This is a genomic window from Mesorhizobium sp. M0166 (assembly GCF_040322255.1).
Classification (GTDB): domain Bacteria; phylum Pseudomonadota; class Alphaproteobacteria; order Rhizobiales; family Rhizobiaceae; genus Mesorhizobium.
In genome coordinates this window covers 1-57,671 of sequence record NZ_JAMYTD010000026.1, presented here as the reverse complement: position 1 = coordinate 57,671, position 57,671 = coordinate 1, and the positions used below count along the sequence as shown (strand labels likewise).

45 protein-coding genes and 2 pseudogenes (1 of these 47 running past the window's edge) are annotated in these 57,671 nt (G+C 61.1%); 26 read left to right on the top strand and 21 right to left on the bottom strand.

All coding sequences use genetic code 11. The annotated features are described in order from the left end of the window. The 3 genes in view from NKJ46_RS24100 to NKJ46_RS24090 are tightly spaced (at most 43 nt apart) and all read left to right on the top strand, a layout consistent with a single transcriptional unit that may run on beyond the window. Positions 1–1,136, top strand: the 3' portion of a protein-coding gene (locus NKJ46_RS24100; RefSeq protein ID WP_352492813.1) for an ABC transporter substrate-binding protein. The gene continues 157 nt to the left of window position 1, outside the view; the window shows 1,136 of its 1,293 coding nt (coding positions 158–1,293); its start codon lies off the left edge, out of view; the stop codon is at positions 1,134–1,136. Between the two features lie 43 nt (positions 1,137–1,179). After that, positions 1,180–2,070, top strand: coding sequence for a carbohydrate ABC transporter permease (locus NKJ46_RS24095; protein ID WP_352492812.1), 891 nt, complete (start codon positions 1,180–1,182; stop codon positions 2,068–2,070). Then, a complete protein-coding gene (locus tag NKJ46_RS24090; protein WP_352492811.1) occupies positions 2,067–2,939 on the top strand; it encodes a carbohydrate ABC transporter permease in 873 nt (290 codons plus the stop codon). Before NKJ46_RS24095 ends, NKJ46_RS24090 begins: the two co-directional genes overlap by 4 nt. Positions 2,940–4,098: 1,159 nt before the next feature. Here NKJ46_RS24090 and NKJ46_RS24085 read toward each other — a convergent pair. Then, a pseudogene (locus tag NKJ46_RS24085) lies at positions 4,099–4,544 on the bottom strand (ferritin-like domain-containing protein); the annotation flags it as partial. Between NKJ46_RS24085 and NKJ46_RS24080 the strand changes: the two are divergent. Further along, positions 4,462–4,716: a hypothetical protein gene (locus tag NKJ46_RS24080; RefSeq protein WP_352492834.1), complete on the top strand. Its 255-nt coding sequence runs from the start codon at positions 4,462–4,464 to the stop codon at positions 4,714–4,716. The pseudogene NKJ46_RS24085 and the gene NKJ46_RS24080 sit on opposite strands and share 83 nt — an antisense overlap. A gap of 68 nt (positions 4,717–4,784) precedes the next feature. On the opposite strand, the gene NKJ46_RS24075 is transcribed toward NKJ46_RS24080, so the two are convergent. Then, on the bottom strand, positions 4,785–5,084 hold the full coding sequence (locus NKJ46_RS24075) for a DUF1236 domain-containing protein (protein WP_352492810.1): 300 nt from the start codon (positions 5,082–5,084) through the stop codon (positions 4,785–4,787). A gap of 448 nt (positions 5,085–5,532) precedes the next feature. Between NKJ46_RS24075 and NKJ46_RS24070 the strand changes: the two genes are divergently transcribed. Continuing rightward, a complete protein-coding gene (locus tag NKJ46_RS24070; protein ID WP_352492809.1) occupies positions 5,533–5,721 on the top strand; it encodes a DUF3606 domain-containing protein in 189 nt (62 codons plus the stop codon). A 1,070-nt stretch (positions 5,722–6,791) separates the two neighbouring features. On the opposite strand, the gene NKJ46_RS24065 is transcribed toward NKJ46_RS24070, so the two are convergent. Together NKJ46_RS24065 and NKJ46_RS24060 are read right to left on the bottom strand one after the other, a co-directional pair. Further along, positions 6,792–7,106 carry a HigA family addiction module antitoxin gene (locus NKJ46_RS24065; RefSeq protein ID WP_352492808.1) on the bottom strand — a complete coding sequence of 105 codons (315 nt, stop codon included), beginning with the start codon at positions 7,104–7,106 and terminating at the stop codon, positions 6,792–6,794. Positions 7,107–7,116: 10 nt separating this feature from the next. Beyond that, positions 7,117–7,260, bottom strand: a complete 144-nt coding sequence (locus NKJ46_RS24060; RefSeq protein ID WP_352668174.1) for a type II toxin-antitoxin system RelE/ParE family toxin — start codon at positions 7,258–7,260, stop codon at positions 7,117–7,119. Here NKJ46_RS24060 and NKJ46_RS24055 point away from each other — a divergent pair. Then, entirely contained in the window at positions 7,213–7,395 is a 183-nt protein-coding gene (locus NKJ46_RS24055) for a hypothetical protein (RefSeq protein WP_352668175.1), read from the top strand. The two genes, NKJ46_RS24060 and NKJ46_RS24055, sit on opposite strands and share 48 nt — an antisense overlap. 556 nt (positions 7,396–7,951) lie before the next feature. Then, on the top strand, positions 7,952–9,715 hold the full coding sequence (locus NKJ46_RS24050) for an adenylate/guanylate cyclase domain-containing protein (protein ID WP_352492806.1): 1,764 nt from the start codon (positions 7,952–7,954) through the stop codon (positions 9,713–9,715). A gap of 20 nt (positions 9,716–9,735) precedes the next feature. Here NKJ46_RS24050 and NKJ46_RS24045 read toward each other — a convergent pair whose 3' ends face one another. The 9 genes from NKJ46_RS24045 to NKJ46_RS24005 all read right to left on the bottom strand — a co-directional run bounded on the left by NKJ46_RS24045 (position 9,736) and on the right by NKJ46_RS24005 (position 19,674). Next, positions 9,736–10,167 carry a plasmid maintenance toxin (PemK-like) gene (locus NKJ46_RS24045; protein WP_352492805.1) on the bottom strand — a complete coding sequence of 144 codons (432 nt, stop codon included), beginning with the start codon at positions 10,165–10,167 and terminating at the stop codon, positions 9,736–9,738. An 8-nt stretch (positions 10,168–10,175) separates the two neighbouring features. Beyond that, positions 10,176–10,475, bottom strand: a complete 300-nt coding sequence (locus NKJ46_RS24040) for a type II toxin-antitoxin system Phd/YefM family antitoxin (RefSeq protein WP_352492804.1) — start codon at positions 10,473–10,475, stop codon at positions 10,176–10,178. Between the two features lie 737 nt (positions 10,476–11,212). After that, the gene (locus NKJ46_RS24035) at positions 11,213–12,091 is read right to left on the bottom strand and encodes an SMP-30/gluconolactonase/LRE family protein (protein WP_352492803.1); all 879 of its coding nucleotides are present in this window, start codon (positions 12,089–12,091) and stop codon (positions 11,213–11,215) included. Between the two features lie 35 nt (positions 12,092–12,126). Next, positions 12,127–13,089, bottom strand: a complete 963-nt coding sequence (kce, locus tag NKJ46_RS24030) for a 3,5-dioxohexanoate:acetyl-CoA acetone transferase (RefSeq protein WP_352492802.1) — start codon at positions 13,087–13,089, stop codon at positions 12,127–12,129. Further along, complete coding sequence (locus NKJ46_RS24025; protein ID WP_352492801.1) at positions 13,086–14,033, bottom strand: 3-hydroxyacyl-CoA dehydrogenase; 948 nt, start codon at positions 14,031–14,033, stop codon at positions 13,086–13,088. Before NKJ46_RS24025 ends, kce begins: the two co-directional genes overlap by 4 nt. A gap of 11 nt (positions 14,034–14,044) precedes the next feature. Continuing rightward, on the bottom strand, positions 14,045–14,851 hold the full coding sequence (locus NKJ46_RS24020; RefSeq protein WP_352668155.1) for an SDR family oxidoreductase: 807 nt from the start codon (positions 14,849–14,851) through the stop codon (positions 14,045–14,047). A 17-nt stretch (positions 14,852–14,868) separates the two neighbouring features. Beyond that, positions 14,869–16,938: an ABC transporter permease gene (locus tag NKJ46_RS24015; protein ID WP_352668153.1), complete on the bottom strand. Its 2,070-nt coding sequence runs from the start codon at positions 16,936–16,938 to the stop codon at positions 14,869–14,871. Next, positions 16,935–18,473: a sugar ABC transporter ATP-binding protein gene (locus tag NKJ46_RS24010; RefSeq protein ID WP_502903446.1), complete on the bottom strand. Its 1,539-nt coding sequence runs from the start codon at positions 18,471–18,473 to the stop codon at positions 16,935–16,937. The genes NKJ46_RS24015 and NKJ46_RS24010 overlap by 4 nt, the downstream gene beginning before the upstream one ends. 73 nt (positions 18,474–18,546) lie before the next feature. Next, positions 18,547–19,674: a sugar ABC transporter substrate-binding protein gene (locus tag NKJ46_RS24005; protein WP_352668150.1), complete on the bottom strand. Its 1,128-nt coding sequence runs from the start codon at positions 19,672–19,674 to the stop codon at positions 18,547–18,549. 233 nt (positions 19,675–19,907) lie between these two features. On the opposite strand from NKJ46_RS24005, the gene NKJ46_RS24000 reads away from it, so the two are divergent. Next, positions 19,908–20,588, top strand: a complete 681-nt coding sequence (locus tag NKJ46_RS24000) for a GntR family transcriptional regulator (protein ID WP_352492797.1) — start codon at positions 19,908–19,910, stop codon at positions 20,586–20,588. Positions 20,589–20,808: 220 nt separating this feature from the next. On the opposite strand, the gene NKJ46_RS23995 is transcribed toward NKJ46_RS24000, so the two are convergent. Both NKJ46_RS23995 and NKJ46_RS23990 read right to left on the bottom strand, forming a co-directional pair. Beyond that, positions 20,809–21,024 carry a ribbon-helix-helix domain-containing protein gene (locus tag NKJ46_RS23995; RefSeq protein WP_352492796.1) on the bottom strand — a complete coding sequence of 72 codons (216 nt, stop codon included), beginning with the start codon at positions 21,022–21,024 and terminating at the stop codon, positions 20,809–20,811. A 113-nt stretch (positions 21,025–21,137) separates the two neighbouring features. Beyond that, entirely contained in the window at positions 21,138–21,368 is a 231-nt protein-coding gene (locus NKJ46_RS23990; protein WP_352492795.1) for a hypothetical protein, read from the bottom strand. Positions 21,369–21,843: 475 nt separating this feature from the next. Between NKJ46_RS23990 and NKJ46_RS23985 the strand changes: the two genes are divergently transcribed. After that, on the top strand, positions 21,844–22,230 hold the full coding sequence (locus NKJ46_RS23985) for a VOC family protein (RefSeq protein ID WP_352492794.1): 387 nt from the start codon (positions 21,844–21,846) through the stop codon (positions 22,228–22,230). Positions 22,231–22,444: 214 nt separating this feature from the next. Here the strand turns inward: NKJ46_RS23985 and NKJ46_RS23980 are convergent, their stop codons facing one another. Continuing rightward, positions 22,445–22,744 (bottom strand): DUF1236 domain-containing protein, encoded by a 300-nt coding sequence (locus NKJ46_RS23980; protein WP_352492793.1) that lies wholly within the window; start codon positions 22,742–22,744, stop codon positions 22,445–22,447. 633 nt (positions 22,745–23,377) lie between these two features. On the opposite strand from NKJ46_RS23980, the gene NKJ46_RS23975 reads away from it, so the two are divergent. The 3 genes from NKJ46_RS23975 to NKJ46_RS23965 all read left to right on the top strand — a co-directional run bounded on the left by NKJ46_RS23975 (position 23,378) and on the right by NKJ46_RS23965 (position 26,277). Continuing rightward, a complete protein-coding gene (locus NKJ46_RS23975) occupies positions 23,378–23,560 on the top strand; it encodes a hypothetical protein (protein ID WP_352492791.1) in 183 nt (60 codons plus the stop codon). A gap of 1,536 nt (positions 23,561–25,096) precedes the next feature. Then, the gene (locus NKJ46_RS23970; protein WP_352492790.1) at positions 25,097–25,621 is read left to right on the top strand and encodes a helix-turn-helix transcriptional regulator; all 525 of its coding nucleotides are present in this window, start codon (positions 25,097–25,099) and stop codon (positions 25,619–25,621) included. A 443-nt stretch (positions 25,622–26,064) separates the two neighbouring features. After that, positions 26,065–26,277, top strand: coding sequence for a hypothetical protein (locus NKJ46_RS23965; protein ID WP_352492789.1), 213 nt, complete (start codon positions 26,065–26,067; stop codon positions 26,275–26,277). Positions 26,278–26,580: 303 nt separating this feature from the next. Here NKJ46_RS23965 and NKJ46_RS23960 read toward each other — a convergent pair whose 3' ends face one another. The 4 genes from NKJ46_RS23960 to NKJ46_RS23945 all read right to left on the bottom strand — a co-directional run bounded on the left by NKJ46_RS23960 (position 26,581) and on the right by NKJ46_RS23945 (position 28,973). Then, positions 26,581–26,838: a hypothetical protein gene (locus tag NKJ46_RS23960; RefSeq protein WP_352492788.1), complete on the bottom strand. Its 258-nt coding sequence runs from the start codon at positions 26,836–26,838 to the stop codon at positions 26,581–26,583. Positions 26,839–26,996: 158 nt separating this feature from the next. Then, a complete protein-coding gene (locus tag NKJ46_RS23955) occupies positions 26,997–27,449 on the bottom strand; it encodes an ATP-dependent DNA ligase (RefSeq protein ID WP_352492787.1) in 453 nt (150 codons plus the stop codon). A gap of 32 nt (positions 27,450–27,481) precedes the next feature. Next, the gene (locus NKJ46_RS23950) at positions 27,482–27,820 is read right to left on the bottom strand and encodes a hypothetical protein (RefSeq protein WP_352492786.1); all 339 of its coding nucleotides are present in this window, start codon (positions 27,818–27,820) and stop codon (positions 27,482–27,484) included. An 826-nt stretch (positions 27,821–28,646) separates the two neighbouring features. Further along, positions 28,647–28,973 carry a hypothetical protein gene (locus NKJ46_RS23945; RefSeq protein WP_352492785.1) on the bottom strand — a complete coding sequence of 109 codons (327 nt, stop codon included), beginning with the start codon at positions 28,971–28,973 and terminating at the stop codon, positions 28,647–28,649. 1,040 nt (positions 28,974–30,013) lie between these two features. On the opposite strand from NKJ46_RS23945, the gene NKJ46_RS23940 reads away from it, so the two are divergent. The 14 genes and pseudogenes from NKJ46_RS23940 (at position 30,014) to NKJ46_RS23875 (ending at position 57,130) form a co-directional block, all read left to right on the top strand. Next, positions 30,014–30,439 carry a YidB family protein gene (locus NKJ46_RS23940; protein WP_352668145.1) on the top strand — a complete coding sequence of 142 codons (426 nt, stop codon included), beginning with the start codon at positions 30,014–30,016 and terminating at the stop codon, positions 30,437–30,439. 1,913 nt (positions 30,440–32,352) lie between these two features. Continuing rightward, positions 32,353–32,646: a DUF3606 domain-containing protein gene (locus tag NKJ46_RS23935; protein ID WP_352566616.1), complete on the top strand. Its 294-nt coding sequence runs from the start codon at positions 32,353–32,355 to the stop codon at positions 32,644–32,646. Positions 32,647–33,169: 523 nt separating this feature from the next. Beyond that, on the top strand, positions 33,170–33,883 hold the full coding sequence (locus NKJ46_RS23930) for an SOS response-associated peptidase (protein WP_352668143.1): 714 nt from the start codon (positions 33,170–33,172) through the stop codon (positions 33,881–33,883). Between the two features lie 295 nt (positions 33,884–34,178). Continuing rightward, a complete protein-coding gene (locus NKJ46_RS23925) occupies positions 34,179–34,778 on the top strand; it encodes an Lcl C-terminal domain-containing protein (protein ID WP_352668141.1) in 600 nt (199 codons plus the stop codon). A 537-nt stretch (positions 34,779–35,315) separates the two neighbouring features. Beyond that, positions 35,316–36,389 carry a hypothetical protein gene (locus NKJ46_RS23920; RefSeq protein WP_352668138.1) on the top strand — a complete coding sequence of 358 codons (1,074 nt, stop codon included), beginning with the start codon at positions 35,316–35,318 and terminating at the stop codon, positions 36,387–36,389. Beyond that, positions 36,386–37,714, top strand: coding sequence for a hypothetical protein (locus NKJ46_RS23915; RefSeq protein ID WP_352566608.1), 1,329 nt, complete (start codon positions 36,386–36,388; stop codon positions 37,712–37,714). Before NKJ46_RS23920 ends, NKJ46_RS23915 begins: the two co-directional genes overlap by 4 nt. Continuing rightward, positions 37,711–41,559 carry a coiled-coil domain-containing protein gene (locus NKJ46_RS23910; RefSeq protein ID WP_352668136.1) on the top strand — a complete coding sequence of 1,283 codons (3,849 nt, stop codon included), beginning with the start codon at positions 37,711–37,713 and terminating at the stop codon, positions 41,557–41,559. The genes NKJ46_RS23915 and NKJ46_RS23910 overlap by 4 nt, the downstream gene beginning before the upstream one ends. After that, entirely contained in the window at positions 41,556–42,896 is a 1,341-nt protein-coding gene (locus NKJ46_RS23905) for a hypothetical protein (RefSeq protein ID WP_352668134.1), read from the top strand. The genes NKJ46_RS23910 and NKJ46_RS23905 overlap by 4 nt, the downstream gene beginning before the upstream one ends. Further along, on the top strand, positions 42,893–44,938 hold the full coding sequence (locus NKJ46_RS23900) for a hypothetical protein (protein WP_352668131.1): 2,046 nt from the start codon (positions 42,893–42,895) through the stop codon (positions 44,936–44,938). Before NKJ46_RS23905 ends, NKJ46_RS23900 begins: the two co-directional genes overlap by 4 nt. Positions 44,939–44,957: 19 nt before the next feature. Continuing rightward, positions 44,958–46,847: pseudogene (locus tag NKJ46_RS23895) on the top strand (RICIN domain-containing protein); the annotation flags it as partial. A gap of 14 nt (positions 46,848–46,861) precedes the next feature. Then, on the top strand, positions 46,862–47,077 hold the full coding sequence (locus tag NKJ46_RS23890) for an RICIN domain-containing protein (protein WP_352668170.1): 216 nt from the start codon (positions 46,862–46,864) through the stop codon (positions 47,075–47,077). A gap of 52 nt (positions 47,078–47,129) precedes the next feature. Further along, a complete protein-coding gene (locus tag NKJ46_RS23885) occupies positions 47,130–49,967 on the top strand; it encodes a leucine-rich repeat domain-containing protein (protein ID WP_352668129.1) in 2,838 nt (945 codons plus the stop codon). 25 nt (positions 49,968–49,992) lie between these two features. Beyond that, the gene (locus NKJ46_RS23880) at positions 49,993–56,451 is read left to right on the top strand and encodes an RHS repeat-associated core domain-containing protein (protein ID WP_352668127.1); all 6,459 of its coding nucleotides are present in this window, start codon (positions 49,993–49,995) and stop codon (positions 56,449–56,451) included. A gap of 31 nt (positions 56,452–56,482) precedes the next feature. After that, entirely contained in the window at positions 56,483–57,130 is a 648-nt protein-coding gene (locus NKJ46_RS23875) for a hypothetical protein (RefSeq protein ID WP_352668124.1), read from the top strand. 263 nt (positions 57,131–57,393) lie between these two features. Here the strand turns inward: NKJ46_RS23875 and NKJ46_RS23870 are convergent. After that, positions 57,394–57,671: hypothetical protein (locus NKJ46_RS23870; protein ID WP_352668122.1), on the bottom strand; the 278-nt coding region annotated here is incomplete at its 5' end.

Genomic DNA, 57,671 nt, shown 5'->3' with positions numbered 1-57,671 from the left:
CCAATCCGGGTGTGACCGTCACCATTCGCGCCGTACCCTTCGGCGATCTCCTGACGACGCTTCGTTCGCAGGGCGGCAGTTCCGATGGGCCGACGATCGGCGGCATCTATGATTTGTGGCTGCCCGAACTGGCGCGGGACAAGCTGGTCGCGCCCGCCCCCGATGCGGTTGCCGGCGAGGTCAAGAGCGCATGGCCGGCCGGTGTCGTCAGCGCGGCCTCCGTTGGTGGCACGCTTTACGGCATTCCGAACGAGATCGACGTCTATGCGCTGAACTACAACAAGGAGCTGTTCAAGCAGGCAGGCATTGCGGCCGCGCCGAAGACCTGGTCCGAATTGAAGGATGCCGCCCAGAAGCTGACCAGGAAAGATGCCGGCCAGCAAGGTTTCGGCATGATCAATTCCTGGGCGGCGGGCGTAGTCCATCCCTTCGCCTCGCTGCTGGTCTCCAATGGCGGCGAACTGGTCAAAGACGGCAAACCGATGCTCGACAGTCCTCAAGCCGGTGAGACTTTCCAGCTCTACGAAGACCTGATCAAATCCGGCGCCAGCGATCCGGCGATGGCTACGGCCGACGCCAACACCACCGGCCCCTTCCTCGACAATTTCGTCTCCAGCAAGACCGGCATGATCATCATGGCCAACTGGTGGGAAAGCGCACTGAAGAGCGGCATGGGCGACAAGTTCTCCAATATCGCTACCGCACCCATCCCGGTCGGTCCGAGCGGCGACAAGCCGCACTCGATCTCCTATTCATGGATGACCGTCGTCAACGCTAATGCCGGTCAGCCCGAGCAAAAAGCGGCTTGGGATTTCCTGGCATGGCTGAACAGTCCAAAGTCCGGCAAGGACGGCGCCTCGGCAATGTCGGATATTCTGATGTCGATGGGCATCCTGCCGACGCGGACCTCCGATATCGAGGCCCATAAGGACAAGCTCGGCTCCGAGTTCCTGTCCGGCTATGTCAGCGTGCTTGCCGACGCCAAGCCCTTCCCTGTCGTCCCGGGAGGCCAGGAGTTCAGCGAATCGCTGCAGCAGACGCTCGAGGCGTTGCAGTATGGGCAGGTCTCGGCCAAGGATGCGCAGGCGAACGCGCAGGCCGATGCCGTCTCGATCCTGGAGCGTGCCGCCAAATAGCGAAGGCGCTGTTTCGAGAGCCCGACGCTTTGGAAGCATAGCGATGATCAAGACCTATCGTGTCTCGGCGGGCATCATGCTGGCACCCGCCGTGACATTGATCGGCGTTTTCATCCTTTTGCCAATGCTGCTCACCCTCTGGCTGTCATTCCAAGACTGGTCGACGCAAACACCTTTTTCCAATGCGAGCTTCATTGGCTTCGACAATTTTCGCGAACTATTCGGACCGACTTCGGTCGGGCGGGATTTCAAGCGAGCGCTGCTCAACACCGCCATCTACACGGCATTGTCGGTGATGCTCATCCTTCCCCTTTCGGTGGTGTTCGGCTTGATGGTCTACCAACGCGATGTCGCAGGCGGCACGGCGCTGCGGACCGTGTTGTTCTCCACCTACATGGTGCCGATGATCGCCGTGACGCTGGTCTGGTCAAAGCTCTATTCGCCGAGCGAAGGGCCGCTCAACCAGATGCTCGGCCTCGCCGGCATCGGCCCGCAACCCTGGCTGTCCTCGCCAAGGTCAGCGTTGATCTCGATCGTCGTGCTCAATGTCTGGCAGCAGATCGGCTATTTTACAGTGCTGGCGGTTGCCGGGCTGACCCAGATCCCGGGCAGTCTTTACGAAGCGGCGACTTTGGACGGCGCCAACCGGCGCGAACAGTTCCGCTTCATCACCTTGCCGCTGCTACGCCGCACGCTCCTGTTCAGCGCCGTCATCGCCATCATCAACGCCGTGCAGGTATTCGAGCCGGTGGCGCTGATCACCCAAGGCGGTCCGGTCGGCTCGACCAACGTGCTGACCTATCATATCCGCCGGGTCGGCATCGAGCGCGCACAAGGCGGGCTGGGCTCGGCAATGGCAGTGATGCTCATGCTGGCGCTGATCGTCGTTGTGTGTGCACTGTTCGCATTTGCCAACCGGACGGATGACGAATGAGCGCGCCGGCCCGCTCAGGGTCGAGCCGGTTGGCGCGCAAACGCCTGGCGGGCCGCAGAGCTCTCCTCGCTATGCTGATGCTGCTGGTTGCGGTGGCCTCCGCCTTCCCGTTGTTGTGGATGGTGCTCTCCAGCCTGAAGACGCCGGCCGAAACCATGCAGGTTCCGCCCGTGTGGATACCGCGCACGCCGAGCCTCGAAGCCTATGAGAAAGTGTCCGGCGTCATCAATGTCGGCCGCTCGATGTGGAATTCGCTGGTGATCGCTACGATCACCACCACCGGCATTCTGGTCACCAGCATGATGGCTGGCTATGCCTTCGCCAAGCACCACTTTCCCGGCCGCTCGCTGCTGTTTTCGGTGCTGATCGCCACCATGTTCCTCCCGCCGATCGTCACGCTGATCCCACTTTACCGTCTCGTCGGATCGATCGGCCTGAACGCCAGCCTTGCCGGCATTATCGTACCCAACCTCGCCAATGCGTTCGGCATTTTCCTGATGCGCCAGTTCATAGCCGGCGTGCCGGACGATCTGATCGACGCAGCGCGGATGGATGGGGCATCGGAACTCCTGATCCTGTTCAAGATCGTCGCGCCGAGCGTGGCGCCGGCAATCGCGGCACTGGCGCTGTTTGCCTTCGTCTATCACTGGAACAGCTATCTCTGGCCGCTGACGGTTCTACAGGGCAATGCGGAGGACTATCCCATCGTTATCAGCCTTAGCCGCCTGCTCAGCTACAACAGAGGCGCCCTCAATACGGGACTCGTAATGGCCGGCGCCACGCTTGCTGTGCTGCCGCCGTTGGTGCTCTTCGTCTTCCTGCAGCGCTTCTTCGTGGATTCGATCGTCGGCTCGGCGGTCAAGGGATAGCCCCGACGGCACGGCCGACACATCCGCCCGGCTGTCGTCTGAACGCGATCTGAAGGCTAACAGGCCATCAGCGAATTTGGACGCCAATGCCTACAGCTTAGCTGCAGCTATGATGCCAGTTGTCGTTGATACATATGCAACCATGCCCATCATCCCACGAGCGGGATACCATGGCACTCACCCATGAGACTATTGACTGTCGGGTTTTGCGTCCTCACCAGAAGGCCAAAGGACGTTGGTGACCGACTTGATCGCCCAACTGCGGACCTGGTCATAGCAGTAACGGTCGAGCATGGGAGTGAACCTGCTGTGCGCAGCCTCGCGGTCGGCGCGCCGGCGCTGCTGGCGCTCACGTCGCCGAGGGCCCGTTCTGGCGCTGTTTTGGCAGGAGCGCATTGGTCATTCGGCCCATCGCGCGTTTGTTGCGGCTGCAATGACCGCCGGGCCATATTGCCAGCGCTCATCACTGATAGAGGAACCGCGACACCCCCGTTTCGGGACATCAGGGAACGATATCGGCCCCCATGTGTTGAGTTTCATGGACACTATGGAACCCCAGGGCCACGGGATGGCGGCCGGTATTTCGAGGTCGGAAGTTGCCAATGCCAGGCGGCGCATCCGTCGGACCGAGTTGGTGCTTCAACGCACTGAAGAAATAGTGGCCGAGAATCTCGCGCTGGCAAGCAGGATACGAACTGCGGTCGAGGCCGCAGACCGTCGATCCTCTCAGCGTTGAAGGACGTCGCGGGCGTTGAACTGAGCCTGCGTTTTATTCGGCGCGACCCTTCAGGCCACCGGCACCATCACTCTCGCTCCAGAACTGTGCCAGGCGCATCGGGGTTGCACATTTGCGAACAGCCGGAACCCACGGCGACCACAAGCGGTTTACCAATCGAAGGGATCGCCGCGGATCGGAATGATGGAACTTTTGGATTTGGAACTGGCGCGAGCCCGACAGCGGCCGAGCGCTCCCTCGAACGTGCAAATGAAATGCTGGATGAAGGCTGCGGTGTCGGCATCAATATGGCGCTGTGCAGCAGGATCCGGGCTGCGAACGACGCGTGGCCGAGGCGAAATTGCGGTTGACGAAGATCAAGCCTGATCAGCCTGGCCGCACGGACCAGCTCACAAGGTTTGAGCCTCCGATAGCCGCGCAGCGAACGAAGTTCATCTGGTTGCCGAAAGGATCGAAGTCCGCTCCGAGCCCGGCCGCCTTGGCTACCGCGGCAAAGCCCGCATCGAAATCGATCGCCGGTCGGTCGACCGCTTCGGCTCCAAGTGTCTTGCGATAGAACCTGACATGGGCAAGTTCGTTTTCAGCGACCTCACGCATGAACTCGCCGATTGCAGGCGTGTCAAAGCTGACCTGTTTGCCGCCAACCACAGCGCCGGCCTTCGGGCCAGCATCTGAGTCTTCGATCCCTTTTCCGGTTGTAGCGCGCAGGTAATATTCGGCTTCCATATATTCGAGGTTGAGGGCGAACCGGAAAATGTAGATGGGCGGGAAACCGGGGCAAGGCCGGTGGCCGAAGCAAGCGTTGCTCCCAGGCCAAATTTCAACGCGCGGCGGCGCGAAACACCAAATGCAGGCGTGACGCAGATCATGGCTTCCTCCCAAAAGCCCGCCGGCATCAAACGTTTTGGCACCTCCGCTCCCAACTTCACCAAGGGTGGAATGTTCCTCAAGCTCTGCAACTTAAATGATCTCGCGCGATGGCCACAAAGCAAGATTTCAGCGACCAAAATGTCATGGCAGACGACGAGGCAGAATATTTGATTCGCGAGAACAGCAAGTCTCCCGCCGCTCAATTCGGAACGGCGGGTTTCTCGTCCCCAACGTTATGGTCATTCGATCACTTTGACGATCTTATGTGTGCCCGGGTCAACGACAACGGTCCGGTTGTCGATGACGGTGTAGCGATATTTCACGTTGGGGACTTCATGAAGCTCGACGGTGTCGGGGAGCGTCGAGCCGACATTCAGCTCTACCCCGGGGACTTTCACCGATGCGAGCGGCTGCTTTTTCACGTATTCCTTGATGACGGTTTCCTGCTGCGGTTCAATGACCACGTCCTGAGCGGCGGCGGCACCGACACCAGCCAGCAGCAGAAATCCCGCCGCTGCGGTGGAAAGATGCATTCTCATGGTTATCTCCTTGTGGGCTCGTGGGCGCGAAACATTGCGCCAGGCTCGCCCAAACCTGCAGCCTCCCTAGACGTTCCAAACTGAGCCTTAAGGCTCGCCGTGCATAGGACCTAAGTCTGAGTCGCTGCGCGCAATGGCCCCCACGTGTAGCCGTCCGGAACTGCGTCTGTTCGAACTCGTTGCGGTCCCTCAAGGGAGGAGCCTATGGAGAACAGTGTTCACGAAGCTCGCTGGCTGCTTGCACCAGTTTTCGCCATCTCCATCACCTTTTTGGTGATTGGAATAATCGCGAGCTGATGCTCGTTAGCCAGAAATGACGCTCCAACAATCCCCAGAAATTGGATCTGCGCAGCTAGAGTCCCTTCCTGCGCTGATGGGATCCGCCCGCCAAATCGAGGAGTGGCGGGCGGATTCTCATTGCAGCTGCTGAGCGCGTAGGAAAACGGAAATGAACGAGAACAAGAGCACCCAAGACTACTACGTCGACCGGCTGTCGATCGATGCGTTTTATGAAGTGGAACGTTTCGCGCGGGAAAATCGCATTTCGCCAAGTCAAGTAAGCAAGCTGATCAAGAAGAAGGGTAATGACCGCCTGACCCTCACCAAGGCTGTCAAAGAGCTGCGCGATCGACATTGAAAAACCCGCCGCACTCTGCAGCACGGCGGGTCGATCAAGCGTCACGCCGAGCACGGGGCGTGGGCCCTGGGGTTGGGCGGCGTCCGCCCGCCCGGCTGTCGTCGCAACGCGCTCTGAAGGCTGCCGGGCCATCAACGAACTTGGACGCCAATGCCTACAGCTTAGCTGCAGCTGTGACGGTTGTTGCGCTATATATGCAACCATGCTCATCACCCCACGAGCGGGATACTCATGGCACTTACCCACGAGACTATTGAACTGTCGGGATTTGGCGTCCTTAGCGGAAGGCCGAAAGGGTTTGGTGACCGACTTGATCGCCTAACTGAGGAGCTGGTCATAGCGGTAGCGGACGAACATGGAAGTGAACCTGCTGTGCGCGGCCTCGCGGACACGCTCGTCAGTATTGCGCCTCTGGTCTGTACGATCCTGATAGTCGCCAGCGCGAAGCCATAAGCACGATAATCGAGGCCCTGGTCCCTCAGGTACTGCCTCCGCAACACATGCACATAGAAGCGCGGATGGCGGCCGAGGCGAGAAGAGAAGTATTGGAAAGCGGCAATTGGCTGACCGCTCCTCAAATCGCGACAATGGCAGGGTTCAGCACGGTCTCCTTTCAGATCGTGCGTTCGACGACCTTTTTTGATGGGGCCTTCGCGACTTGAGGAGTTGCCGGTTTATCGGCCAGTTTTGCCTGTTTCTCAAAAGGCTGGGGGGCGAAAATATTGGCGTCACGATCCTTTCATCGCTGCGTTCAAACGCCGAATGGTCGGCCAACTGGTGAGCATGGGCCGACCCTGGACAACTCGATCCCGTAGGCACACATCAACGTGAGCACGCGTAGTGACGCTTCTCAAAACCGGACTTCCCGAATTTCATCCCCACGGCGGCCAGCTTGTAGGATGGGGACAAGAAAATTTCCGCTTCCGCACGCGGGCTCCAGGAAGCGGGAGTCGATGCGCTCGGTCTCGCCTTTGACGAGATCGACCATTTTTCGAGTGGCCACGGGGGCGTGAAAACCTCCCCGTGATCGGCAACACGTTTCTTGGATTTGATGAGAGTCACGGGCGGCCCTACACGTTCTGCGGCCTGCTAAGGCCGGCGGTTTCACGCCGCACCGGCAGCTTGGCGATTTCCCTGCCGGCCTTCTCTTCCGCGACGCGGATGTCATAGGCACTCTGGAGATTGAGCCAGAACTGGGCGCTGCTGCCAAACCAGTGACCAAGCCGAAGGGCGGTGTCGCCGGTGACGCGGCGCCGACCATGGATGATCTGCGTCACCCGATTGGGCGGGACGTTGATAAGGCGCGAAAGCTCGGTCGGCGAAACGCCAAGCTCCTGAAGCTCGTCGGCGAGAATTTCGCCGGGATGGATGGCAGATCGGGACATGAGTCATCTCCTAATGGTAATCGACTATTTCCACGTTTGACGGGCCGGTAGCGTCCTTGGGCCATTCGAAGCAAATCCGCCATTGCATGTTGATGCGGATGCTGAATTGGCCGCTCCGGTCGCCCCTCAGGGCCTCAAGACGATGGCTGGGCAAAGCCCGCAAGTCCTCGACGCCGGTCGCGGCGTCCAGAATTTCAAGGCGCGTCCAAGCCTGCCTATCGAATCCCTGAAACTCCCGGACGAACGTGCCATTGCCAAAGCCTTCGGTCCGTTTGTCGCGGTAGCTTAGAATCATAGCGTCAGGAATACCTCGTTTTGACGATTTACGTCAAGCGTAAATTTCACTCGATCCCGTAGGTCAACATTATGAAATCAGGGCCGCATAGCCTGAACTGGAAGTTCTGACCGTTGCCGCCCTACTTCCGAAACACGGGATATCGGCTTCGCGCCCACGCTTCGGCTGTGGCGGTCAGCATTGCCACCGCCTGGAAGCTGACATAGCCGGCGACTCTGGAACTCGCGGTCGCGTTACATGAGCAGAAATTGAGAACATTTTCCCCAGTGGACATTCGGTTGATACGTTAGGCGCCGAAGTAAGGAGGCTCGTGCATTGGGGACGCGCCTCTCTTTAAAGCCGTCACCAGGCTTGCAATTCGGTGGCGCATTGCGACATTGGCTACATGAGCACGTCCGCACAACCAGTGCGTCTGGCCCGCCCCGAAAAGAAGCGGCGGCGCATCCCCATTGCAGTCATCATGGCGTTGAGTTTCGGCAGTCTCGTATTCCTGTCGGTCGGCGGCGTGCTCGCATTGTCGGTCGGTGCCAATTTTCGCAACACGTTCGACTTGCTCGGCGCCCAGTCGACACTCCTCATCGACGCGATGGAGGACTCGCTGCGCGCAGAGATGGGAGACGCCGAGAACGCGGTGGACGGCATCGCGCAGTTGTATGCCCAGGGCGAGTTCCAGATCGACGACAAGGCGATGTCCGCAGCTGTTGCCGGTGCTCTGGCTGCCGCTTCAGGGATCGAGGCGACCCTAATCTGCACCCCCGATCTGGTCTGCCGCGGAGCCGCGCGCTCCGTTGAAAACAACGTTGCAACGGGCGCGATCGAGCATTTTCCGGCCGAGCCCGAGAAGTCGCCCCAAGTCCGCGCCGCCCTCGAGCAACGCCGACAGGTCGGCGGCCGGCAGTGGGGGGCGTTCGTGGCCAACGAGTTCGGCCTGTACGCACATGTCTCCGTGCCGCTGGTACGTGATGGCGTGACACAGGCCTGGGTTATCGCGGCGGTCGAATTGCAGAAACTGTCCGGCATCACGCGGAAATTGTCATCGCGATTTGGCACGCATGCCTTCATTCTTGATGGCGAAGATCGCGTGGTCGCCGACCAAAGGCTGGCCGATCCCGACGCTCTGAAGAATGGCGTCCTCCCGCTGACGCCGCTGGCCACGTATGGCGATCCGGTATTGGCCGCATATAGCGCGCGCAAGGTAGAGCGGGAGTTCGATACGCGACACGCCCGCGACATAGAAATCGCCGAGATCGACCCAAGCGTGGACAATGCGTCAGAGTGGAGCGGCGACACCACCTACATCGCCATCACCCGCAAGATCGCAGGCTATGGCGACGAGCCCTGGACGCTCGGCGCGTATTTCGAGACCAGCCAGATCAGCGACGAGATCGAGCGTGTCATAGGATCGGCTATGCTTGGACTTGTCGCGATGGCGGTGGCGGTCATCGTCGCGATTCTTCTCGGCAGGCGCCTGGCGCGCCCGATCCAGGCGATTGCCGGCCAGGCCACGCGCGTCGCCGATTTCGATCTCGACGGTGTCGCCCCCCTGCCGCGCAGCAGAGTGCTGGAGTTGGACAATCAGGCTTCGGCGTTCAATGCCATGCTGATCGGTTTGCGTGCATTTTCGACCTATATTCCGCGCTCGCTGGTGGCCAAGCTGGTGCGCACCGGAGAGATCGGCATCGCCGAACCGCGCGAAGCGGTTGTCACTGTGATGTTCACTGACATCGCCGGCTTCACCACGCTGTCGGAGCAGATGGAAGCCGCCGCCGCGGCCAGGCTGCTGAACCACCACTTCGCGATCTTGTGCGGCGCGGTCGATGCACATGGCGGTACTGTCGACAAGTTCCTGGGCGACGGCATGCTGGCGTTCTTCGGCGCGCCGGATCGGCTGGAGGGCCATGCCGCCGCGGCCGTCCGCGCCGCCGCGGCGATCCGCGAGGAGCTGGAGAAGGACAATATGGAAGCGCCCAGCGAAGGCCGGCCTCCGCTTCATGTCCGCATCGGCATCCACACGGGCTCTGTCATTGTCGGCAACATTGGCGCATCCGACCGCGTGAACTATACGATCGTCGGCGACACCGTGAACGTCAGCCAGCGACTGCAGGACCTCGGCAAGCAGCTCGAACCGGGCGCCATCGCCGCAATCGCCATTTCCGGCGAGACTGCGTCGCGGCTCGACGAAAGGTTCGAAAGGATCCCGGCGGGCAAACACCGGCTGCGCGGCCGCGGCGAGGCGACGGAAGTCTTCCAGCTTGGCAAAGTCGCGTCGTCAGAATCGCCCCGTCTGAACGTTCACCGCGCTCAAGCAGGCTAAGGGACATGCCACTTCCATCGTCACGCGGTACGCGACGTGCTCGTATGCGCCTGGCCTGTCGCGATGGCGACAAACCGGCGCTTGACTGCTGCAAACAACGCCGGTGGCAGCGGCCCGTAGTAGCCGCTCTCCGTCTCCAGCGGCCGGATGTCAGGCCCCGGCCAGGCGAATCGGTTACTTTCCGTCAAAACGATCCACGACCGTTCACCGTCAAGGCGCAAACGCAGCTTGACCGCAGCCGGAATCTCGATGGCATCATCGGGATCGGACGGCGGCGTATGGGTGATCGGCAGGACCCGGACGACCGGCGAGCCGTCCTCCTGCATGGCGACCAGCGCGAGCACCAGGCAGGGCCGGTCCTTGTCGCCTTCCTCGCGGCCTTCGCGGTGTTGCCAATGCCAGAGGTAGGAGTAACGGAAGACGTGGCCGACCTTGATTTCAGCCGGTAGCATTTTTGCAGTCAGGCCTTTTGCTCCGAGGGGTTTCGCCCCGAGGGTTTTGACCCAGAGAGCTCGTCGTTGAGATGGTCGAGATGCGGCTCCATTTCAGAGGCTTCGACCGCGGCGATCTCGTCCGAGCCGAGCTCCGCTGTCAGATCGACCCGCCGGTCGCGCTTCGACAGCCGGACAAAATCCTCATAGGCCAGCAGCACCGTGCGCGGGCGACCGTTCTTTGTGATGATGACCGGGTCGCGGACCGCGGCGTCCTGATAGGCGCCAAAATTTTTCGAGACGGCGGCGGCGGTGACGGTGGTGCTCATCGGCGAGACTCCTTTATTCCGGAATATACGGGCTTTCCGGGCTTTCCGCAATTGTGTCGCCCGCCAAACAGGGCAGCTTCCAAAGTCCCTCGTCCGTTCGCCTGAGTTCGTTCTGCGAGTGCGCCACCGATATTGTGCAAAACCACCTCCAGAACACCTCCACTTGCTGTAGGCAGCCGCAACTGGAAGCGATGCCGGACCTTGCTGTGACGAGCAGGAATAAGGCTGTCTGTGGCGGCAAGGCTGGTTGAGGAATATGAAGCCAATGACCGAAGAGCATCCCGCGGCACTAGCACAATACGTCCCTCGGCAGCTCTCGACTAGCGAAAGACTGACGACAACGTCTGTTTGGGGTCGAACTTGCCTATTGGCCGCTTGCCAGAGAGTGGACATTCGCGGACCGCCACACTGCTATAGCCAATGCTGTGGATCGACTCCAGCACCTGGTGCCCGCGTGCGGCGGCTTGATAAGTTTGTCGGGATCGTCGGTCCAGACGAAGGGCTACGACTGCAGCTTGTGCTCGATGACGAAGCGGTTGATGGCGGAAACCCAATGCCCTCAACACGGGACTGGTGATGGCTGGCGCAGCGCCTGCCGTGCTGCCGCCATTGGTGCTCTGGGCTCCTGACACGACCACGCCAGAACCGCACGGCACGAGCTTCCAGCGCCGTTGCCCTGCGGCAGGAGGTTGGGGTGGCACCAAGAGGCGGGGAGGATGATCGCCAGTAAACACGGATTATGCGGCAAATCTTGGCTCCGGAACTCCCGTTACGCCGAGGCCGGCGATGGCAAAAAGGCTGCCCCGTAAAACTCCGTCGCCCGGAAAACGCGGCAGCGGCGGCTTGGCCATCGACGTGACGTACAGGGTATCGAGCTTCGGCCCGCCGAACATGACGCTGGTGATCTTCTTGACGGGCATGTCGATAATGCGATCAACGCTGCCGTCGGGCGCGTAACGCACCAGCCTGCCGTCATAGACCAGCGCGTTCCAGAGGAATCCTTCCGCATCGACGGTCGAGCCGTCGGCCGCCCCACCCCGGCTGGTATCGACGCGCGTGAAAGTGCGCCGGTTGGTGGCGGCACCGGTTTCGATATCATAGTCGTAGGCCCAGATCTCCCCTGTCCAGGTGTCGGAGAAATAGAAGGTGCGGTCGTCGGGACTCCAGCACGGGCCGTTGGAGCAGATGATGCCGGAATCGATCCTGGTGACGGAGAAATCGGGATCGAGCCGGTAGAGCCCGCCGGAGGGTCCCTCTTCCATGGTGTCCATTGAGCCGGCGAAGAAGCGGCCGCGCCGATCGACCTTGCCATCATTGAGCCGGTTCATCGGCCTGTCCGGCTCTGGATCGTGGATCAGCGTCACCTCGCCGGTGGCGAAATCAAGCAGATGGAAACCGCGCTGCAGCGACACCACCGCGCCACCGCCGTCCTTGCGCAATGCCATCGAACCGATCTTCATCGGCACGTCCCAGCAACGGATCTCGCGGCCGTCGGCGGTCGCGCGAAACACACGCCCGTCGAAACTGTCGATCCAGTAGAGGCGCTCCTGTTCAACGTCCCACAGCGGTCCCTCGCCCAGCGTGGTCTTCACGTCCACCACGACTTCGATCTTCATGCCGTCCTCCTCTGTTCGAACCTTGCAGAAACCGGTTAGAACGCGACCTGGTCGCCGCCCTTCAATGACAGGATCTCGCGGGCGTCGTCGGGCGTCGCCACTTCCATGCCAAGTCCTTCTATGATCTTGCGGGCAAGCACCACCTGCTCGGCATTTGACTTGGCAAGCTTGCCCTTGCCGGCCCAAAGACTGTCTTCAAGCCCAACGCGGATATTGCCGCCAAGCGCTGCCGATTGCGCGGCAATGCGCAACTGGCTGGCGCCCGCACCCAGCACCGACCAGCGGTAATGCTCGCCGAACAGGCGATCGGCGGTGCGCTTCATATGGGCGACATCTTCGGGGTGCGAACCGATGCCGCCGAGCAGGCCGAATACGGACTGCACGAAGAACGGCGGTTTCACCAGCCCGCGATCTGCGAAATGGGAGAGGTTATAGAGATGGGCGATGTCATAGCACTCGAACTCGAAGCGCGTGCCGTTGTCGTAACAGGTCTCCAGTACGTACTCGATGTCCTTGAACGAGTTGCGGAAGACCAGGTCACGCGTCGCTTCCAGGTGCGGCCTTTCCCAGTCGAACTTGAACGTTTCGTATTTGGCGACGAGGTGATAGAGCCCGAAATTGATCGACCCCATGTTGAGCGAGGCGACTTCCGGCTTGAACTGGGCGGCGGGGCGCACACGCTCCTCCACCTTCATGTAGGGGCTGCCGCCGGTGGTGATGTTGATGGCGGCATTGGTGCCTTGCTTGACGCGCGGCAGGAAACGCGCGAACGCCTCCGGCGTCTGGTCGGGCTTGCCGGTCTCAGGGTCGCGGGCATGCAGATGCAGGATTGCTGCACCGGCCTCGGCCGCCGCGATCGCCTCCGAGGCGATCTGGTCGGGCGTGATCGGCAGATACGGCGACATGGTCGGCGTATGGATTGCCCCCGTCACCGCGCAGGTGATGATGACCTTGCCTTTGGCTTGCTGAGCGCCGTGCTTGCGGCTTGTTTCCGTCATCGTCCAAACTCCTGATCCGATTTCTTCTTGTGCGCCGCCAGCGCCATCAGCCGGCGGTCGCGCCAGACCTGCCGTTCGCCGAGTGCTTCCCGCGGCAGCCGTTTGCGGCGCTCGGCCTCGACCGTCTCCATGACCTCGCCGGCCCAGTCGACGCGGCGCAGCATCTGCGGGAAGATGTTGGAATAGATCGTCTGGTACCGCTCTACATAGTCGCGCACACCGCCGGGCGCGTTGAGGTCGATCGTTTCGAACGGACCCATGAACGACCAGCGCAGTGCCAGCCCCTCGCGCAGGCCCGTGTCGACGTCCTCTACGCTGGCATAGCCGTCGGCGACGAGCCGGAACGCCTCCTCCAACAGCGCGCCCTGCAAGCGGTTCATGATGAAGCCGTCGAGTTCGCGCTTCATCACCAGCGGCGCGTGGCCCGCCTCGACAAGAAAAGCGCGGGTCCTTTCCAACGTTTCGGCGGAGGTCCATGGCGCCGGCACGACTTCCGCGGCGGGGATGAGATAGGGCGGATTGATCGGGTGCACGACGAGGCAGCGATGGCGCCCCTGAAGGTGATCGGTGAACTTCGACGGCAACAGCGCCGAGGTGGAACTGGCGATCACCGCTTGCGGACCGGCAAGGGCGTCGATCCGGGAGAACACGTCACGCTTCACCTCCAGGTTTTCCGGTGTGTTTTCCTGGACGTGGACGGCATCGGCCAGGGCCTCGCCAAGCTCCGCTGCAATGGTGATGCGGCCGAGCACGGCATCCACCGCCTGTCCCCGCAGCAAATCGTTAGCGGCGAGGTCGCCGAGCACGCCGGCGATATAGTCGCGCGCACCGCTGGTCGCGGCAGGCGCCTGGTCCCACATGCGCACATCATGGCCTGCACGAGCGAAGCTGATCGCCCACGCCCGCCCGATGAAACCGCTTCCTACAATTGCTACCTTCGCCATGCTCGCCCTCCTCAGAGTGTCTCGACGTTGCCGTCGACGCCCAGCGACTGGCCGGAAATGTTGACGCCCGCATCGGAAAGCAGGAAAGCCACCATCGCCGCGACATCGTATGGGCTGGTCATACGGCGCAGCGAGATGTTCTGCAGATAGCGTTGCGTCATCTCCTCGTTTGAAATGCCTAATTGCTTTGCCCGGTCGGCAATGACCTTGTCGATGCGCGGCCCTTCGATGATGCCGGGCAAGATGGCATTGACCCTGATCCCATGCGGTCCAAGTTCCTTGGCAAGGCTCTGAGTCAGGCCGACAACGCCGAATTTGGCAGCCGAGTACGGCGTTCGGAACGCGTAGCCATGTCGGCCGGCGGCCGAAGACATCGAGACGATCGAGCCGCCGCCTGCCGACTTGATCAGCGGCACGGCACGCCGCGCGCACAGGAACTGGCCGGTCAGGCAGATATCTATGCAACGCCGCCAGTCTGCCGGATCGATCTCATCGACGCCGCCGGTCGGGCCGGCAATGCCGGCATTGTTGATCAGGGCGTCGAGCCCGCCGAGTTTCTCCTTGACCGTCTCGAACAGCCGGTCGACATCCTCGTCGCGCGAAACGTCGGCTTTGATTGCGGCGGCGAGCGTCATCCTCTCTGGAGCAGCGGCCAGCGCCTCGTCGGAAATATCGCAGATCACGACGCGCGCGCCGAGCCGCGACAGTGTCTCGGCAATGGCAAAGCCGATACCGCCGGCGCCCGCCGTGACCAGCACGCGTTGGCCTTTGAGCCCGGTCAGGAATTCGTCTGCCGATGCCGGTGCGCTTGAGCTCATTGTTCCATCCCTTTCACTCAAATCCGTCTTTCGCGCAGCGCCATGACGGCACCGAGCACCACCAGCCCGAACAGGATCGCCCGCGTCGCGTAAGGCAGCGTCGTGCCGGCGAGCAGCATTTGCAATGCGGTCAGCAGCAGCACCCCGCCCAGCATGCCGAGATAGTGGCCACGCCCGCCGGTGATCAGCGCACCGCCGACCACGACGACGGCGATGGAGGGCAGCAGATAATCGTCGCCCATGCCGAGGCTGGCCTGGCCGGAAAAGCCGGTCAGCATGATGCCGACCAGCGCCGCGCAGACCGCCGACAGCACATAGACGAGGATGAGCGTGCGACCGACCGCGATGCCGGAGAGCTGGGCTGCGCGCAGGCTGTTGCCGATGCCATAGACGCGGCGGCCGAAAGCGGTGCGGCCAAGCAGCAGCACGGCAAAGACGACGAAGGCGATCATGAACAGCACCACCGGGGTGATGGCGAATATTTTGCCGGTCATGAACCAGCGCAGCATCGGCGAGGAGAAGCCGGCCGGCGTGCCTTGCGAGTAGAGCAAAGCGAAACCTTGCAGAATGCCGTTGGTGGCCAGCGTCATGACGATCGGGGAGATACCGAGAAAGACGATGCCGATGCCGTTGGCGACACCTATCAGGCAAGCGACAACGAGCACCGCAGGTAGCGCATAGGAAAGTGCAGCATCCGACCCGTTGACCATACCGGCAAGCAGGATTCCCGACAGCCCGATCGTCCACGGCACTGAGAGGTCAAGCCCGCCGGTAAGAATCACGCTGCCCTGCCCAAGCGCCAGGATGGCAAGGAAGCTCGACAGCACGAAAAGCGAGTTCCAATAGGTGAAATTGATGATTGCCCGTCCGAGCCAGATCTGGGTGACGATGACGACGATGGCAAGACAGACATAGGCCGGCAGCGCATAGCGCAGCGTCTCGGCGTTACGGACATGGAAGGCAGGCTGCGGCGCCTGCTGGTCGCCGGCGCTGCCCCGCGCAATTCGCAGCCGCCGGTCGGTGCGATCGATCTGCGAGGGCAGCATTCCGGCGCGCCACGCGGCCAGCCGAGCTCGCAGGCCACGCAGTTGGCGGGCAAGCACGGAGCCATGCGACAGCGAGCCGGCAAGCACGGCAAGGATCAGGATCGTGCCCTCGGCGATCGTCGAATAGTAGGCCGAGACGTTGAGCACGAGCAGGATGTTGACGACCATCATGAGGATGTAGGCGCCGAAGACGGTGCCGACCGGCCCACCTTGGCCGCCGCCCAGCCTTGTACCGCCGACCACGACCGCCGCGAACATCGACAGCAACAACGGGTTGCCGACCAGCGGATCACCGCTGCCGGTCTGGGCGCTGATGAAAACGCCGGCAAGCCCATAGCAGCCGCCGGCGATGACATAGACCAGGAAGCGTACGAGAACGACGCGCACACCGACCGCGGCGGCGGCATCCGGATCACTGCCGAGCGCATAGAGAGCTGTCCCGAAGCGTGTGCCTTTGAGCCAGAACCAGCCGAGCAGGACGACACCGATGACCACCAGCGGCATCGGTAACCAGCCGGCAATAGCATCGCCGAGATAGAAGGCGCCAAGATCGGGCGAGACGAAGCCGCCCGGCTTGTCCATGACCAGCAGCGTTACTCCCTGCAGGATGAACATGGTCGACAGCGTGACGACGATAGGCTGCATGCGCAGGACGGCAATGAAGAAGCCGTTGAAGGCGCCGACCAGCATGCCGACCCCAATTCCGGCCAAAGTCCACCACGCGACACTCGTGCCGGTCGCCATCGGATCCATGCCGTTTGCCAGGACGACATTGACCAGAGAGATCGCCGCGCCGGCGGACAGGTCGAAACCGCCCGACAGGATGACCAGGGTCTGGCCGATCGCCGCCAGTGCCGAAGTGGCGCCGCCGCTCGACAGGAAGGAAATGTCGAAATAAGTGAGCCGCCCGGCACTGACCAGATCGACGATCAGCAGGAGCAGGGCAAAGACGATCGCCGCGACGATTGCGCCGCGATGCCGCGCGAGGAGCCGCGACAATACCGCCGTCGGTGCCGCGTCGGCCAAGCTCGTCACACTCATTCCGCCGCCTCCCGGACCAACTCGCCATGGCCAAGCGCCGGCCGCATGATCGCTCCTTCGGTGATCTCGCCGCCGACAAGCTCCGCCACCAGATGGCCGTCATAGAGGACGAGCACCCGGTCGCATTGATGGACCAGTTCGGGAATTTCGGTTGAATGCAGGAGGATCGAGCCGCCGGCCGCCACATAGTCGCGCATCATCACGTAGAGCTCGTGCTTGGTGCCGACATCGATGCCGCGGGTCGGATCGAAGAGCAGCAGGATCCGGCTTTCGGCGACGAGCCATTTGGCAATGGCTATCTTCTGCTGGTTGCCGCCCGAGAACGCCCCTGCCCTCGTCCATAGTGCACTGCGGTCGACCTCCACGGTCGAGAAGGCGGACTGTACGGCCTTTGCCTCTTCGTCTGTTCTGATCAGGCCAAACCGGGTGAAGCGTGCGACGACCGGCAGCGATGCATTCTGCCGACCAGAGAGCTTCAGGAACAGGCCCTCGGTCTTGCGGTCCTCCGGCACCAGCCCGATTGCCATGTTGGGCTTGAGCGCATCGGCGGGCGAGCCGAGCCACACTTGGCGCCCGTCGACCAGGATGTGGCCGCGCTCGATCTCGGACATGCCGAAACAGGCGAGGAACAGGTCGAGCTGACCCATACCTTGGAGCCCGGCAATGCCGAGGATCTCGCCCTTGCGCAGATCGAAACCGACGCCGTCGAGCTTCCTCCCGGCTTTGAGCTCGCGCACGCCGAGCACCGCAGGACCGAAGGCGGCCTCGGTTTCTGGCTTCGGCGGGAAGGTCTGGGCGATGCTGCGGCCGATGATCTTTTCGATCACCTCACCATCCGAAACATCGGCAACCGGCGCGGTCACGATGTGGCGGCCGTTCCTGAGAATGGTCAGCGTGTCGCAGAAAGCCCGCACCTCGCGCATGCGATGGGTGATGAACACGACCGTGGTGCCGGCCGCCTTCAACTGCGCGATGATGGCGCCCAGCCACTCGACATCGCCACCCGACAGCGTCGAAGTCGGCTCGTCGAGCAGAAGGATGCGCGGCTTGCGATAGAGCGCGCGCGCGATTTCGATCTTCTGGCGGACGGCGAGATCGAGCGTCGCTACCTCGGCATCGAGATCGACCGTGAACCCCAGATCGGAGATGTGCTTGCGGACTGCCTTGCGCGCGCTCAACCGCCTGATCAGGCCGATCGGGCCGACGGGCGCGTATGGCAGCAACATGTTATCCAGAACGCTGAGGTCGCGTACCAGGGTCATTTCCTGAAAGGCTGTCTGCACACCTTTGGCGTGCGCGGCGCGCGGCGAACCGAGTGGCGCCGGTTCGCCAAACACGGTGATTTGCCCGTCGTCGGGCCGAACCAGTCCCGACAGCAGCTTGACAAGCGTAGACTTGCCCGCACCGTTCTCGCCAAGCAAGGCATGCACGCTGCCGGAAGCGATCTCGAAGGATACGTCATCGAGGGCGACTGTCGCGCCAAACGCCTTGCGGACGCCCTCTATGCCGACAGCTGTCGAATGCGCTGACATCATGATCCCAGTCCCGGCCTGCATGAAGGCGCGTGTGTGGAGTGCTTCGAAAGCACCCCACGCCACTTCGGAGGGCCTACTGCTCGGGCTGGCCTACAAGGGCGGCCGCGAGACCGATTTCGGGTGTCTGATCGGAGAAGATCGAGGCGAACCAGCCTGGGTTCGAGACCAGCGATGGTTTGAACGCGTTGCAACCAGCCTTCATCTCCGCCCAGGTGCCTTCGTCGCAAAGCTTTATCGTCTCGTTGGTGACGACAGGCAGCGGCAGGATCGTTTTCTTGGCAACGTCCTTGCCTTCAAGCGCCTCGACGGCAAGCTTGAGAGCGAGTGCCCCGGAATAAGGCGGCGAGGCGTAGGAAATGCGCGAGGCGCCGAGCGGCGCATAGGGAGACGTCGCGCCCTCGACCTCCGTGCCCTCCGGCAGCATCTGGATACGCCCGCCATTGGAACCCTCGCCGGCGCAAGGCAGGAGTTCGCTGGTCTTCTTGCCAGCCTCGAGCTGCATGGAATTGGCGGTGAAGCAGCCGACCTGCATCCAAAGCCCGTTGATGTCGTCCCAACTGCGCGTCGCCAATATCTTGGAAAGTTCGGTACGGGCCACCGCCTGGCTCCACATGCCGACAGCCTCGCCGACGATCTTGATGTCGGGATGCTTGGCAAACACCTCCTTCGCGGCCTTGGTGCGCAGATCATCGACCGAGGTGCCGGGAACGCCGGTCACCGCGATGATGTTGCCCTTGCCATTGAGCTTCTTGACCAGCCACTCCGCCGTTACGCGGCCAGCCTCTTCCTGGTCGATATGGACGTTGTAGGCGCAAGGCTCCGTGATCTCGGCATCATAGGCAAACACCTTCACGCCCTTATCGCAGGCGTTCTTCACCACCTGGTTGAGCGCGGTCGGCGAGATCGGGAAAATCACGATGGCTTCAGCGCCGGCCTGGACCATGGCATTGATCTGCTGGATCTGGCGCTGTGCGTTCGGCCCCGCGACCTGGACCTGGAGGTCCACCTTGTCGGCCATGCTCTTGTGCGACGCCATCGCCTTGACCATGTTGGCGGCCTCGGCCTGCCAATCATTGCCGATGAAGCTCATGCTGAGAAATATCTTGTGCTTTCCGGCCGCTTCGGCGGCGGACATCCCAAAAGCGCAAACAGCCATGCCGGCAAGCAGCGCAAGCCGCCGGGCCTTCGATCCGATACCCATACGAAACTCCTCCCAGTTCAGACGACCGAATGCCTCCCAAGGATACAAACGTACGCCTTGTCATTCGATGCGGCTGACCGTATCATGATTTGATCAAAGATCAATGATGAAATGGCCGAGAAGCAAAAAGGCCAGACACGCGGGCGCTTGACGCGGCAATTCGAACCTTGCATTCCGGGCACAGGCGCCGGGGGTGACAAGAGCGTCGCCCGAATGGGGGAAGGTTGGCAGAAATGGCTGGGGCGGCATTCAGGAAGGCAGGCGTCGAAATCACGCCGCTGTCCAGGGAAACCCTGCAGGACAGGGTTTACCGGCACGTTACCGAGTTGATCCTCGACGGCAGCATCGTTCCAGGTGAGATGGTAACGGTGCAGAGCCTCGCCGATGCTTTCGGCGTCAGCCCGATGCCGGTTCGCGAGGCACTGCGGCGTCTGAGCGCCGCCAACGCCCTGATGGTGGTTTCCGGCCGTTCGATCGGCATCCCGGCATTAAGCCGTGCGCGGCTTATCGATCTCAGGAACGTCAGGTTCGAGATCGAGGCGATCGCCGCCGCATGGGCCGCAGAACGCATTGACGATCGCGGCGTGATGCTGCTGGGCCAGCATCTGGAGGCACTCGAGCAGGCCAATGCCGCCGGCGACGTCAAATCCTATCTCAGGGCCAATTACGCGTTTCACTTTTCCATCTACCGGGTCGCGGGCTCGGAAAACATGCTCAGCATCATCGAGAACCTGTGGCTGCAGATCAGCCCCTATTTCAACATGCTGCACGATTCTGGAAACTATTCGACCGCCAACCAGCACCATCAGCAGATGTTTGCAGCGCTGCGAGACCGCAATGCGGAAGCGGTCCGGGCGGCGGTTCGCGCCGACATCGACGCGGCCTTCACAGTGCTGATCAAACTGCTGAAGTAACATTCCTCGAAGTCGCTCCGGTACAGCGGCGAGCCGCCGCTAGGCACGAATATGTCCGTCTGAGGCATAGCGGCCGCCGGCCAGATCGGCTTTTGCGCCCACTCACTTCCATCCAGGTGATAATCCTGACTGCACGGCTTTCGAACCGCTCGATTTCCTCGCGAGTCTTGGGGGACGGCGTTCAGATAGTCGATGAGGATATTGGTGTCGAAAATCGCGCCTACCATTCGCGGCGCACTGTCTCCTGATGAGCCAGCCCATCAACCTTGCGCTTACCCCACAGGCCGAAGCCATCCTCGACCTGTTCGCGATGATGGCGGTCGAGATAATCGTCTATTGCTGCTCGGATCAGGGCCGCACGGGATTGGCGCGCCCGTTTGGCAAGACTGTCGAGGGCTTCAACCTGGGCATAGTTCAAGTCGATAAGGGCTCGCATCGCACACTCCAATGATATGCCTCGCAAGCTGATGACTACCATGCGCGGCCGGCTCTACACGCACATGGCTGGCGCGCTCGATCTCGGCAGCCTGGATAAGACGGTTCCCGATTTTACCGATGCGCCTCCTTTTCCTGGCTGTTCTGTTCCTCACCACCGTCCGTGCGGTTGATTGTCACCGTGCACGTGATCAGGGTATTCCAGTCCGGTCCGTGTTCAATGACGTTATGAAGCTCGGAAATCTCTTCTAGAAAATGCTCAATCGCAATGGGGCCGTTCTGGTGGGCGTAGACTAGAACCACCTTCCAGCGCTTGTCACCATGAAGCGTTACGACGTTACTCATGCCGAGTGTCTCCTGGGTCACGAACAAAATCCCGCCGGATGCCCGCGGGGCCAATGGCTTGACCACAGCTCATATAGCACGCGTCGAATGCAAACCTCAGTGGAACGACGCCGCGAAAGTCTGGGCAACAATCGCCGGCGCGGCGCTCAATTTTCGCCAAGCAACCTCGCACCAGCCTCAGGCGGCGGATCGCGACCGACAACGTGACGCAGAAGGAAACGCCAAGGTCACGCAGATCGTCATTGCTCGCCCGACGATGCGCATACGCCGGCCTTGACGATTGCCAGACGGGCGCCACATGGGGCCACATGAAACGCGTCAGGATTGACAACCCAAGCATTTCATCCATTGCCCGGTGTGCGGGCAGAATTTCGACGCGCACGACTTCTGACAGATGCCTCACCACGCCGAGCCGCTGCATCAGCCGCTAACAGTCGAGCGGTAGCTGTTTTACGCGCGCTAAAGAGGTGGACCAATGGCCAGACCGATCATCCACTTTGAAATAATTGGGCGCAATCCAGCGAATCTGCGGCGCTTTTACGCGCAACTCTTCGGATGGGAATTCGAGGTCGGCGGAGCGGTGTCGCCGCTTGTTTCCGACGCAGGCGACTATGGCTTCCTCGCCCCGCCCGGGGCTCAACCGGTGGCAGGGGGTGTTGGAGGCGGGAGGAATTTTGATCCACACACCATCATTTACGTCAGCGTAAGCGATATCGAGACATACTTGGCCAAAGCAGAGCAGTTGGGCGGGTCACGAGTTCTTGGGCCGGAACGCTCGCCCGGCACCCCGCTGACGATTGGCCAGTTCCGAGATCCGGAGGGTACCCTCGTCGGTCTGGCACAAATTGACGAAAACACCTGATCTCTTCAACAATCGATCCGGTGGCAGCACGGCGGCCAACTCGTGCGAGGGGCCATCGAACTCACCTGTTTCTGCCGAGCGAGGATGCGTTCACTTGCTTTATCGACCCACGGGTGCATGAAGGCGAGGCGTTTGCAGGCGATAATCGAAACTCTCGAGCGGCTGACCCGGACTATTGACGATTGCTATCCGGGCCAGCGCTCCCAAGATCAGCTCAGTCGTAGACCTTGATGATCTTGCGCGTGCTCGGATCCACCAGAACGGTCCGGTTGTCGACCACCACATAACGGTATTTGACGTTCGGCACTTCATGAAGCTCGACTGTATCCGGCAGAGGCGAGCCGATATTGAGCTCCACTCCAGGAATTTTCACCGAAGCGAGCGGCTGCTTCTTCACGTATTCCTTGATGACGGTTTCCTGCTGCGGTTCGATGATCACATCCTGGGCGGCAGCGGCACCAATGCCGGCCAACAACAGCAATCCCGCAGCTGCGGTGGAAAGATGCATTCTCATTAGCCGTCTCCTTGTTGAGATTTTGCTTGGACGCAGCTTCATCCCGCCAAGCCCACCTCAACGCGGGCCAACCAACGAATGTTCCTCGACGGGGGTTAAACGACTAGACCGTAAGACTTAAGTCTGACCCGCCTGCGCAATGGTCCGTGCACAGGACGCGGCGGGAACAACCGTAGCCATTGCTTGTTGGTAGCGTCATCTCCGGAGGAGATTCGGCGCGTAAAAAGTCCCTTCATGCGCTGATAGGGTCCGCCGGCCATTGCTGGAGTTGGCAGGCGGACCCTTAGTTCCCAAGAAGCCCCGGATTGTCGTCGAGGCCTAGCAGCGAAGCGTTTAGCCACGAGGAAACGCCAAAGCCCGCCGCCTGTTGGGCGCGGTCGGACCGATCAAGCGCTGAATGCACCTCGTCGAGAAGCGTGATCTTCACCGTCGGCTTGCAGCGGCTGCAATCGAACTTCAGCTTTAGGGGATCGACGCCAAACTGCACTCTGCCTTCACAAGCATGTTGTGCCGGGTCGCCTTGCCCAGCGTGTCGATCGGATCGTGCGCCATGAGAACAAAAAAGGAACATTTTCCTTGATCGTCAAGGCCGGCTGTGGAATCTTTCGACGGATCTGAGCCGAGGAACTACCCATGAGCGATGAACTGATCCGCCTTCCAGGTGCCTTCGAGCCAGTCACACGCCCGGGCATTCAGCATCACCGATGCGAACACCCCGACTGCGGCAAGGATGCAGGATGGGGTTTCGCCAAACCTAAGCAGGCGTCGCATTGGTTTTGTTTCGCGCATCGCGCTGAGGGCGAAGCATTTCTCTAAGGAGCGGATGATCAGAGCGCCGAAACGACCGGCGCAGGAAAGCGCGTCAACACTCTACGCCACGATTGCTGGCTGCCCGTCGTCACGGCGCATATACGACGTTCCGTTAGCCGCCGACCGCGTTCCTATCCACGACAATCGCGTGGTGATACATTCGCTCGATTTGGCGAATGTTTTTGTCGTCAAACTCACCGGGAAACCGGGGAGGTGGTCATGAGAATTATTACCACTCTAACATGTGTCGCGTTGCTTGCAGGTTGCGCAACGGCGGGCCCCCCAGGGCCCCAAGGGCCTGTCGGTCCACAAGGTCTGCCCGGCAAGCAGGGACCTAAAGGTGCAATGGGGGCTGAGGGTCCAGCGGGGAAGGACGGCGTCAGCGGTTGGGAAATCGCCCACTATGCAAGTGCGAGTGATACAAGCCCAGACAAATCCGCACAGGCTTGGTGTCCCAAGCCAAAAGTCGTGATAGGTGGCGGTGCCAGCGCGTCAAATTCAAATGCTCTAATTTCTAGGAGCTTGCCGGTTACTTCCCCAGCTCCGGGGTGGGTAGCACAAGCGCATGTAGCCACTACGCTCCCAACAGCTTGGACGCTGACAGCATATGCCATTTGCGCGCTTGTCAAATAGTCGGCGCTTGGCCGGGCCGGTGAACTTTGCGTTGTCGCGCCTCCGAAGGTGAAAACCTAGCGAGTTGCGTACCCGTGAGCGCGACAGGCGCGTCCCGGTGCTTAGGATCGGATCAATCTACCTGATCTGGTGGTCGAGCAAGCAACACCCCCACGACAATTAGCTGGCTTTCTAGCTGGCAGCGATGTCTACCCCCTGAGGGAGAAGCGCTTTCTAGGGAGGAAGCATGCGAGGCAAGCGTCGCACCGCTATGGTGGCGGGGGTTCTTGGGTCGTTCTTTGGGTTTTTTCTGTTGATGCTAGTCCTGCAGACCGTAGGCAGATTGCCCCCTGAGGTTGAGCTTTTCGGGAAATTGACATCCGCCGTCCGCGATAGGGCTTGGCTGACTCGGTGGTGCTCGTAACGCTCGTTGAGCGGGGCGTGGTGGCGGTGGTGGTCATGGGGATCTCCCATATTTATGGTCAGTTTTGAGATAAAAGAGCTGTACGAAGTTCCTAATCTTGCCCTTTCGTGGGAGGGCTGGGTGGTGTCGGAAACAGGGGAGCAGGAATACTATCGGCAGCTTGGCGGCATGAATAAATCTTAAGAAATGCATTCCGAGATAAGTTTCTGGATGCGAAGCTAACGACAATCTTCAATTTGGTTCGTATAGAAACACGTATTGTGGAAGCGTGGTTGAGAAATCCATTTGCTTCGGGCTGGTGAAACTTTGGGCAGGGGTAGAAAATGACTCTGATCGATAGACACACTGAAGCTGCATCTGGCAACCGATACATTGTGATGAGGACCAAGTATGACCGTGAGGCGCGTACGAAGGGGCCCTCTTATTCCTATTCAGATCGTCCATCAGATCGACTGGGCGCAGGGGTCGGGGAGCCAAGAGCACGCAGCCTGGAATCCATAACCGGCATGCTTGATCGCATCGGCTGCGGCTATCTCGTGCTGAACCGCGAGAGGAAGGTGGTCGAATGGAACGCTGCCGCTCAAACCACGCTGGAGCGCCAGGGCGAAGTGGCAGATACGGCCAGCGGGCTTTCCGTGGCCTTGAGGCGGCTGATCGCGAATGTTCCGGCCCATTTCCTGCCGGGCTCGTTATCTTGGGTGGTGATCCGCAGCGGCGGCGACAGGCCGGTGATATTGGACGAGAACGGGTTTATCGCTCCTGACGGAACGAGCATTGTGGCGTTGCTGGACCGCGAGAACAGGTCGGGGCCAAATCCTCAGACACTGCAAAAGATGTTTGGCTTGACGAGCGCGGAAACGCACCTCGCGTTGCGTTTGGCTCGGGGCGATGCACCTTTGGAAATTGCCCGCAGTTGGCGCCTCAGCCGCACCACGATCCGCTCCCAGCTTGCCTCGCTGTTCGCCAAGACCGAAACGAAACGTCAGGCGGAACTGGTGGCTCTTCTTGGGCGCATTTCAGTCTTGCCATAAGGGCGTCGTTTGGATCCATCTCAGCAACCAGCCAGTCCCGAAACGCTTTTGACTTCATGGGGCGTTCGCGGTGTCCCCTAACAAGCGAGAAGTTCGCAAACCCCGGATCCCAGTTGGCACCCGGAGGGTACAGCCTATCTCCCGTTCGGGGCACCTTGGGAACTGGACCCGCATCCTTGGCCAGACCGAATTTGGTGTCCCCCATGTTTATCCATAGGCCCGCACCTAAGTCGATGGCGCATATTCGCCAAAGCGAAACAACGTGGTTTAAGGCCTCAAGGGGTACTTCTGGGAGGGAGGCCATGCGTCGAAAAGAACGCACCATTTTTTGGCGGGAGGTTTGGGTCAGCCTTTGGATTTATCCTGCTGACGCTGATCCTGCAAATGGTCAGTTCCCTTGACTAGGTGCTTGACGGCCGCCGGAGTCGCACCAGAATCCGGGGATGGATGAAAACTACAAATATGGCGAGCGCAGCTGCCTGCAGCTCGTGCGCAGGGCGATCGAGCTGACCTGCCCGGCCGGCGTGTTGCCGAGCGAGGATGCCGTGTGGCTGCTTTACGGGCCTGAGCCGGTGCATGAGGGCGAGGCGCTTGCAAAGGCGATCATCGAAACGGTCGAGAGATTAACCGCGTGGCGAATTGACCGGGCGCGCTGATCAAGGCCGAATTACCACTCCCGTGCCGTACAGTTGCACACCAAGGCGATCGTTCTTCCGCCACCGGACCACCGCCTGATAGGTGGCTCCCTCCTCAGGGATGAACAGCACAAAACGATCCGGGACTGAGGCATCAGCAGCGACCCGCAGTTCGGCGCCTCTCTCATGCTGGTTGCAGATCGAGCAGCTTATATCCATGTCCCGACGCCCAGTGCTTATGGTCGCGTCCTTCAGCACAGGCGTTCTCTCCATAGATGCAGTCCTTGTCGTGGCGGATTAGCCATGTGGTTCACCGCCGAAACCTTACAGCGAAGCGCTGCGTATATATTTGTGCTCGCCGCGGAGGTGCTTGGGGCGCCGCTTGACCTCCTCCGGCTTTACCCACTGCGTCGCCGGTCGCTTCTTGATGCCCTGCGGAGGCGGGCCGGCATGGTCCTGGACCCGCTTCCACAGCCGTTCCTTCATGTCGCGACCCAGGCTGATGAAGGCTGACCCGACATATTTTCGGGTGCCCGGTTGCGCCAGCAAGGCAAATGCAGCCTTGCCAGGCTCGCTCGACACCCATCAGTTCATATTCCTGGACCGTGAAGCTCTTCGTCTTCAACCAGTTCGATGTCGGGCCGCTCCGATATGGGCTGTCCGCGAGCTTGGAAACGATCCCCTCGATCCCCGCCTGGTCGACGAGATAGAAGATCGCCTTCGGATCGCCGGGTATCGACTCACTGAACTGGATGCGGATGTTCGGCTTGATGATGCCGAACAGGATCTCGCGGCGGGCTTTGCAGCCGATATCCGTAGCCGTCGAGATGCATGATGTCGCAGGCGCCGAGGATCATGGCGTAGGGATCGCTGTGGACCGCCTTCTGCAGCGCGTCGAAGTCGGGCAGGCCGGCTGCGTTGGTGACCACCGCCTCGCCCTCGAAGATCGCGTTCTTGACGTCGAGCTCGCGTGCCGCTTCGACAAGGCCGGTGTATTTGCTCGTCCAGTCCGCGCCGCTTTTGGTGAAGGCACGAATATCGTCGGGGCTGTTGATGACGATCTGCGTGCGGTAGCCGTCGAGCTTGATCTCGTGAATCCAGTGCTCGCCCTCGGGTGGCTTTGGGACCAGCTTGGGCTCCATCGGCGGGATGAACTCGAGACGGCCGCCGCCGGTACTTACAATTTTACGCACCCAGTGAATACTAGGTACAAAGCTTATATTAGCTAGAGTGAACGGAACGTGATTCCGCGCGGCCTGCTTGCACATTGGTGCGGGTTGTATGGATTGATGAGAACGGTAATTTGCGATCCCGCCTTGGCCGTGCACACAGGCACTAACCAGGGGCTGGTTTCGACACGGTAGACGGTGCCATCAAACTCGTATTTGAGCAGGTAGCGATCGGGGCCGTCACCGCCTTCAATACGATCCAAAACTTCAGCGGCGCACCGCACCCAGTCTTTTGTATGCTCACGCAGCCATCTGCTGTGAATGAACACAAACGCAAAGAATATTCCGCCGCAAATCAGGCACGCTAGCAAAAAGCTTGGATCGAAGTTGCTCACTTTGGCTTGTGCCGCGTTTTCAAATCAAAGGGGTATGCGGAAAGGCGAGCACCGCTGAAAGACCGATTCCTGCAACAACAATCAGCGCGACGAGGCCGGACCACCGGGACCGGGGCTGTTTTGGGTTATCGGATGGCCCGCACCGCTGAGAGGATCAATTCGTCGTGATCGAACACTGAACTACTTGACCCGTTGCCTTGTCACGAACCTTTTTCGAAAACACGCGATGAAGGCCGATTGCGCGTGATTTAGCTTCACTGCTCGCAACGTAATCGGGAGTGCCGACATGCATTTGCCAGCGAATGTCTCTGGGGGGGACAGGTTTCCACGTGACTTTTGATCCATAGGCCGCTTCGCCCGGACCTGTGCTATCGAACCGGCAGTCGATGGCTGCGGGCATCATGCCTTTCTTCCCCATTGCGGTGTTAATCGCGTCAAAATTTGACTTCGTAAGCCATCGATCCGCACCGCTAGTTGAAACTGTAGTGCACCCTGCCAGAGATATGCTCGATATCAAAAGCCAATGGCCAATTGTTTCATACCCGTCCCCCACAACTGAAAGTAGTCGGTTAGATAGGACGCCGGCGCGAAACAGGGCAAGGCCCTTCCTTCCTATTCTTCCCGAAATGTGTAGCGAAGGGGAGGTGGAACCATGGTCGCGGCGAGTGTTCCGCCGGACAACAAAAAAGTCCCGCCGCTCTTGCCCGGACGGCGGGACCCGATCAAGCGACTTGCACCAAGCTTAGGGAGTTCGGGGTTGCTCTGGTGCGCGCGATCATCTCAATTTTAGGCGCATGAGCTGTAACGCGTCCACCAACTGGCGGTTTTAGTTCAGCGCCGGCGTCCGTCCCGGCCTGAAACCCTTCAGCGCCGCGGCGATGCCCATCATCACTGATTGCTCCGGGTGATCGAGAACGCGCAGGGTGCCCGGCTCGTCGCCACCAACGCCGCAGATCGGCAGGGCCTGATAATCGCCCTCGAAAGGCTCCGTGTCACCATTCGCGAAGAAGTCGTATTCGGGGAAACACCTTTTCAGGAAGGCCTCGACTTCGCGCAAGACCGGTTCGGACCGATGTCCCAACGGTGGCAGGATGATGAAGCTGTCGACCTCATCGCCTGCCAGCACGCCCGAAACATCGATGCCAGAACGCATCCCAGATTCCCCGAATGATGGTCCATTTTCGTAGATTATCAGATGGCCAAGTCAAGCCAGGGCGAAGGCAAAATCGCCGCACCTTTCGGTGCGTCAATACCCCCTTCTTGCGATGGAATTCCCCAGGCGGTCTGGCAAGCTCGGTCCGAAAAGGAGTTCGCCATGACGTGTCTCACCTGCAGTCTTGCCGCCGATACTAATGGAACGTGGCGGGTCGTCTTCTTGCCTGAAGAGTTGCATCTCTATGTCGAATTCGGCCCCAAGTCAGTTCAGATCCGGTCGACTGGATGAGTGTGGACGACTTCCTTGTGAGACGCCCGAAAGGCGCGCTTCACGAAAGGCCGCTCGACCAGTTAGTCTCGATCCTTTGCCACGCAATGAGGGATCAATAAACGCAGAAAGAGGCCGGCCTTTTCAGCTGCAGCGCGCCCAGCCCGACGGCGGAGAAGCCTATTGCAGAGCCGGGGGAATGGCTACCCACAGAAGCAGTGCAACCCCGATCCCATAGGGCACCAGCACGACCGCCAGCGCTACCCAAAAGCCGAGGTCCCCCAGGACTGCCATTTCACTGCGAAGCTGTTCCATCGCGTGTTTCCAAGGAGGGTTTGTCTTCAGCGCTCAGCCGCTGCTCCCGGAGCCGAGCGGTCTTTGCGTCTCGGGCCGCGCGTTCAACATCGATTAATGACCGTGCAGCATCTGACGTGCGCTGCTGTCTCTCATCTCTCTGGGTCCAAGTGGCCAAGCGGCGTTCTCCTATGCGTGGCCTGATCTAGGTGGATACTGCTGATCGAACCATCGTCACAGGCGAGTGTTCCACCCCAGACAACAAAAAGCCCGCCGACCGAAGCCGACGGGCCAGTGTGACCCGACAGCTGAACACAATTGCTGTCTGGCCGGAGTACAAGGTTCCAACACCCGAAAGGGCCGAAAGTTCCGAGATGCTAATATACTGGTTCGCGGCTAGCCCGGAATTCCGGACCCAAACCGTGGAACCTTTCAAACGCGCATGACTTTTGCCTTCTTGTGGAAGGAGATACGAAATGAGCCTTGACATAGGAAAGGTCGCCATAGCCTTGCTTGGCCTGCTTGCCTACAAGAACAGGGACAAAATCGGCGAGTTGATCGCTGGCAGGAAATCGACAGACCCCAACGCTAGCGCGGGCTCCCCCGGCGGCTTCGGCGACATCCTGGACCGTCTCATAAATGTGGGTGCGGGCGATCAGGTGGATTCTTGGATAGGAAAGGGATCCAACCGACCCGTTCAGCGCGAACAGGTTGAGAAAGCAATCGATCCGCAAACGTTGGACGATCTGGCCGAGCAAACCGGATTGTCTCATGACGAGCTTCTCGACCGGCTCACACGAGAACTCCCCGATGCAGTGGACAAGCTCACTCCCGACGGCCAGTTGCCAGCGAGCAAAGGTCCAAATCTCCTGGACGAAGTCCCAACGACTGCTCGTACTTAGCGCCACCTCGCCACGAGAGGTCAGGTCATCCCGCGTCGCTATCGCTCGCAACCAGGCGGTACGGGAAATGATTGCGAATGTGGTCGCTAAGTAGACTGCTCAGAACACTGGCGCGCTCGCCCTTAAGTCGGGTCGCTCCAGGCGCTCCACGACTGGGCGCGAGACGATATTGGAGCCGATATCGGCAATCGCCTCCTCGAGCGTACGCGCAGCTTCAGCTCAAATCGAGTGTCATGTGAGCTGGCCCGAGCACCCTGTTGGGCAAGCCTAACGTCCCGACCGATAGTTTCGGTCCTTGGCGGGCGCCCAGCTCGCCGCGTTGTGAGGCGGCTATTTCCCGATTTGGCACAATCGGATTGGCATCAGAGTTGCCTAGCAAGACTCGCTGGCGTTTAGCCGCAGCAACGCAGGAGATGAAAAATGGGTTTGGCCCAGGATTTGTCTGACGTTACGCTCACGTTCGAATGTCCGAATTGCTCGCATCCGATGGTAAGGAAGGGCTCTGCGATAAGAACGATCGCGCACTTTATATGCGACGGGTGCAAAGCCAAGGTGCGGCTCACCTATCCGCAGAAGCTAGCAATTTTCGAACGGCACAACGGATTGGCCAGGCAGCCGCGAAAGCGCGCGCGCAGAGACCGTACGCTACCCACCGGGGCTCGATTGCTGCAGACAAAATGACTCAGAAACGGGCAAAGTTAAGCTACAGACCTCACTCGCGCCACGATTTACGCCGATCCGGTGGGCGATATTTATACGACCTGTTCCGATGCGTTGTGGTCAGCTCAGGACGAATCCCGCCAATAGGACCGTAAGGAGCAGTGTCAGTGGGACGGCCAGGAGACAGCACAGTTCAAAAGTGTTGTCTTGGCGCCCGTCCATCGTGCTGATCCCGCTTTTGTGCTTTGTCATGTGACAGCAACGGGCAGTGGCAGCCGGCGGTTCCATACCTGTCGGTTCATGAATCGCTTGCCCCGCGTATATTAGCAATACCTTGACTACTACCAAGGCCGCTCCACCCTCATTCCATGGCGCGGATCAGCATAGGAGATGAGGTGGCACTAACCGCTACAGTTCGGCGTCGGGTTTTGAAGGATCGCATAAGCGTCTCTATCCCGGGCTACAAATTCCCTCATTCCATCAAGGACAGCACCTCGAAGCTAAAGCGAGGCCAGCAAATCGAGCTTAAAGGAGAAAGTTACCCGGATTGATGAGGAGAAAGTGACGATCGATCTGGGACCGCTGGTGACAGTTGATCTGGACAATGTCCGCCTGGTGGAGAAATACCGTCCACAGCAGCGCAGAACGCACCTACACGACAAGACAGGCTAGGCCTGTTCGTCATCGACTGGCCCTTGCGTCCTTCATTCGCATGCTTCGCTTCAATTAGCGTGAGCTAATATTTCGATAGCCGGCGCTGCCCCTCTAACCCCGCCGGTCAGGCCCGGCATCTTGCTGACAGCCCCGCCGGGTGGGTGCCGGGCCGCACCGTTCCTCTAGCACGCAGCGTTTTGTCGAGCGTGGAGGCCGTGTTTGGGCCCCTATGTGCCTCGCCCATCCACGAGCTGCCAAAAGCCACCATTGCCGCAGGACAGCGCTCATGCGCTGACCAGGGCCGCAGGCCATTGCTGGATCTGGCACGCGGACCCTTGTTTGTGCACGCTTCAGATCGAAAGCGGGTAAGCTCAGGATCACTCGTCCGGCCAGAAATCCTGAACCGAGCTATGGGCGAATGTGGCTGCGATGGCCACGAAAGATACTTGACGCGCAGCCTTCTCACGCCAGGTTTGAACCAATGGATCACCGGCTGCATCTTTAGGGCGTCTAGCCGTGGCACAGAAGGCGATTCCGCGGCTCCCCGACGAAAGTAGTTGCCAGCGTTGCCGTTGATCCAAGGCTGAAGGGGGACCAGGATGGCTGACGGCTACAGCAAGCCGGATTTCCGAGATCGCACCCACGTATCGGCGCACGAAATCCATGAGGTGAAATATTTCGCCGAGCAGAATGGCCTGACGCCAGACCAGGTTCGGCAGCTCATCAGGACCCACGGCAATGACCCGAGCCCGCTGAGGGAAGCTGCCAAGGCGCAGATGGCGCGTGGGCTTCGGAGGGCAAGCTTGCGCGCCGCGTCCAGCTTTTCCACTGCAAATTTCGCCAGTTCTCAAAATTTTTCCTCCATTTTGCGCGACTCAATTAGCATCTACTGATGGAACGGGGTCACGCCGTGCGAAGAGTCACGAATGGGTTTTGGGAAGTCTATGATATAGACGACGACGAGGTTGTCTTCATAGACGGGGTAGCTCTGACAAATTTGCAGGGAGAAGAGGCACTCGACGCCCTGGAGCTGCTAAAGGGCGGATTCCTGATCCCGAGCAAGCGAAAGTATTCCCGATTCTGACCTGGCGGTGAACTGCTGTCCGACAAGGTGCGGCATGGAATTATCGCCCATTGCAGATGCGCGACAATTCCTGCCGGCGCTCAAGTGCCAAGGCGCACCTTAGATACGCGATATTCTTGCGCAGAGATCAGGCCGGGCGGAGCCGGCCCTCGTCGGAGGTCGCGACACCCAACATCGCTCGAATGCATTCTAACGCTGCTAGGAGGGGCACGCCTGAGCTTCACCGAGCCAAGTCTTGCTAAAGTTCTGCTAGTCATTTCAGGGGACTTGGAAGCCATGCTATTGCCCTGTGGACGTTGCGACACAGCAGCGATTGGGGCACATTCCAGGCCATGTGCAATCTCTACAACATCACGACCAGCCAGGAGGCCATTCGCCAGTGGACCCGCGCCTTGCGCGATATCCTCGGCAATCTCGAACCCTCCATAGACATCTATCCCAACCAGCCAGGCCCTGTGGTGCGCAACACGCCGGACGGCGAACGCGAATTGGCCAATCTGCTGTGGGGCATGCCGACGCCACTGGAGCGGGTGAAGGGCAAGGCCGACTATGGCACCACCAATATCCGCAATCCGCAATACGGCCACTGGCAGCAATATCTCGGCATCGAGAACCCCTGCGTTGTGCCCGTCACCAGCTTCGCCGAGCCCAGCCCGACGCCCGGTGACAAGGACCCCGAGACCGGCATTCAGCGCAACTACTGGTTTGCACTCGGCGAGGACCGCCCGCTGTTCTTCTTTGCCGGTCTGTGGACGCATTGGCATGGCACTCGCAAGGTCAAGGACGGCCCCGCCGATCATCAGGTCTATGGCTTCATGACGACCAGGCCCAACGCGCTGATCGCGCCGATCCACGACAAGGCAATGCCGGTGATCCTGACCACGCCGAAAGAAACCGAGACCTGGCTCACCGCGCCGTGGTCGGAGGCAAGGCACCTGCAGCGCACGACGCCCGATGACGCGCTGGTGATCGTCGAAAAACCGGCGACACAGATCAAGTTCGCGGCAGCGCCTGAACAGGCGCCGGCGCAACGTTCGCTGTTTTAGGTATAGATCAACACTCGCTCCGCACTTAAGCGAACGGGCCTTGTCGCGCCGTCGCGCTCGCGCTTTGGCGCCCCCGGTGTGGTCTAGTGAGTTAGCTGTGGTCGGCTGTTCGCCAATATGCTTCCAGGCTGTTGGCATACGCCACGCAACCAGTTCCCCGTGTATGGAAAACTCTTGCAGCAGATTTTCGGCCGAGCACCAACTGGGATGTCCGTCATGGTGGCAGTAGATTCAAGGAAGTTCCTGTCATCTTCGAAGTGCAGGAACTTTTAATTGTTCGCCGGTTCAAGTACGCTTGTTCGGATGGCACGCGGAACGCGTGTGCAGGGAGGAGGAAGGCATGCTTCGGATTGCTACCCTTGCGACTTTCAGCATTGGCTTTGCCGTTCTCGCAACCATGTCGGCGCCGCAGTCCCAAGCCGCACCTTGCGGTATTGTGCATAAGCAGGCCCGCCAGCCGCTGAATGACCAAAATTTCTGGCTGCTCGCTGAACATGGCGGCAGGGCCTTCGTTGACCAACGCACTTGCCTCGTTGCCAGGATAGACAGGCTTGATCAGCCCGCCACGCTGAGCGAAGCGATGGGCTATTGCGCTACGCTCGGACAAGGCGGGCCGTACGGCGATATGGGCTGGCAACTTCCGACGATGGCGGAATTGACGAGCCTCGATTCGGCGGACTGGCCAAGGCAGCGCGAGGCGTTCGCGCAATACAAGCTGCCACCGCTCGCGCGTAGCGAAACCGAATACTGGACGCGCACTGAATGGCCAGGGCTGGCAGGGTCCTTCGCGGTCGTCACATTCAGTGCACCCACGACGCTGGTGCGTCCGCTTGAAGCGACCAAGAAGGCAAGCGCATGGTGCGTCTTTGGGGTGACCGCCACGGGCGTTGACTAGCTGCTGGCGTCACCTATTGAGCACCATATCGCTCTTATGCGAGCTAATGTTTCGGCATCGTGGAAGGCATCATAGAGTCGTTATGAAGTTGCCAAATTGGCGACCGCCAGGCGATTGCTGGACGTCTGCTCTTCCTCAGCGCAGTTTCTCAGGCCAGATCGTGACCTTCCGCACTCGAACGGTGGCGGAGCGACGCTTGGACGAGGCCAAGCCAGCGGAAAAGACAATTCTTTACGATGTGTTAACTGCCTCGACACTTAGGCCGGGTTTTCCGGGATGGAACGCAAAAAGCCAGGTGTGTTGACAGAGAAACTGTTTTAACTTACTTTATTGAGGCGTTTTATAGCGAATGTGAGGTTGAATTGGCCACGCCTTTGGCTGCCAATTTTCGCTGTAACGAGCAAATACCAAAAGTAGCCTGCTAGATATTGCCAGTAAAAAAGCAATGGGGCCGCCGCTTCGGCGGAAGGGGAGGCTTTTGTGCATTTTCCTTTGGTCGTTATGTTGAAGAGATGCGTCTTCAATACAGCGATCATCTTGGCCGCGGTTCTTGTGCTCGGCGGAGGGGTTGACCTCGCGGCAGCCCAGCAAATGTGCGGCTCCGCGCTATCGCAGTGCGACCTGCAGACCGACTCCGCATGTCTTGAACGCACCTATGCGTGCGGCGAATATGATACCGTTATCCAGTCGCTCTTCGTCGAGCGGTTCGAACCGACGCCCGACCAGAAATACTTTGTCGGTGCGTCGTTCTACGGACGCCATATTCGTGAACGCGCCGCCGGCGTGCAGTGCGAGATGGTGAAGTTCGCGCGCGAATACCTGACCGACTATCTGTCCGGCGTCGAGGCTGCGTTCACCACCAGCGGCTCCTTCGGCACCATGCGACAGATGGATCAAATCTATCATGCCGCGCAGATGCTGAATGACCTTGGCGGCGTCACCGGCTGTCCCGAATCGGCGCTGACACGCGCTACCGTCGAGGACATTGCCCGCAGCGAAGCCGTGCGCTATGCGCGCTCGGTGTTCCTGCAGCCGCCGGCGGAAGCCCGTTCCTCGTTCGACACGCTGCAACTGGCGCTGAGGAGCTTCGTCAGTCGAGCGTCCGATCTCGAGACAGGCATCGCTCTGCGCCGCGTCGAGATCAAATCGGCCGATACGCACTTGAAGGCGATCCGCGCCATTTTTGCAGAGATATTCGGACCGGTGAGCGGTGCGGGCGCTACGCTGGTCGCCAACACCTCGATCCTCGACGGGCTGGCGGCCAAGACAACGCAGATGCTGCGCTCCGTCGAAGTCTCGGAGGGGGAGTTCAAGCGCGCGCTCGGCGACGTCACACCTGAGCAATACGCCAATCTCAATCGCAACACTGTCGCAAGCGCAGAGGACTTTCTCAAAATCTCTGCGTTCCACATCAACATGATCGGGGTGCTGCTGCCGACCGATCCGGCAAAACCCTTCTGGCGACTGGACGCCGAGGTTCATGCCGACAATGCGGCACAGGGCGCATTCAACGATCTCGCCAAAATAAAGGCTGACTGGAAAGCGCATGGCGCCGCGACCGGAATTTGCGCCCAGGCTGGCGCGGCCGACAGGGTGTGGTACTGCCGATGACAAGCATCCGAGCCCTTGAGCTGTTCCTGATCGTCAGTTGCGTCCTGGCCGGCGAAGCCGGCGCCGCATCGATCCTGGAGCGCGCTTACACGTCGGAGAAGCTCGACAGTTTCTGGAACGCGACGCTCTCTGGCGCGACGCCCGAGACGACCCGGTTCAGCCTGCTCGCCCCTGGTCCCGCCGCCGTCGAACCAAGTCACGAGGCCACACAGCCCGATTTCGGCCTGCCCTTCGCCGGCGAGGTAATCGGCGAGGCATCGGCCCCTTCGGGCGGCAGCCGCGGCGTCGGTTTTCCGGTCATCCCGCTTTCGGCCGACGATGCTTCGGTACTGATGCGCCGCCTCGCATGGGCGGAGATTTATCTCAGCCGCTACCGCTTCTTCGCCCCAGTTTCGACCGATAGTGCCGAAGAGCTCGCCGCCCTCGTCGGCCGACAATACGCAGCCGCCGTCGAGGCTTATCTGATCACCGGGCGACTCTACTTCTCGGGGGCCGACTTGCCGGAGAAATGCCGGCATCTGACGAGAATGAACGAGATCGATGTCGGGCCTTTGTCGGGCGCAAGCGCGGATGCGCTGCCTGCCGCCTGGCGTCCGCTATTCCCGATCGTCGAGGCCGTGCGGGCACGACTCGGCTCGGACGCCTTGGCGAAGCTGGTCTGTTCGGCCAAGCCAGTGCGCGGGCGCGCTGAGACGACCGCGCTGATCGAGACGCGGGTGCGCGGCCAGATCGTCAAGGCGGTCAGGACGAAGGTCGACGATACGCTCAACCTGATGAACACCGCTTCGACCGAATACCAGTCGCTGGTCAACGAGATGGACGTGTCGATCAAGTCGGCCGAGGTGATGGAGCTTGAGCGTGTGCTCGGCAACGCGCAGGCCAATATGGTGCTAGTCAAGGCGGATCAGCTGAAGGCAGCCGAGACGATCGCGACGCTGCAAGCCGTCGATCTCTCCAGCCTCAACCAGCCGGATTCGCTGAAGGAGTTCGAAGAGGGGAAGGCAAGGATGGCGCAGATCGTCGGGCAGATCGAAGGGGTGATGACGGCCCTGTCCGATCTCACGCATGTTGTCGACGATCCGGCGATCACAGCTGAGCTTTCTTCCTGCGCAGGACTGGGCGGAGCGTATTCAGCGCTCGACCTCACGCTCGACACTGGCGCGCTGACCGCGAAAATCAGCAGCCCCTACGAGGACTGTATCAACCATGCCCGCGCAGTGGTGGCACGGTTCCAGAATCCGTCGCTTTCCAAGGCCCAGATGGCCGAACTTGCCCGGCATGTGCGCCAGATTTCCGAGATCTTTCTGACGACGGGGCAGCCATGAGACAGTTCTTGCTGCTTTGCGGACTGGTTGCCGGCATCGTCTTCGGCACTGCGGGAATGGCGCGCGCGCAAGATTGCATGGCGCTCGACATCGACGCGGCCGCCGGCCATGCCGGCGAGCTGACGACGCTGCTCAAGATCGCCAATTTCCGAGCCGACGTAAAATATATGGGTGAAGTCGCAACCGAACTTGAACAGTTCCTGACGACCTGCGGCGACGAGACGACCGGACGGCTGGCGATCGTGTGCGATTTCGACTGCCACCTGCAACTCGGACGCTATCGCCTGTTCCTCGCCGCCGACATGCCCTTCCTGTCGTCGGCGAGCGGCGTCAGCCGCAACGATACGCCGGTTTCGCCGCAGGCCGCGCAGGAATTCGGCCGGCAAGGCATCGAGATCGTCGACCGGGGCCTTCGCATTCTCGCCCGACAACAAGGCGGTGATCAGGGCACGGCGGCGGGAGAAGATGCGAGCTACCGCACCTTCGTGCGGCAGCTCACGGCGCTGTCTTCGCTGAAGATCCAACTGCTGATGAACACCGGCGACGTGTGGTATCAGACCGTCTCGGAGGCTCGCGTCAAGGCGCTCGACTTCCTGGTCAGCGATACACTGGGCGCCGTCGGAGGCGCTGGTCTCGACAGCCAACCCAACCTCTCCAAGGCCTACACCAACTACGAAGCCGCCATGTGGGTGCTGGTCGAGACGCAAATGGATATTCCGGGCGAGTCCACCTACGACGACCTTCGCGCCGACCTGCTGCTGCAGCAGAGCGACCTCGATGCGCGCATGGACAGCGTACGCAAGGGCTTCCTCTTCCTCAATATCGACCCGATGCAGTTCACGACGATCCCGTTCGAGGACCTGCAGCAGGCCCTAACCGAGAGCGAGCAGCGGTTGACCGAGGTCGAGCGCAATGTCGAGGCGCTGGTTGAACGGTGGTACGCCAACAAGGAAGGGGAAGCCACGCGCGCGCTCGACGAGGAGCGGACGATCCGTAGTCAGGAAGTCAACCTGATCGCCCACAAGATCGGCAAGCTGGAACACGAGGCGCAGACTTTCGCCACCACTGTCCAGCAGGAGATCAACGCGGTCGACGCCGAGAAGGACACGTTCGGCTATCGCCAGCAGATCAGGTCGCTGGAGATCGAGCTCGGCACGAAGATCGCCGAGTTCGAAAACCAGCGCCGTCAGATCAATGACAGGCAGGAACTCGACCTGATCGTCCTCTCCAAGGAGGCCGAAGTCGAGCGGCGCAACGAACTGCGCTGGCTGCTGAACTGGGAAATGACGCAGATGAACCTCGATCTGCAGATTTCCTCGCTCGAGAGCCAGATCACCGAATATGCCCGCCAGACCGAGCGCAACGCCAACCAGCTCGAACAGGCAGTTCGCCAGCGGCAGATCCTTCAAACCCAGATCGCCAACAACCAAGGCGCGATCGCCCGCGCCAACGACGCAATTACCGAACTGCAACTGCGCCAGACCGATCTCTATCAACGCCGCCGGGCCGTCGACCGCGAGCAGCTTTGCGGCATCGAGAATCAGCTCGCCCTGATCGGAGATACGGCCGACCATCCGTTCACGCCGTTGCTCGCGGGCGAACAGGCATGCCAGACCGTGACGCCAGCCTTCACGCGCAACCAATACGTTGCCCAGATGTGCGGCCCGGATGGTCAGTCGGGTCTCAGGGCCCAGCTCCTGAACTCGCAGACACAAGCGAAAGCATTCCTGATGAAGTGCGTTATCGGCAGCGCCGACTTCGCCGATGTCGAGCCGCTGATCGCCGACCAGCAGATGATCACATCGAACATCTCGCTGCCGCAGGAACTTGCGAACGTCGATTGCGGGTCTTTTTCCCAGACGGAAACGGACTTCGCCAAGAAACTCTACGAAGCTGAGCGGGACCTCTATGCGAGGAGAAAGGCGGACCTTGAGGAGGCGCGTGACCAGGTCGACGGCCAGTTGTCGGAAGTGATCGCTTGGTTCGTCGCGTTCAACGGCACCACACAGGCCGCGCAGGTCATCCTGACTTCGGTGCAAGGTGCATACTCGATCGGCGCTGCGGTGCCCGAGATCATCACCTGCGCCTGCGGCTTGGGCAGTGGTGTCGCGACTGTGGTGGACGTCGCCAAACCGATCAGGGCGGCCTTGGAAGCGGCCCAATCCATCCTGTCGACGATCATCAGCACCGGCCAGATCACTCAGGCGAATATAAATGAAATCAACGCGCTGAAGCAGCGCCTCACGCAGCTCCGCCAGGCGATCGCGCAACTCGATCTCGACAAGGCGCTCAAGGCAAGGGCGCTGGTCGACACCCATTTCCAATTGGCCGGCCGGCTGGCGCAAGGGGCACAGGACATCAAGGAATTGGCGCTGCAAGGCTCGATGGCGGCGGTCGATTGCCAGAGCCAAGATCTCAGCATCGACGAGCAAGTGGCGCGGCTCAAGTCCGACCACGAACGCATCCTCGCCGGACTCGATCTTCAGGCCCGCGAAAACGACATGCTCAGTTTCCAGGTCACCGACCAGCAACGCACGATCGACCGGCTGACCAACGAGATCGCCATCCTCAACCTCGAACTCGACAAGCTGTCCCTCTCGGAAGCTCAGCTCAACCAGGACAATGCGCGCGTGGCAGAACTGGTCGCGGCAACCAACGGCCGCATCGAGCGCGTGCGTGCTGCGCAGACGACCGTAACCGGCCTCGCCGAGGAATCGAATGCCTCGACCAACCTGATCAACGAACTGCGCGACCGGCAGAAGGACAAGATGCTGGCGCTGAGCGAAGCCGAGCTCGCCTTCGTCGAACAGCGCATCACACAGTCGCGCGGCAACACCGAGGAACTCGTCGCAGGCCTGAACCAGGCCAAGGACCTCGGTCTCAAAAGCCGCGCGCTGCAGGACAGCATCCTGAAGTTCCAGAGCAACGTTCAGGCCGAGGTGACAAAACAACAGGAGGACATGACGAAGCTCGTCACCCAGATTGACGATCCGGCGACGCGCAAGAATCTGTTCATCGCTACCCAGGAGACCGTCGCCGACCTGATGAAGGGCATCCCCGAATACCTGGTGACCAAGCGGCGCGTGCTCGAGACCGCCAACCGGCTGATGCACCTGATGCGCCGTCGCTTTGAAGTGGTGCAGGCCTTCACCGGCGAGGCGGCGACTGTGCCCGCGGTCTATGTGCGTAACGCAACCCAGCTCCAGGCGATGATCGACGACATCGTCGCAAAGCGCTTCTTCGACGAGCGACAGATCAATATCGATGTCGCCCAGATCGTTGTGCCCGCCAATTCCGGCTTCGCCCGCAAGCTCGCGCTTGACGAGAATGTCGAGTTCGAGGTTTCGCCCTTCGCGTCGACCGAGGCGCTGATGAAGGCAAACGGCTATTTCGCGCTGTGGGCGCCCAACAAATTCCGTGAACGCAAGAACCTGACCCTGATCGACGTCTTCGTCGGTACCGACTACCAGTGCACAGGGACGCAGTGGAACCGCTTCGCGTTGCAACACCGCGGCAGCGGCTTCGTCCTCAAGCCGCTGACCAAGGGGTCGAGCGAGGTCCGCGCCGACATTTCGGTCGGGCCGGAGCGGGTCGCTTTGCAGACCTTTTTCAACCAGGCCGACAGCGGCGACGAGATCACCCGGATCATCCGCTACTGGGTTCAGGATCGCTACCAGGCGCGCAAGTTCCCGCGGGCGCCCGGACCGTCGAACGACACGAGCCTGATCCTGCCCTATCTCGGCGCGCCGCTGATCGGTTCGTACCGATTGTCGCTCCAGCCGAGCGACTGCCCGTTCGATGCCGCTGTGTTCACCCTCTATTTCATCTTCGCGAGCGCGCCGTGAGAGCCGTCGTTGCCGCAGCAGCGCTTGCTCTGGCGCTTGGCGAGACGGGAGCAGTCGCGCGCGACCTGTTCGTCGACAATCTTGCCGGCTATACGATCGAATCGCGCGTTCTCGACGCTCCCAACTGCGAGGGGCCCGCCATTCCGGATGGCACGCTGAAGACCTTCGAGCAAGGCATCTGCGTCTTCCACCGCCCGGCCCGCAGTCCCGACGACAGCCGACGCGCGGCGAACCTGATGCGAGAGGCGCAGACACGCGGACTCCCGCCCGTTCACCAGCAGCTCGCCGGTCTGATTTCGGGCTTGGCCAACTGCGCCGAGGCGACGCGTCACCTCGACGCCTATCGCGCTTCGGGCAACCAGAGCCGGATGGAACAGACGCTGTTTTGTCGCGACCGGCGGCACAGCCAGGCTGACTTGAATGCGATTGAATGGAATCATGCGTTGTTCGAGTATGCCGAAAGGCTCGGTTCGAACCGAACGCTCGACCAGAGGCTGGCCGAGATGAGCGCTTGCGAGGCCGGCCCCTTGAGTGCCGATTTCGACGCCCAGTGCGGCCTGATCTCCAATCTGTCCGACACCGAGATCGATGCCTTCGCCGACGGGTCGGCGGGCAAGGTGATCGAGAGCTACTTCGCCAGCGTCGAGAGCCCGATCACGGCGATGTTTTCCCGAAAGCTTAAGCGCGCCGAGGGCCTGATGCAGAGTTCGCGCGCCGGCATCGACGACATCAAGGCCGGTGCCGACGCAGTGAACAAGGAGTATGCCGCGCTGAACCAGGTCTACGAGGCGGCGCGCGACACCAAGATGGGGCCGATCTACAGCGCCTACCGCGAGGCGATCCTCAGGGCGACCTCGATCCTTGACGAGTTCGACCGCTGGAAAGGCGGGCTGTTCATAACCTCGGAAAACATCAACCTGATGCCGAAGATCACGGAACGTTCGGGTGAGATCACCGGCGAGAAGACCCGCGTCGAAGGCCTCGCCTTCGAAGCCAAGGCGGGCGCGCTGGTCGCAGACATCAAGCGCATCATCAATGCTGACGCCGAGAACCGCGCCACTGTCGCCGCGCTCTGCCGGATCTACTTCTGCGAACTGACCAATCGCCGCGCGATGGCCGACGTCATCCGCACCTGCCGCCGGCCCGCGCTGGCCAACAATCCGCTGTGCGTCGGCCAAAACGGGCAGATCACCAGCGGAAACCTTACGGTCGACTTCCAGGGGCCGCACTCGATCTCGGTCAAGGAGTTGTGCCAGTCGGCTGGCCTCGATCCGTTGATGACCGAGGTCAACATGGATCCAGCCCGCGCAGCAAGCTGCTTGAGCGAATTGCGATGAAACAGGCGGCCGCCTTGCTCGCCCTGTTTCTCGCGGGCGCTTCGGTGGCCAGCGCCGAGCCGCAGCTTGCCGCTTTCGTGACCGACCAGAACAAGGACGTCTATGTCGCGCTTTTCGACGGCAAGGCGGTGGAACTCGCCGGCTGCGCCAGCCCAGGCCAGGCGAAGCGGCTGCTGCACCTGCCCGACACCGCCACCGTGTCGCAGACGACGCTCGCCAAGCTTCAAGCCGAAAGCGGCTTCGGGGCGCAGCCACGGCTGCCATGCCTTGGCACCGCATTCGATATTGACTGGCCGGCGACAACCGCGATCTGGGCCGATGTCGCGGCATCGGGCAATTATTATCTCCCCTCCCCCTCGGGCAGCGGCTATTTCGCCGTGCCTACCGCCTGCGCGGAGATCAAGGCGGCGCTCGCCATCCGCGAGCGACTGCAACTGCCGGGGGTGCTCCAGGGCTTCGTCGCGCCGCCAAGCGTGGGGACACCGTTCGTACTCGATTGCGGGCGCGGCGATCTCGGCGGCCCGTTGGACCTGGCACTGCCGAGCGCGGCCCGCTGGAGCCTGCACCGGTTTGAAACCTTCCTCAGCGCCGACAGCATCGGCGACACGGTCTATGTCGTGCGCTACACGCCGCCCGGCGAAGGGGTGCAGCCGTCCTATCTGCCCATTGTGCGCCTCGACGGCAGGGCGACGCGCGACATCATCGTCGATGCGGCTGCGGCGGAAGCGGTAGAGAAGAAATTACGGGCATTCTTCGGAATCGCCGAGGCCGAGGGCGTAACCCTACTCGGTGCCGACGCGGTCGCCGCGCTTCGTTCGGCGCCCTTCGTCGACCTGTGTCTGTCGAATTGCGAGGGCTATCAGCGCGAGCACGCGGCCTTCGCGCAACCGGGCATCGACCTCGGCCTGTCGCCGCTGCCAGCCGGCCCGTCCATCAGCTCGCTTGACTCCCTCGGCAATGCGCGGCTGGACTGGACCTTCGCGGACGGGCGAAGCCTGTCCTTCACGGGCTGCCCGCTTCTCACCTCGGCGCTCGGCCTGTCTGCCCCCGGCATTGGCGATTGGATGGGCGAGACCGATCGAGCGCTGACATCCGCTCCGGCGCCGGCTACCGGCTTCGACTGTCGCGGCTCGGCCAGCGATACGTGCATTCGCCGCATTAATGATGGTGGCACGCTGACGCTGACGCAATTCTCCGCCGAGGGCGATTGCGCCGGGCGGATCAATCTCAGGCTCGAACTGCCCGCAGCGGTCCAGGTGCCGCAGAGTCTGATCCTGAAAGGACTGCCGTTCAAGACGGTGCACATGGCGCCGGCCCCCGGCATCACCCGCACGCGGCTCGTCGGCACCGCCAACCGCGTGCCGGGCGGAACCTCGTCATGCATCCTGTCCGCGACGGGCGTCATCATCGTCGCGGATGGATTGCCGCGGCTCGAGCTCGAGCGGATCGATCTGGCACGGGCAGCCGATCAAACGACCGACGAGGTCGTCGCCGTGATCGCCCAGAACGGCACTGTCGCGCTCGACAATGTGACCATCGGTACCGTGGCGGATGGGTTGTCGCCGGTGGCGCGTGGCGTGTCTCTGTGCCTGGCCGATCTTTATGCGCGCGGCCTCAGGGTGGAAGCAGACATGCTGGCGATCCAAGGCGTAAGGGCACGGCTGCTGATCTCGGCCCAGACGCCCGCCCGCTCCAGCATTGTCCGCGCGCGCTTCGGCGCGGTGCTTACCTCCGACAGCCTGATGCGGGTGGAGTCTACCGACGTCTCCGCGGCCAATCCGCTGGTTCTGCGCGGGGCGATCGTGGCGGGCCGCTCGGTTGGCTTCGCACCCGCGGCCACTGGCCTTGCGGTCGGCTCTGCGATCCAGCTCGAGCGTGGTTCGTCGGCGAATTTCACCACCTCGACGGTATCCGGCTTCCGCTGTGCGGTCAGTTTCGCAGACAGCGGCTCAAGCGCCAGCTTCCTGCTGCCGGGCAACGACATCGCACGCGACAATACGAGCCGGGCTTGCGGGCCAGGCCGCTTCACCCTGGTCGAATAGAGCGGAAAGGAGAAACCAGATGAACCGCATCGCTGGCTCGCTGCTACTCCTGCTGACGCTGCTCCTGGCGATCGATGCCGGTCCGGCCCGCGCCGAGGAGCCGAAGGTCGTCCTGTTTGAGGACCCGACGCTGAACGCCAGCCGCTTGCACTATCCCCTGCTCATCACCGAGGGACGCGGCTACCGCATCCGCTGCAACGACCAGGCTGACGAAGAGGCGGTGATCCGTGGACTGGGCTTCGCCACCGTTCCGTCGCAAGTGCTGACGGCCGTCGACAATGCGGTCATCGCGGCCGACCCCGCCGCCAATCCGCTGTTGTGCCCGTCCGACGAGAACTACCCGATCAAGGTCTTTGCGCACGACGGCGGCAGTGGGCTCGTCTACTACCTTCAGTTCCCGACCGATTTCGGGTCAACATCCTTTTCCGATCAACTCTACATTCCCGGCTGCGCGGCCCTTGTCGCGGAACTCAGACTCAACCTCAGTCAGGCGATAACCGCCGATCCCACCCCATTCTTCGCCGGAAAGGTTCATACCATCGCATGCGTCGCCGGCGCGCCGCTTGTCGGCAGGCCGACGACCTTTGCCAGCTGGTGTATCAAGGATGACCTCGATCCGGCTCAGCAGACGACAGTCGAGGAATTGCTTGCCCTGACACCCGGCGGTGCCTCCGCGCTGGGCAATCCGGCGGCGTGCGCAAGCGCGCAGGATTTTCTCGCGTCTAGCACGACGCTCGACCTTGCCGGGCGACGGCTGACCAACCTTGAGCCGCTGGCGACACTCACCCATCTGACGAGCCTGACCTTGTCCGGCAATGAAATTGCCGACACGCGCGATCTCGAAAAGCTGACCGAGCTCACCTTCCTCGATCTGTCGCGAAACAGGATCGGCAACATCAACGTAGCGGCAGCAATGAAGAAGCTGACCGACGCCGACCTCAGTTCCAACCAGATCGCCGATCTGCGACCGCTCGCCTCGGCGCGGGCTTTGACGCGGCTGGTTCTGGCCAACAACAAGGTGACGGACGTGTCACCGCTGCGGTTTCTCCAAGAACTCACGGCGCTCGACCTGTCTAAGAACCGGATCGCAGATGCGCGCGCCTTGATGGGCCTGACGAAGCTTACCGCCCTTAACCTGCGAGCGAACCGCCTGGCCACTGTGCAGTCTGTCAGCGCTATCCTGCCATTCAATCCTTCGCTGGACGGCAATGCGGTCTGCATCAGTCGGCCCGAGCACCCAACCGCGGCCTCGGGCAAGATTTTCGAAGCCTGCATTACGGCAATCAAGGAGGCTGACGTGGTGCTGGCAAACATGCAGACCGGCAAATGCCTGGCTGTTGCCGAGGGGCGCCTCGACAACAACGCGCCGGCAGTACAGTTCGACTGCGACAGCGACCGGTGGCGCCGCTGGAAGCTGGTCGAGACGGACGACGGTTTTCAGTTGCAGAACGTGCGGACTGGAAAATGCCTGACGATTGCCGGCGGGGTCAGCACCGAAAACAATGTTCCGGCCCTCCAATTCAACTGCGACCGGAACGCTTCGAGACGCTGGAAGCTGACCGCGACCGGCGACGGCTTTCAGGCCGAAAACGTGCTGACGAAAAAATGCCTGACGATCGCCGGCGGGGTGAGCACCGACGACGACATCCCCGCCCTTCAGTTCAACTGCGACCGCGATCCGGCACGGTTCTGGAGCATACGGGCGGCCGACCCCGAGGTCGTACTGGTGAACAGGCAGACCGAAAAGTGCCTGTCGGTCGCGGAAGGAAGAACCGACAATAACGCGCCGACGGTGCAATTCGACTGCGACGGCAGTCAATGGCAGCGCTGGAGGCTGGTTGAAGCAGGGGACGGTTTCCGGGTGGCGAACGTGGAGACCGGCAAGTGCCTCACGATTGCCGGCGGGGTCAGCACTGACAAAACATTCCCGCCCTGCAGTTCAACTGTGACGACGATCCTTCCCGCCGCTGGAATCTGGTCGAGACGCGCGACGGAGTTCAGGCAGAGAACGTCCACACGGGCAAGTGCCTCACGATTGCCGGCGGGGTTAGCAACTTGAACAACATCCCGGCCCTCCAGTTCACCTGCGACCGCGATCCGTCTCGCTATTGGACCATCAAGCCGGCGGACGCGAGATAGCGTCGCTGGCGGCTCGCTTGATCCGCATCTGAGCCTCGAAAGGAGAAACCAGATGAACCGCATCGCCCGATCGCTGCTCCTTCTCCTCCCGGTCCTGCTCGTGACCGCCGCCGCCGGCCCGGCCCGCGCGGACGAACCGAAGGTTGTGTTGTTCGAGGATCCGGCCCTGGAGGCAAACCGGTTGCACTATCCGCTGCTTATCTCGGACGGGCGCGGCTACCGTATCCGCTGCAAGGACCAAGCGGACGAAGAAGCAGTGATCCGTGGACTTGGCTTCGCGACGGTTCCCTCGGAGGTGCTAACTGCCGTCGACAGCGCGATCGTCGCGGCTGATCCCGCCGCCAACCCGCTGCTGTGCCCATCGGGTGAGACATATCCGATCAAGGTGTTCGCGCACGATAATGGCAGCGGCCTCGTCTATTACCTGCAATTCCCCTCCGACTTCGGCGCGACGACGTTTTCTGACCGGCTCTACATTCCTGGCTGCTCGCTGCTGGTCACCGACTTGAAGCTCAACCTCGACCAGGCTCTGAACGCTGACCCGACGCCGTTCTTCGCCGGCAAGATCCACACCATCGCATGCCTCTCCGGCGCGCCGCCGGTCAACAAGCCAACGACCTTCGCCAACTGGTGCGTCAAGGGCGACCGCACGCCGGCAGAAACGGCGACCGTAATGGCGGTGCTCGATTCAACGCCCGGTGGGGTATCGGCGCTTGGCAATCCCGCCGCCTGCGACGCTGCACAGACCTTCCTGGAATCAATCACGACGCTAAATCTGAACGGCAAGGGCGTGCAGTCGCTCGATCCGATTGCGGTACTGACGAACCTCGCCAGCCTGTCGATTGCCGAGAACTCGATCGCCGACCTCGGGCCGCTAACCAAGCTCAAGGCGCTGACCTTCCTCGACATTTCCGGCAATCACATCAGCAACATCAACGCGCTGACGCCACTGACCGCGCTGACGCGAGCCGACCTCTCCGACAACGACATCACCGACATCCGCGCACTGTCAGCGCTGGCGTTACTCACGAACCTTACACTCGACAACAACAAGATCGGCAACCTTGAGCCGCTGCAATTCCTGCAGGCGCTCTCGACACTGTCCATCGGCAACAATGGCCTTGCAGGCGACATGCTCGAACCGCTCAGCGCGCTCGGCGGCCTGACCAGCCTCAACCTTGCCAACAACAAGATCGAGACCTTCGCCAATCTCGGAAGCTTTCCCTCGACGCTAGCCATCAATCTCAGCGGCAATCCAATCGTAGCGGACGGCGGGCAGAGCTTCGTTGACCTATGCGTGCTGCACCGCGACGCCGCGACCCCGCTTGGGCAGACCATTCGCGCCATGGTCGAATTGGAGGGCGGCGGAACATGTTCGGCGGTCGGCAACAAGCTGCTGGCGACCACGGCGCTCGACCTGTCGTCCAAGATCGTCAGCGACCTGCGTCCGCTCGCCACATTGCCGCAACTCACCTCGCTCAACCTCTCGAGCAATAACATCACCGACGTCGCGCCGCTCGCCGGCTTGACCAATCTCGGCATACTCAACCTGTCGAAGAATTCGATCGCCAATGTCCGACCGCTGGCGGCGCTGTCGGGCTTGATCAATCTCGATCTTTCCGACAATCCTGTACAGGCGACCGATTTCCTGTCGGCATGCCTGATGCGCAACCAGACCGACTTTCTGACGCCCGCGCAAGCCGCCGAAGTAAACGCGCTGCTGTCCATCTCAGGCAAGACTGTCTGCGGCAAAGCCTATGACGATCTCAGCTCACGCCAGTTCGCCGACGCGAAGAACCGTGGGTTGACCAGCGTCTCGCTGTTCCCGGTGATGGGCAATCTGACCTCCATCGACCTGTCCGACAACCAGCTGTCCGATGTCTCGCTGCTGTCGGCGATACCGGGACTGACAAAGCTTTGGATTCGCAACAACCAGATCACCTCCATCCAGGGAATATTGCAACTGCGCCGCCTCGAACAACTGAACGTCGACGGCAATCCAGTGTCGAACCTGATCGGCATCGGGGTACTCAACAAGCTGACCAAGCTCTATTTCTCGAACACGCACGTGCAATCAGTAACGCCGTTGGCGGACCTGCCGTTGCTCGACGATGCCGGCATGCGCAACCTACCGCTACAGTACGCCAGTTTCGCTGAATACTGCACCGTCTACCGCTTCGATTCGATCGCGCTCGGCGACGCGCGCGGTTTCATGGCGGCACTCGACAGCCGCATGCAGGCCGAGCATGTCGACAGCACCGATTGCAACGCAGCGCAGAACTGGGCGCAGTCACTGACCAGCCTGTCGCTGAACAAGAAGTCGATTATCGCCGTCAATCCTGTGGTCTATTTCCGGGCGCTGGGCGAACTCAACCTGTTCGACAACCTGATCACCGACGCCTCGCCGATCGCATCGCTTACGGAGCTTCAGAAACTGAACCTCGCCACCAATCGGCTGTCGGCGATTCCGCGCTTCGGCTCGAGCGGCCTCAAATACATCTACCTGAATGACAACCAGATCAGCAATGTCGGCAATCTATCGAACATGCAGGCGTTGACGGATGTCGATCTGCGCAACAATCGGGTCTTCGATGCGCTGCCGCTCGGCTCGCTTCCGGCGCTGTCGGTCGTCGATCTGAGGGGCAACCGGATTGAAAACTTCTCTCACGTCCATCCGGTGATCGGAAAATCCTATCTCGGTAACAATCCGATCTGCTCGTTCCCGCAGCCGCTCCTCCAGCAAGTCAGCGAAGCCTGCAAGCGCGAGCCGTTGCGCATCTTCGATGGAAACATTCACCTGCAAGACGCGATTGCCGTCCAGCCCTCGGTCATCTGTCCACGGCCGAACTGCTTACAACTCATCATCGTGAGCCCGCACATTCATCAGTAATGCCTGCATCCGAAGAGGTAGCCCCATGTTCGCAAAGACCTTTGCCATCCTCGCAGCCCTGACCGCCAGCGCCGCAGTGCTCGGTTCCCCGGCACACGCCGAAGACAAATCGGCGACGTCGATCGTCCAGTTACCTGCGGCCGGCGGCACCGTCACGCAGGAGGAAGGCAGCTTCACGCTGAACAACAACACCGGATCGGCGAACTTCACTTTGCCGCTACCCAACCTGCCGACGCGCGGCCAGTTCGGGCCGCAAATGAGTCTCACCTACAGCCAGTTCGCGGGTGACAGCGGCAACGGCCTCGGCATCGGCTGGCAGTTCAACACCCAGGCGATCGCCGTCAATGACGATCTCGGCACGGCCTTGCCCGGCACCAAACCCGGCGGCGACTTCTTCTCCCGCCTATCGTACATGGGCGCGCGGCTCGTCTTCGTCGGAAACCAGAACGGCGTCTGGGAGTACAAGCCGGAATACGCCGAGGATTTCGTTAAGATCCTCTACCACACTGGCACGTTCGACGTCGTTTCGCTCGACCTGACGGGTGGGCTGCACACCGATACCATCTCCTCAGGCTTCGAGGTGACAAACGCCGACGGAACGCGGCTGATCTTCAGCGGCGATCGCTCCGTGGCGGAGGGCAATTTCGACGTAGCCGCGCCCTACGTCACGAAATGGCCGCTGGTTCTGCAGCTCAACGCCAACCGCGAAGCCGTCCGCTATGAATACCAGCGTTTCGGTGGACGCAGCTATCTCACAAAGGCCAGCTTCGCCGGCGGCCAGAGCAGCTATCAGTTCGACCTGATCGAAACGCAATCCACGCTCGTCAGCCACACCAATGGCAGCAAACAGGAGAACGCCCGGCTCTACGGCAAGATGACGGCCAAGTTCAAGGACACCGTCTACGCCCAATGGTGCATGGGATATGTCGGCCGTGACACGAATGACACCTCCAAATTCGTCGTCCGGGCGCATCCGGACTGCCTCGCGAAGGCCCAGGCCGACCTGACACCGCTCATCGACACGCAGTCGGTCAACGTGCTCGACCAGCTGCGCGTGCTCTACCGATATGGCGATACCGGCGGCGAGGCGCTGGCGCAATCGACGCTGAAGTTCCCGGATATCCACTTCGGCTATTCGTCGTGGACGAGCGCCGAGCTGGCGTCGCGCTCCGTCGTATTCGAAGCCCCGAAGATGGCGTTCGCTGGCGACATCCCTCCGCAGAATTTCGAGTTGGCCGACCTCAATATGGATGCGCTGGTCGACATCGTGCAAAGCAAGGATGATGGCGCGACCGTGCATCTTGGCAGCGGCGACCTGAACAGCGCCTTCGGCGACACGACCCAGCTCGTCCTGTCGCGTCCGACCGAGGCTGGACTGATGCGCCAGATCGCGCCCCGGCTCACTGACAACCGCTTCGCTTTTGCCGACATCCTTGGTGACAGCTTCGTCGATATCGTCGAAATCGAAGATGGGTTGATGCACGTCTATGACGGCAGGGCCGACGGGACCTTCCCCTATCTCGGCCGGTCGATCCCGCTGCCCGGCGTCTCGCCGACGACATTCGCGGGCGGCAACGGCCGCTTCGCCGACGTCAATATGGACAGCCAGTCCGATATCGTCACGACGCGCCTCAACGCTGATGGGCGCACCGAATGGCGGATATTCCTCAATCTCACACGGCGCCAGGCCGATGGCGGTTACAGCGTCAATTTCGGCGCGCTGACCAAGGCGTTCCCATTCAACAGTCAGGACGGCCAGATACTCGGCCGCAACAATGTGCGGATGGTCGACATCAACGGCGACCGGCTGCCCGATCTCGTCGTCATCCGTCCAGCCGACCAGGGCTTCTGCCTCTACGAGAACGAGGGCAACATCTTCTCGACTGACCCGAATGCGCTGCTGTTCGGCGATGCCGCGATCAACGATCCGCTCTGCGGTCACGGCACCTTCTCAAAGATCGGGGGCATGCAGTCCGGCGATAGCCTCGCCACGATGTGGTACATCGACGCCAATGGCGACGGCATCATCGATTTCGCGTCGATGGGCGAGCGCACCGACCAGATGCGCATCTGGCTCGGCTTCGGCGATGGGACCTATCTGAAGGATCCGCTCAGCATCGCGCTCAATCTGCGCGTTCAACTCGGGACGTCGACGCAAACCTTCGCCTCGCGCGTCGCCGACATCGACGGCGACGGCCAGACCGAGATCATCGTTTTCCAGAAGCCGTCCGCCGACGAGGTAAAGCCCGTCGTCGTCATCGACTTCAACCGCACCGCGACTATGCAACTCGTCAAGGCGAACCTGCTGACGGTCGTCGACTTCGATTCCGGCCGCCGGCACGACATTCGCTACGCGACCTCGATCGACGAGATGCTGCGCGACCGCGCCAACGGCCAGCCGACGCGCAACCTGCATTTCCCCGTTGTCGTCGCCAAGCAGCTCGTCACGTCGCAGGGCATACCAGGCCAGGTTCGCGCCCAGGTGCAGACGGACGAATATTTCTACCACAATCCCTTTTATGACGTGATCAATCGCCGCTTCATCGGCTTCTCGGAGGTCGAGAAGGTCGCTTACGGCGACGAGAACGCGGCCGGCCAGCGCGTCACGCAGCGTTCCAGCCTCGATCGCGAACAGTATTACACCTTCGCAGAAAGGGCGGCCGACCTGAACCTCGCCGGCAAACTGAAGATCCGCAAGACATACGAAGTAAAGCCGGAGGCGACGCTCGTCGCGAGCGCTGAGACAACCGAGACGCTCGATCCGTCAGCGGCAGCGCTGCACTCGCTGTCGACCGCTACACGCAGCCAGAAGCTGCCGACGACCGGCATGATGCTGAAATGCGAATCGTCGGTGTGGGAGGCATTTCCGCGTGGCGACGGTTCGTCCTATCTCAGGAAGGTCAAGGAGACGCTGACCGACTCCGCCGGCGAGGCCGAACAGCAGGATGCGGCCGATCCCGAATGCAAGGATCCGGTCAAGACCCAGACCTATGCCGGTTTTGACGAATTCAACATGCCTACGTCGGAGACGGTCGGGGTGCGCGACATTCCGGGACCGGAGCGCCTGACGGTTCCTGGCTTCAATCGTACAACCCAGACCGACTACACACAGTCGCGCGCCGATCTGGCGGCGCTCGGCATCGTCAACGCGGCGTCCGAGCAGCGTATTCTGGCCGGAACCCGGCTGCTCAGCCGCGAGAGTTTCACCTATCTGCCAAATTCCGGCGGTCGGATGGGGTCGCGAACGCTGGAAGTACTGTCGGGACTTGGCGCCCTGCCGCCCGCGCTCGAACAGTTCCGCAACGCCAGCCGAAAGCTGGTGAAGACTATGGGTTACGATGTCTTCGGTAACAGTATTTCGATCGCCGACGAACTCGGCATCACCGAGTCGGCGATCTACGACCCAACCGGTACCTTGACGCTCAGCTACACCAAGGCGTCGGGCGGTGCGGCCGAGCTCGATCAGATGACGAAAATGACCTATGACGGGCCGCGCCAGGGCACCATAGCGACGACGACAACGCCCTTGGGCATGGTCGTGACGAACAGCTACGACGCCCTCGGCCGCAAAACCCGGGAAACCGCCACGGACGGCGCCGAACGCTTCTACACTTACAAGATCGGCGAGCATGGGCTGCCGTCGCTAATCCTTACGGCGCGCCGCCGCTATGCGAGCGCTGCCGAGACACCGGAAGGCGAGAGCGAGTTCATCGCGGACCTCGCCGCCTATGACGCGCGCAGCGAAAAGGTCGCCGATCTGGAGAACGTCGCTGAGGGTGGAGTGCGGGTCAATAACTTCTCACTCTACAACCGCAATGCAAAGCAGATCTTCCGCTGGACGCCTTTTGTGGTGAAAAGCTTCGGCGGCGTTGACAATCTCAACCTGCAGAAGGTGTTCGATCTTGGCGATGTTCCGCGCCCCGATCACGAAATCGGCAATGCCTACACCTATGACCCAGCCGGCCGGATGGTCCGCGAAACCCATCCGTCGGGCAAGGTGTCCGCCATGACCTTCCAACCGTGGGGCACGCTGACGATCACGACCTACAACGACCAGTTCGACGGCACCGTTCAAAGCAGTGAATATTCGCTGAAGAACGAGAACGGCGTGACAGCATCCATCGCCAGCAATGGCGGCGGCACGATGCATATCTCCCGCTTCGTGCGCGATTCCTTCGGCTACCTGAGCGAAATCTGGCTGCCGGGCGAGACGACGCCGCGGCGGCTGATCTACAACTCCGTCGGCGACATCGAATTCCAGTCGATCCCGGGAATGGGCGACCGCTACGCCTTCTACGACGCGCGCGGTCGCCAATCGGTGATCGCGCGGGTCGGCAGCAATGGCGAAACGTCGGTCCAGACCTTCACCTACGACTTCCTCAACCGCAAGCTAACCGAGGTGAACGATGGCGTGGTTCACCTCGAATACCGCTATGACCGCGCCGTTCAAGTCGCCTCCGCGGCCGGGTTCGAAACGCCGATAGCGCTGCCCCTCGACAAGACGACCGAGGTGATCATTCACGATCCCAACGGGGGATTCGACGCCGTCCAGCGCTACGCCTACAATGCGAACGGCCGGATGGTTACCCATGAGGTGGAGATCGACGGCGCGAAATACGCCGATCATTTCCACCACACGCTGGATGGCCGCATAGATTCGTCCGAAGGTCCGCGCGGCTTGGCGTCGAAATTCGCGCTGGGGCCCGACAAGAACCTGCGGTCGGTGACAGTCACGCATCCCGATTTTTCAGGACCGGAGAAGATCATCGAGAATATCACCTACAATCCCGAATCACAGATCGAGCGGGTCGATTATCGTCTGGGCGCATTCACCCGGATGACCTACGATCCAGCCACCCTGTTCCTCACCCACATCGTTACGCAAGCCGGCGGCAAACCGCTGCAGGATTTGAGCATGACCTTCAACGCCAACGGCTCGATCACCCAGATCGTCGACGCGTTGGCGCAAGGCGCGGGCAGCGACGGACATGTCGACCGGTCGGGAACGTTCCACTACAATTTCAAGAACGAACTCGTGCGGATCGCTCGTTACGGCCAGCAGGCCGAATTCGGCTATTCGGCGGCGGGAACGTTTGCCCGCAACGACGAGCTCGAGCCCGGCGCGCGGATAGCGCCGTCCGCCGGCGCCGTGACCGGCCTCATCCCGGCCGGCAGCGCATCGAAGCCCTACTCCTTCGACGGATTCGCCCAACTTGCGAAATCGCCGACCTTGACCGGAACGGTGTTCGACATCAACGGACGCTTGATCCGCGCTCAGACTGCGACCAATGAAGTGCTCTACGGCTACGATCAGACGGGGCGTCGCCTCTACAAGAAGGTCATCCCGACCGACGGATCGGGTCCGGAGCAGCTTTACCTCTACCCGGTCGACACGTTCGAGATCGGTCCGAAAGGCGAGGAGAGCTATGTCAACATCGCCTCCAGCAAGCTCGTTCGTCTGGAACACGGCACCGGCAAATGGTTCTACTATCTAAAGGATCATCTCGAGAGCAGCGACTATGTCATCTCCTCCGACGGCGTTCCCGTCGAGCAGATGCTCTACCGGGCGTACGGCACCGAACATGGGCCGGAGACGCTGGCCCCTGCCTGGGCCCAACACCTGACGGATGTCGCCGCGGAGCTGCCGCGTGAGAAGACCCACCATCGTTTCACCGGCAAATATCTCGATGACGATACCGGGCTCTACTACTATGGCGCCCGCTACTACGATCCGGCATTGGGGCGGTTCATTTCGCCCGATCCGCTTTACGTCGGCGATCCGGAGAAGTGTACCGGCAATTCGACGTCCTGCAATCTCTTCGCCTACGCCAACAACAATCCGATGGCCTTCCTCGACCCGACCGGCCTGAAGGAGATCGTTGCCGGCGACGCGGCCTACCGACGGCAGGTCGAAGAGGACATCCAGCGAATTGATCCGACCGCACGGGTCGACAGTAAGAGTGGCGAGGTATCGCAAAATTGGCTGCATGGCGCCTGGCTGGACGTGAAGAACTTCTTTGTCGGATCCAACTCCTTCGACAGCGGCCGCGAGTTGATGCGCCGGGTCATCGCCGACCCACAAACCACGACGATCCAGAACGAGCCGGGCGTCACCGCGGCCCGCAACAAGGATCCGTTGGTGAACCCGGAATCGACAAAGGGCGACGTGATCATCGGCTATGACCCGGCTGCGTCGCGCACACGCACGTCTGTCGAGTTCGACAAGTCCTCGGGCACGACTGCGTCCAATCCGGCGGATCCTGGCATCGTGCTCGGTCACGAGCAAATCCACGCCACGCACCGCATGGCCGGCCAGCATTCGGGGTTCAAGGATGCGCCCTACGTAGGTCTCGATGGCAAGTCATATGCTTTCCGCAACGAGGAAGCACGTACCATCGGTGTCGGCGGCACACGCCGACCCGACGACATAACGGAGAACCAGTTGCGCGATATGCTCGGCATCAAGCCGCGCGTCCATTGGTGACCGAGACAGCGACCAAGGAGGAGACTTTGACATGCGACTCCCGAAGCTTACGTCGATCCTCGCCGGTTCCGTGCTCATGTTTGCGGCAACGGCAGCGGCGCAATCCATGAGCAAGCAACTCAAGGAACCGCAGGCCGTGCCGCTCGATTTCCTGACATGGATCCAGCGCGATCCGGCTTGGCTGCAGCAACAGATGGCTACGCTCGGCGCCGCCGGCGGGGTGAAAATCGGCAATGACATGCTCGAAACAACAGACGTGGAGGCGTTGAAGGCGGTTAACCGCATCCGCAGCTTCGCCTACCTGGCGGCGAAGGGATTGAATCCGCCCTATTTCGACCTGTCTGTCGCCGGCGCGGATAAGACCGTCCGATGCATCACCTCAAATCCCAGGAGCATCGCGCCCGACATCGGGCCGATGGACTTTGCGAGGGCGTCATTTCCGGCGGAGGCCGCCGACCAAACCGAACTGAAATCCTGCACGGTCACAGGCAAGGGTGTAGACTATGCCGGCCTTGAACGGGCCGCCTTTCGAGACCGCTACTTCAACGCGTCAGGTACATTGAAGCCGGAATTCCGCGACCTCGGCGACGATCCAGCTTTCAAAGCCAAGGCGATTGACGAGGGCTTCTTCCTGACGACAGAGGACTATAGCGGCCTGTTGCAGCTGGACTTGCGGTAAGCAGCTACGAGTAGCAGCAACAGCCGCGAGCGTCTGGGCTGGCCCAGACGCTCGCGTCCTGCTGCCTTGAGTCAGGCTTCGCTGGCTCGGCAACCTGCGCACTCTACCGTCTAACAGATCACCAATATGGCGAGCTGGAGGTGCCGCCGGGGCATCGCGACTTAACGCGAATGATCGCAAGATAGCGCTTAAGACCAGCCACACTCGACGATGAGCAGCATGTTGGCTTGGCGCGCCCCAAGCTGTCCATCGGCCCGCTGTGGTCACTTCCGCGTGGAATATTCCTCCGGGAGTGGTAGAAGACCAAGGTTCGGCATGCGGTAGTCAGGCTCCTTCTCCGCGACAATGGCCAGCACCTCGTGCAATTTGTCGACCAGCCCACAAAGTTGCCAAAACAAGGGGCCGCTTGCTTTCAGGTTGCGTTGCGCAGAAAGCACCGCGTCGCGGAGGCCTAGTTGTTTGATCCCAGGCTTTGATGGTTCATCATTGTCGTCCGAATCAAAGGATGCACTATGGGCCAGGTTCTGCATGGGAGCGCCAC

Excerpts from the sequence above, each read along its gene's own strand:
- NKJ46_RS24025 (WP_352492801.1), bottom strand. The coding sequence starts at position 14,033 with ATGGCGAAGGTAGCAATTGTAGGAAGCGGTTTCATCGGGCGGGCGTGG.
- NKJ46_RS24075 (WP_352492810.1), bottom strand. The coding sequence starts at position 5,084 with ATGAGAATGCATCTTTCCACCGCAGCGGCGGGATTTCTGCTGCTGGCT.
- NKJ46_RS23940 (WP_352668145.1), top strand. The coding sequence starts at position 30,014 with ATGAGCCTTGACATAGGAAAGGTCGCCATAGCCTTGCTTGGCCTGCTT.
- NKJ46_RS23875 (WP_352668124.1), top strand. The coding sequence starts at position 56,483 with ATGCGACTCCCGAAGCTTACGTCGATCCTCGCCGGTTCCGTGCTCATG.
- NKJ46_RS23970 (WP_352492790.1), top strand. The coding sequence starts at position 25,097 with ATGCTTGATCGCATCGGCTGCGGCTATCTCGTGCTGAACCGCGAGAGG.
- NKJ46_RS24010 (WP_502903446.1), bottom strand. The coding sequence starts at position 18,473 with ATGATGTCAGCGCATTCGACAGCTGTCGGCATAGAGGGCGTCCGCAAG.
- NKJ46_RS24005 (WP_352668150.1), bottom strand. The coding sequence starts at position 19,674 with ATGGGTATCGGATCGAAGGCCCGGCGGCTTGCGCTGCTTGCCGGCATG.
- NKJ46_RS23985 (WP_352492794.1), top strand. The coding sequence starts at position 21,844 with ATGGCCAGACCGATCATCCACTTTGAAATAATTGGGCGCAATCCAGCG.
- NKJ46_RS23995 (WP_352492796.1), bottom strand. The coding sequence starts at position 21,024 with ATGCGAGCCCTTATCGACTTGAACTATGCCCAGGTTGAAGCCCTCGAC.
- NKJ46_RS23935 (WP_352566616.1), top strand. The coding sequence starts at position 32,353 with ATGGCTGACGGCTACAGCAAGCCGGATTTCCGAGATCGCACCCACGTA.
- NKJ46_RS24040 (WP_352492804.1), bottom strand. The coding sequence starts at position 10,475 with ATGAGCACCACCGTCACCGCCGCCGCCGTCTCGAAAAATTTTGGCGCC.
- NKJ46_RS24095 (WP_352492812.1), top strand. The coding sequence starts at position 1,180 with ATGATCAAGACCTATCGTGTCTCGGCGGGCATCATGCTGGCACCCGCC.
- NKJ46_RS24065 (WP_352492808.1), bottom strand. The coding sequence starts at position 7,106 with ATGTCCCGATCTGCCATCCATCCCGGCGAAATTCTCGCCGACGAGCTT.
- NKJ46_RS23915 (WP_352566608.1), top strand. The coding sequence starts at position 36,386 with ATGACAAGCATCCGAGCCCTTGAGCTGTTCCTGATCGTCAGTTGCGTC.
- NKJ46_RS23975 (WP_352492791.1), top strand. The coding sequence starts at position 23,378 with ATGAGCGATGAACTGATCCGCCTTCCAGGTGCCTTCGAGCCAGTCACA.
- NKJ46_RS24090 (WP_352492811.1), top strand. The coding sequence starts at position 2,067 with ATGAGCGCGCCGGCCCGCTCAGGGTCGAGCCGGTTGGCGCGCAAACGC.
- NKJ46_RS23900 (WP_352668131.1), top strand. The coding sequence starts at position 42,893 with ATGAAACAGGCGGCCGCCTTGCTCGCCCTGTTTCTCGCGGGCGCTTCG.
- kce (WP_352492802.1), bottom strand. The coding sequence starts at position 13,089 with ATGACGGAAACAAGCCGCAAGCACGGCGCTCAGCAAGCCAAAGGCAAG.
- NKJ46_RS24020 (WP_352668155.1), bottom strand. The coding sequence starts at position 14,851 with ATGAGCTCAAGCGCACCGGCATCGGCAGACGAATTCCTGACCGGGCTC.
- NKJ46_RS23990 (WP_352492795.1), bottom strand. The coding sequence starts at position 21,368 with ATGAGTAACGTCGTAACGCTTCATGGTGACAAGCGCTGGAAGGTGGTT.
- NKJ46_RS23930 (WP_352668143.1), top strand. The coding sequence starts at position 33,170 with ATGTGCAATCTCTACAACATCACGACCAGCCAGGAGGCCATTCGCCAG.
- NKJ46_RS23880 (WP_352668127.1), top strand. The coding sequence starts at position 49,993 with ATGTTCGCAAAGACCTTTGCCATCCTCGCAGCCCTGACCGCCAGCGCC.
- NKJ46_RS24070 (WP_352492809.1), top strand. The coding sequence starts at position 5,533 with ATGAACGAGAACAAGAGCACCCAAGACTACTACGTCGACCGGCTGTCG.
- NKJ46_RS23910 (WP_352668136.1), top strand. The coding sequence starts at position 37,711 with ATGAGACAGTTCTTGCTGCTTTGCGGACTGGTTGCCGGCATCGTCTTC.
- NKJ46_RS24035 (WP_352492803.1), bottom strand. The coding sequence starts at position 12,091 with ATGAAGATCGAAGTCGTGGTGGACGTGAAGACCACGCTGGGCGAGGGA.
- NKJ46_RS23885 (WP_352668129.1), top strand. The coding sequence starts at position 47,130 with ATGAACCGCATCGCCCGATCGCTGCTCCTTCTCCTCCCGGTCCTGCTC.
- NKJ46_RS23965 (WP_352492789.1), top strand. The coding sequence starts at position 26,065 with ATGGATGAAAACTACAAATATGGCGAGCGCAGCTGCCTGCAGCTCGTG.
- NKJ46_RS24000 (WP_352492797.1), top strand. The coding sequence starts at position 19,908 with ATGGCTGGGGCGGCATTCAGGAAGGCAGGCGTCGAAATCACGCCGCTG.
- NKJ46_RS24015 (WP_352668153.1), bottom strand. The coding sequence starts at position 16,938 with ATGAGTGTGACGAGCTTGGCCGACGCGGCACCGACGGCGGTATTGTCG.
- NKJ46_RS23945 (WP_352492785.1), bottom strand. The coding sequence starts at position 28,973 with ATGCGTTCTGGCATCGATGTTTCGGGCGTGCTGGCAGGCGATGAGGTC.
- NKJ46_RS23980 (WP_352492793.1), bottom strand. The coding sequence starts at position 22,744 with ATGAGAATGCATCTTTCCACCGCAGCTGCGGGATTGCTGTTGTTGGCC.
- NKJ46_RS24045 (WP_352492805.1), bottom strand. The coding sequence starts at position 10,167 with ATGCTACCGGCTGAAATCAAGGTCGGCCACGTCTTCCGTTACTCCTAC.